This window comes from uncultured Arthrobacter sp., from assembly GCF_947493765.1.
Classification (GTDB): Bacteria; Actinomycetota; Actinomycetes; order Actinomycetales; family Micrococcaceae; genus Arthrobacter_D.
In genome coordinates, this window is sequence record NZ_CANLSZ010000007.1 from 1 (window position 1) to 57,671 (window position 57,671).

General features: G+C 70.3%; 46 protein-coding genes, 1 tRNA gene and 2 pseudogenes (1 of these 49 running past the window's edge). 31 read left to right on the forward strand and 18 right to left on the reverse strand.

The window, feature by feature from the left end:
- Positions 1 to 73 precede the first annotated feature (73 nt).
- Positions 74 to 841 carry a hypothetical protein gene (locus Q0747_RS10775; RefSeq protein ID WP_298254480.1) on the reverse strand — a complete coding sequence of 256 codons (768 nt, stop codon included), beginning with the start codon at positions 839 to 841 and terminating at the stop codon, positions 74 to 76.
- Between the two features lie 366 nt (positions 842 to 1,207).
- Here Q0747_RS10775 and fdhD point away from each other — a divergent pair, with 366 nt between their 5' ends.
- Positions 1,208 to 2,035, forward strand: a complete 828-nt coding sequence (gene fdhD / locus Q0747_RS10780; protein ID WP_298254482.1) for a formate dehydrogenase accessory sulfurtransferase FdhD — start codon at positions 1,208 to 1,210, stop codon at positions 2,033 to 2,035.
- Between the two features lie 116 nt (positions 2,036 to 2,151).
- Positions 2,152 to 2,568 carry an ester cyclase gene (locus tag Q0747_RS10785; protein ID WP_298254484.1) on the forward strand — a complete coding sequence of 139 codons (417 nt, stop codon included), beginning with the start codon at positions 2,152 to 2,154 and terminating at the stop codon, positions 2,566 to 2,568.
- A 39-nt stretch (positions 2,569 to 2,607) separates the two neighbouring features.
- Here the strand turns inward: Q0747_RS10785 and Q0747_RS10790 are convergent, their stop codons facing one another.
- Genes Q0747_RS10790 through Q0747_RS10800 form a run of 3 tightly spaced genes read right to left on the reverse strand, consistent with a single transcriptional unit; the run spans position 2,608 to position 4,904 of the window.
- On the reverse strand, positions 2,608 to 3,372 hold the full coding sequence (locus Q0747_RS10790; protein ID WP_298254485.1) for an amino acid ABC transporter ATP-binding protein: 765 nt from the start codon (positions 3,370 to 3,372) through the stop codon (positions 2,608 to 2,610).
- Positions 3,359 to 4,018: an amino acid ABC transporter permease gene (locus tag Q0747_RS10795; RefSeq protein ID WP_298254487.1), complete on the reverse strand. Its 660-nt coding sequence runs from the start codon at positions 4,016 to 4,018 to the stop codon at positions 3,359 to 3,361. The genes Q0747_RS10790 and Q0747_RS10795 overlap by 14 nt, the downstream gene beginning before the upstream one ends.
- A 58-nt stretch (positions 4,019 to 4,076) precedes the next feature.
- Positions 4,077 to 4,904 carry an amino acid ABC transporter substrate-binding protein gene (locus tag Q0747_RS10800; protein WP_298254489.1) on the reverse strand — a complete coding sequence of 276 codons (828 nt, stop codon included), beginning with the start codon at positions 4,902 to 4,904 and terminating at the stop codon, positions 4,077 to 4,079.
- Between the two features lie 143 nt (positions 4,905 to 5,047).
- Between Q0747_RS10800 and Q0747_RS10805 the strand changes: the two genes are divergently transcribed.
- On the forward strand, positions 5,048 to 6,931 hold the full coding sequence (locus Q0747_RS10805) for an ABC transporter ATP-binding protein (RefSeq protein WP_298254491.1): 1,884 nt from the start codon (positions 5,048 to 5,050) through the stop codon (positions 6,929 to 6,931).
- Between the two features lie 73 nt (positions 6,932 to 7,004).
- On the opposite strand, the gene Q0747_RS10810 is transcribed toward Q0747_RS10805, so the two are convergent.
- Positions 7,005 to 7,078 (reverse strand) — tRNA-Arg (locus Q0747_RS10810).
- 45 nt (positions 7,079 to 7,123) lie between these two features.
- Entirely contained in the window at positions 7,124 to 7,762 is a 639-nt protein-coding gene (locus Q0747_RS10815; RefSeq protein WP_298254493.1) for a hypothetical protein, read from the reverse strand.
- 164 nt (positions 7,763 to 7,926) lie between these two features.
- Here Q0747_RS10815 and Q0747_RS10820 point away from each other — a divergent pair, with 164 nt between their 5' ends.
- The 7 genes and pseudogenes from Q0747_RS10820 to Q0747_RS10850 all read left to right on the forward strand — a co-directional run bounded on the left by Q0747_RS10820 (position 7,927) and on the right by Q0747_RS10850 (position 17,565).
- Complete coding sequence (locus tag Q0747_RS10820) at positions 7,927 to 9,468, forward strand: sodium:alanine symporter family protein (protein WP_298254495.1); 1,542 nt, start codon at positions 7,927 to 7,929, stop codon at positions 9,466 to 9,468.
- A 137-nt stretch (positions 9,469 to 9,605) separates the two neighbouring features.
- Entirely contained in the window at positions 9,606 to 12,077 is a 2,472-nt protein-coding gene (pcrA, locus tag Q0747_RS10825; RefSeq protein WP_298254497.1) for a DNA helicase PcrA, read from the forward strand.
- A gap of 201 nt (positions 12,078 to 12,278) precedes the next feature.
- Positions 12,279 to 13,445, forward strand: a complete 1,167-nt coding sequence (sucC, locus tag Q0747_RS10830; protein WP_298254499.1) for an ADP-forming succinate--CoA ligase subunit beta — start codon at positions 12,279 to 12,281, stop codon at positions 13,443 to 13,445.
- Positions 13,446 to 13,455: 10 nt separating this feature from the next.
- On the forward strand, positions 13,456 to 14,358 hold the full coding sequence (gene sucD, locus Q0747_RS10835; RefSeq protein WP_298254501.1) for a succinate--CoA ligase subunit alpha: 903 nt from the start codon (positions 13,456 to 13,458) through the stop codon (positions 14,356 to 14,358).
- Positions 14,359 to 14,447: 89 nt separating this feature from the next.
- A complete protein-coding gene (locus tag Q0747_RS10840) occupies positions 14,448 to 15,863 on the forward strand; it encodes a sugar porter family MFS transporter (protein ID WP_298254503.1) in 1,416 nt (471 codons plus the stop codon).
- A gap of 72 nt (positions 15,864 to 15,935) precedes the next feature.
- A pseudogene (locus Q0747_RS10845) lies at positions 15,936 to 16,992 on the forward strand (zinc-dependent alcohol dehydrogenase family protein).
- A 102-nt stretch (positions 16,993 to 17,094) separates the two neighbouring features.
- On the forward strand, positions 17,095 to 17,565 hold the full coding sequence (locus tag Q0747_RS10850; RefSeq protein WP_298254505.1) for an SRPBCC family protein: 471 nt from the start codon (positions 17,095 to 17,097) through the stop codon (positions 17,563 to 17,565).
- A 16-nt stretch (positions 17,566 to 17,581) separates the two neighbouring features.
- Here Q0747_RS10850 and Q0747_RS10855 read toward each other — a convergent pair whose 3' ends face one another.
- Positions 17,582 to 18,673 carry a VIT1/CCC1 family protein gene (locus Q0747_RS10855; protein WP_298254507.1) on the reverse strand — a complete coding sequence of 364 codons (1,092 nt, stop codon included), beginning with the start codon at positions 18,671 to 18,673 and terminating at the stop codon, positions 17,582 to 17,584.
- A gap of 296 nt (positions 18,674 to 18,969) precedes the next feature.
- Between Q0747_RS10855 and Q0747_RS10860 the strand changes: the two genes are divergently transcribed.
- Positions 18,970 to 20,700 carry a long-chain-fatty-acid--CoA ligase gene (locus Q0747_RS10860; protein ID WP_298254509.1) on the forward strand — a complete coding sequence of 577 codons (1,731 nt, stop codon included), beginning with the start codon at positions 18,970 to 18,972 and terminating at the stop codon, positions 20,698 to 20,700.
- A complete protein-coding gene (locus Q0747_RS10865) occupies positions 20,697 to 22,049 on the forward strand; it encodes an AI-2E family transporter (RefSeq protein ID WP_367277708.1) in 1,353 nt (450 codons plus the stop codon). The genes Q0747_RS10860 and Q0747_RS10865 overlap by 4 nt, the downstream gene beginning before the upstream one ends.
- Before the next feature lie 72 nt (positions 22,050 to 22,121).
- Here Q0747_RS10865 and Q0747_RS10870 read toward each other — a convergent pair.
- A pseudogene (locus Q0747_RS10870) lies at positions 22,122 to 23,614 on the reverse strand (sodium:solute symporter).
- A 77-nt stretch (positions 23,615 to 23,691) separates the two neighbouring features.
- Here Q0747_RS10870 and Q0747_RS10875 point away from each other — a divergent pair.
- From Q0747_RS10875 to Q0747_RS10895, 5 genes are all read left to right on the forward strand, one after another.
- Positions 23,692 to 24,273 carry a helix-turn-helix domain-containing protein gene (locus Q0747_RS10875; RefSeq protein WP_298254511.1) on the forward strand — a complete coding sequence of 194 codons (582 nt, stop codon included), beginning with the start codon at positions 23,692 to 23,694 and terminating at the stop codon, positions 24,271 to 24,273.
- A gap of 143 nt (positions 24,274 to 24,416) precedes the next feature.
- Positions 24,417 to 25,421 (forward strand): agmatinase, encoded by a 1,005-nt coding sequence (speB, locus tag Q0747_RS10880; RefSeq protein WP_298254513.1) that lies wholly within the window; start codon positions 24,417 to 24,419, stop codon positions 25,419 to 25,421.
- Positions 25,422 to 27,122 carry a thiamine pyrophosphate-binding protein gene (locus Q0747_RS10885; protein WP_298254515.1) on the forward strand — a complete coding sequence of 567 codons (1,701 nt, stop codon included), beginning with the start codon at positions 25,422 to 25,424 and terminating at the stop codon, positions 27,120 to 27,122. It begins immediately after the preceding gene.
- Between the two features lie 161 nt (positions 27,123 to 27,283).
- Positions 27,284 to 28,078, forward strand: coding sequence for an EAL domain-containing protein (locus tag Q0747_RS10890; RefSeq protein WP_298254516.1), 795 nt, complete (start codon positions 27,284 to 27,286; stop codon positions 28,076 to 28,078).
- A gap of 229 nt (positions 28,079 to 28,307) precedes the next feature.
- Positions 28,308 to 28,511: a DUF2945 domain-containing protein gene (locus Q0747_RS10895; protein WP_298254518.1), complete on the forward strand. Its 204-nt coding sequence runs from the start codon at positions 28,308 to 28,310 to the stop codon at positions 28,509 to 28,511.
- Positions 28,512 to 28,557: 46 nt separating this feature from the next.
- Here the strand turns inward: Q0747_RS10895 and Q0747_RS10900 are convergent, their stop codons facing one another.
- Entirely contained in the window at positions 28,558 to 28,902 is a 345-nt protein-coding gene (locus Q0747_RS10900; RefSeq protein WP_298254520.1) for a DUF3140 domain-containing protein, read from the reverse strand.
- A gap of 133 nt (positions 28,903 to 29,035) precedes the next feature.
- Here Q0747_RS10900 and Q0747_RS10905 point away from each other — a divergent pair, with 133 nt between their 5' ends.
- Positions 29,036 to 29,575 (forward strand): hypothetical protein, encoded by a 540-nt coding sequence (locus tag Q0747_RS10905; protein ID WP_298254522.1) that lies wholly within the window; start codon positions 29,036 to 29,038, stop codon positions 29,573 to 29,575.
- A gap of 213 nt (positions 29,576 to 29,788) precedes the next feature.
- Here Q0747_RS10905 and Q0747_RS10910 read toward each other — a convergent pair whose 3' ends face one another.
- From Q0747_RS10910 to Q0747_RS10920, 3 genes are read right to left on the reverse strand one after another with little or no spacing between them, the layout of a single operon-like run.
- On the reverse strand, positions 29,789 to 30,925 hold the full coding sequence (locus tag Q0747_RS10910) for an NAD(P)/FAD-dependent oxidoreductase (RefSeq protein WP_298254524.1): 1,137 nt from the start codon (positions 30,923 to 30,925) through the stop codon (positions 29,789 to 29,791).
- A complete protein-coding gene (locus Q0747_RS10915; protein ID WP_298254526.1) occupies positions 30,918 to 31,655 on the reverse strand; it encodes a class I SAM-dependent methyltransferase in 738 nt (245 codons plus the stop codon). Before Q0747_RS10915 ends, Q0747_RS10910 begins: the two co-directional genes overlap by 8 nt.
- Complete coding sequence (locus Q0747_RS10920; protein WP_298254528.1) at positions 31,652 to 32,917, reverse strand: type III polyketide synthase; 1,266 nt, start codon at positions 32,915 to 32,917, stop codon at positions 31,652 to 31,654. The genes Q0747_RS10915 and Q0747_RS10920 overlap by 4 nt, the downstream gene beginning before the upstream one ends.
- Positions 32,918 to 33,073: 156 nt before the next feature.
- On the opposite strand from Q0747_RS10920, the gene Q0747_RS10925 reads away from it, so the two are divergent.
- Complete coding sequence (locus Q0747_RS10925; RefSeq protein WP_298254530.1) at positions 33,074 to 33,730, forward strand: hypothetical protein; 657 nt, start codon at positions 33,074 to 33,076, stop codon at positions 33,728 to 33,730.
- A 93-nt stretch (positions 33,731 to 33,823) separates the two neighbouring features.
- Here the strand turns inward: Q0747_RS10925 and Q0747_RS10930 are convergent, their stop codons facing one another.
- From Q0747_RS10930 to fdhA, 3 genes are all read right to left on the reverse strand, one after another.
- A complete protein-coding gene (locus Q0747_RS10930; RefSeq protein WP_298254532.1) occupies positions 33,824 to 34,585 on the reverse strand; it encodes a transglycosylase family protein in 762 nt (253 codons plus the stop codon).
- A gap of 291 nt (positions 34,586 to 34,876) precedes the next feature.
- The gene (locus tag Q0747_RS10935) at positions 34,877 to 36,247 is read right to left on the reverse strand and encodes an NAD(P)/FAD-dependent oxidoreductase (protein WP_298254534.1); all 1,371 of its coding nucleotides are present in this window, start codon (positions 36,245 to 36,247) and stop codon (positions 34,877 to 34,879) included.
- A 141-nt stretch (positions 36,248 to 36,388) separates the two neighbouring features.
- The gene (fdhA, locus tag Q0747_RS10940) at positions 36,389 to 37,606 is read right to left on the reverse strand and encodes a formaldehyde dehydrogenase, glutathione-independent (protein ID WP_298254536.1); all 1,218 of its coding nucleotides are present in this window, start codon (positions 37,604 to 37,606) and stop codon (positions 36,389 to 36,391) included.
- 226 nt (positions 37,607 to 37,832) lie between these two features.
- Between fdhA and Q0747_RS10945 the strand changes: the two genes are divergently transcribed.
- The 9 genes from Q0747_RS10945 to Q0747_RS10985 all read left to right on the forward strand — a co-directional run bounded on the left by Q0747_RS10945 (position 37,833) and on the right by Q0747_RS10985 (position 47,859).
- A complete protein-coding gene (locus tag Q0747_RS10945; RefSeq protein WP_298254537.1) occupies positions 37,833 to 38,609 on the forward strand; it encodes an SDR family oxidoreductase in 777 nt (258 codons plus the stop codon).
- Between the two features lie 106 nt (positions 38,610 to 38,715).
- Positions 38,716 to 38,976: a YegP family protein gene (locus Q0747_RS10950; RefSeq protein ID WP_298254539.1), complete on the forward strand. Its 261-nt coding sequence runs from the start codon at positions 38,716 to 38,718 to the stop codon at positions 38,974 to 38,976.
- A 127-nt stretch (positions 38,977 to 39,103) separates the two neighbouring features.
- Positions 39,104 to 41,947 (forward strand): aconitate hydratase, encoded by a 2,844-nt coding sequence (locus Q0747_RS10955; RefSeq protein ID WP_298254541.1) that lies wholly within the window; start codon positions 39,104 to 39,106, stop codon positions 41,945 to 41,947.
- Between the two features lie 107 nt (positions 41,948 to 42,054).
- The gene (locus Q0747_RS10960) at positions 42,055 to 42,720 is read left to right on the forward strand and encodes a GntR family transcriptional regulator (RefSeq protein WP_298254543.1); all 666 of its coding nucleotides are present in this window, start codon (positions 42,055 to 42,057) and stop codon (positions 42,718 to 42,720) included.
- A 2-nt stretch (positions 42,721 to 42,722) separates the two neighbouring features.
- Positions 42,723 to 43,757: a nucleoside hydrolase gene (locus tag Q0747_RS10965; protein ID WP_298254545.1), complete on the forward strand. Its 1,035-nt coding sequence runs from the start codon at positions 42,723 to 42,725 to the stop codon at positions 43,755 to 43,757.
- A 108-nt stretch (positions 43,758 to 43,865) separates the two neighbouring features.
- The gene (locus Q0747_RS10970; protein WP_298254547.1) at positions 43,866 to 44,705 is read left to right on the forward strand and encodes an ECF transporter S component; all 840 of its coding nucleotides are present in this window, start codon (positions 43,866 to 43,868) and stop codon (positions 44,703 to 44,705) included.
- Between the two features lie 29 nt (positions 44,706 to 44,734).
- Entirely contained in the window at positions 44,735 to 45,463 is a 729-nt protein-coding gene (locus Q0747_RS10975) for an energy-coupling factor transporter transmembrane component T (RefSeq protein WP_298254548.1), read from the forward strand.
- Positions 45,460 to 46,947 carry an ABC transporter ATP-binding protein gene (locus Q0747_RS10980; RefSeq protein ID WP_298254551.1) on the forward strand — a complete coding sequence of 496 codons (1,488 nt, stop codon included), beginning with the start codon at positions 45,460 to 45,462 and terminating at the stop codon, positions 46,945 to 46,947. Before Q0747_RS10975 ends, Q0747_RS10980 begins: the two co-directional genes overlap by 4 nt.
- 39 nt (positions 46,948 to 46,986) lie before the next feature.
- Positions 46,987 to 47,859 (forward strand): alpha/beta fold hydrolase, encoded by an 873-nt coding sequence (locus Q0747_RS10985; RefSeq protein ID WP_298254553.1) that lies wholly within the window; start codon positions 46,987 to 46,989, stop codon positions 47,857 to 47,859.
- A 9-nt stretch (positions 47,860 to 47,868) separates the two neighbouring features.
- Here Q0747_RS10985 and Q0747_RS10990 read toward each other — a convergent pair whose 3' ends face one another.
- Positions 47,869 to 51,156, reverse strand: a complete 3,288-nt coding sequence (locus Q0747_RS10990; RefSeq protein WP_298254555.1) for an SNF2-related protein — start codon at positions 51,154 to 51,156, stop codon at positions 47,869 to 47,871.
- Positions 51,157 to 51,323: 167 nt separating this feature from the next.
- Between Q0747_RS10990 and Q0747_RS10995 the strand changes: the two genes are divergently transcribed.
- Positions 51,324 to 52,625, forward strand: a complete 1,302-nt coding sequence (locus Q0747_RS10995; RefSeq protein ID WP_298254557.1) for a sodium:proton antiporter — start codon at positions 51,324 to 51,326, stop codon at positions 52,623 to 52,625.
- On the opposite strand, the gene Q0747_RS11000 is transcribed toward Q0747_RS10995, so the two are convergent.
- A complete protein-coding gene (locus Q0747_RS11000; protein ID WP_298254559.1) occupies positions 52,622 to 53,842 on the reverse strand; it encodes a benzoate/H(+) symporter BenE family transporter in 1,221 nt (406 codons plus the stop codon). The two genes, Q0747_RS10995 and Q0747_RS11000, sit on opposite strands and share 4 nt — an antisense overlap.
- Before the next feature lie 251 nt (positions 53,843 to 54,093).
- On the opposite strand from Q0747_RS11000, the gene Q0747_RS11005 reads away from it, so the two are divergent.
- Positions 54,094 to 55,083 (forward strand): LLM class flavin-dependent oxidoreductase, encoded by a 990-nt coding sequence (locus Q0747_RS11005; RefSeq protein ID WP_298254561.1) that lies wholly within the window; start codon positions 54,094 to 54,096, stop codon positions 55,081 to 55,083.
- Between the two features lie 212 nt (positions 55,084 to 55,295).
- Entirely contained in the window at positions 55,296 to 55,499 is a 204-nt protein-coding gene (locus Q0747_RS11010) for a cold-shock protein (RefSeq protein ID WP_026533290.1), read from the forward strand.
- Positions 55,500 to 55,567: 68 nt separating this feature from the next.
- Here Q0747_RS11010 and Q0747_RS11015 read toward each other — a convergent pair whose 3' ends face one another.
- A protein-coding gene (locus Q0747_RS11015; protein WP_298254571.1) for a TM0106 family RecB-like putative nuclease crosses the window boundary here: on the reverse strand, positions 55,568 to 57,671 show its 3' portion. Its footprint extends 1,559 nt past the window's final position; only the last 2,104 of its 3,663 coding nucleotides appear in the window; its start codon lies off the right edge, out of view; the stop codon is at positions 55,568 to 55,570.

A 57,671-nucleotide genomic window follows, 5' to 3' on the forward strand; every position in this document is an offset into this window, starting at 1 on the left:
TCGCCCTCACCTACCGAGGTGGGGCCGTCCTGCGGGCGATCACCCTCTGGCTCAAACGGTTAGGAGACACGCCCTAGGTCGCGACCACCTCGATGACCGCGTACTGCTTCGATGCCTCGAAGGCGTCCGAACCCGCTCGTTCCCGGGCGTCCGCCTCGTAGGTCATGATGCCGTAGGTCCGTGCCTCGAGGTTCGGTCCCACGGTGATCCTGAAGCTGTAGGTGCCGTCGGCGTCGGCCACGGCCGTCTGGTCGTCCATGACGAAGACATCGCTGCGGTAGTAGCCGAAGGTGATGGTGATCTCCTGGCCGGGCTCGTACCCACTGCCGACGACGGTGAACGCTCCTCCTTGCGGGACCGTCGTACTCGGACCGCCGAAGTCCGGCGACGTCGGGACGACCACAGCCTCCGGCGCGGCCGGTACTGCGGGTTCTGCCGGCCCCTCCTCGCCGGGGGCGGTCGGAGCGGGAGGAGGTCCGACGCTCTCCTCGGGGACCGGCGCGTGCGTCGGGACGGCTGCCTGGGGTGAGGCCGGCCCGGTTCCGGGCTCGGACGCGGCGGGCGTCGGCGCGGGTGACGGCGCGGGTGACGGCGCAGCAGGGATGGTCGACGGCGACGCCGCCATCGAGGTGGGGGCGCTCGAGGCGCTCGACGACGTCGCGCTGGACGACCCCGCACTCGACGTCGGGGCGCTCGACGACGTGGCGCTGGACGACGCGCTCGAGGTGGGGGAGCCGGAGGTCTGGGGGCCGGCGTCGGCGGCGGTCCCAGGCGTGTCCGAGCAGCCTGCGAGGAGTGTGGCGATGGTCGCGAGGGCGACGACGGGGGGCAGCGTGCGCACGGTAGGGCTTCCTGAGTGGGAGGAGCGGTGGACGTCGGAGAACAGCCGGGCACGAGTACCGCACCGCATCCCCCGCCTCGGACACTACTGGCCACCGGCATCCGCCCGCCCCGGACCACCGGCTTCGTTGGCAAACCGTTATCCACCGGCGGCGCGCACCCTGGCGGCGTCGTCCGCCCCCCGGCCTCCACCCCATGTCCACCGATCCCCACCGGCGTTCCCACCCGCGTCCCTCCCCCGTCCCCACCCGCGTCCCCACCCCCGTCTCCGCCGTCATCCGCCCGGGCCCTCCGGATCGTCGGTGGTGCACGCAGTCAACTAATCTTGGACTCAGGGCCGATGGTTGGGCCGGACGAAGGAGTACGCATGAACAGGGTCACGCAGCGACGGCGCATCACGAAGTTCCGTATCGGAGGGCAGACAGGGCGGCGCGAGGACGTCCTGGCGGGGGAGGAGCCCCTGGAGATCCGCCTCGGCGGCAGCGCCTTCACGGTGACCATGCGGACCCCGGGGGACGACTTCGACCTCGTCGCGGGGTTCCTCGTCTCGGAGGGCGTGATCTGGGAGCCGGGCCAGCTGCCGAGCCTGCGCTACTGCGCCGGGGTGGACGACGACGGGCAGCAGACCTTCAACGTGGTGGAGGCCCAGTTGCGCCCCGGGGTGGAACTGCCCGACACCGCCATGGAGCGCCACGTCTACACCTCGAGCTCGTGCGGTATCTGCGGGACGGCGTCGATCGACGCCGTCCGGAAGTCCTCCCGCTTCGATCTCGCCGTCGACTCCGCGCAGACCGACCTGGGTGTCCTGGCCGGGCTGCCCGATCGCCTGCGGGAGAGCCAGAAGCTGTTCGACCGCACCGGTGGCGTGCATGCAGCGGGCCTCTTCACGCGCGAGGGCGAACTCCTGTGCCTGCGCGAGGACGTGGGACGCCACAACGCCGTGGACAAGGTGGTGGGGTGGGCCCTGCGCGAGGGGATGCTGCCGCTGCGCGGGACCATCCTCCAGGTCTCCGGCCGCGCATCCTTCGAACTCGTGCAGAAGGCACAGCTCGCCGGTATCCCCGTGCTGGCGGCGGTCAGCGCGCCGTCGTCGCTGGCCGCGGATCTCGCGGACGACTCGGGCCTCACGCTGGTGGGCTTCAGCCGCGGGGCGTCGCTCAACTGCTACTCGCACCCCGACCGCATCGCCGCCTGACGGTCCCTTCCGCCACTGCACGCACCGCCGAACAACCCCGTACGTAATATGGTGGGGAGCGGGTGGTCGCCAGCTGCAACCACGCAGACCGATCCAGTCGACCGAAGGAGCACTCTGTGTCACGCGAAGCGAATCTCGAAGCGCAGGAGAAAATGGGCGAACTCATCGTCAGCGGCCAGCTCGATCGGCTCGGCGAGGTGTTCGCAGAGGACGTCGTCGATCACGACCCCGCGCCCGGGCAGGCACCGGGTGTCCAGGGGATCAAGGATTTCTGGCACACCTTCCGCACTGCATTTCCGGACGTGGATCTCGAGCCGCAGACGATCGTGGCCGACGAGGAGAATGTCGCCGTCGTCCTGACGGTATCCGGCACGCACCGCGGGACGTTCATGGGTGTGGAGCCATCGGGCAGGAGATTCTCGGTCCGTGGCGTCCAGGTGGGGCGGTTCGAGGACGGCAAGCTGGCGGAGCGCTGGGGAACGACGGACGAGGCGACTCTGCTCAGCCAGATCCGCGGTGAATCCGAGGTGTGAACCGCGAGTGGGTCAGGTGGTGGCCGGACGGCAGCCTGACTAGAAGGGGTTGAGCAGACGGTCCACGAAGCGCCGCGTGCGCTCGTGGTGGGGGTCTCGCAGCACCTGGTCCGGGTGCCCGTGCTCCACGACCACACCCTCGTCCATGAAGACCACCTCGTCGGCGACCTCACGGGCGAAGGCCAGCTCGTGGGTGACGATCACCATGGTCCACTTCTCCTCGGCGAGCTCCTTGATGACCGTCAGGACCTCTCCGACCAGTTCCGGGTCGAGGGCGGAGGTCGGTTCGTCGAACAGGAGCAGATCGGGCTGCAGGGCCAGTGCCCGGACGATCCCGACGCGCTGCTGCTGCCCACCGGAGAGATTGAACGGATGATCGTCGCGCTTGTCGGCGAGGCCCACGCGTGCCAGGAGCCGCTCCGCGTCCGCTATCGCCTCACGACGGGGGCGCTTCCGGACCTGGACAGGGCCCTCGATGACGTTCTCGAGGACCGTCATGTGCGGGAAGAGATTGTAGGTCTGGAACACCATGGCACTGCGGTCCCGTAGCGCCAGCGCGTCCTTCCTCGGAATCTTCGGGCCGAAGTCGATCGCGGGTCCGTCACGGAAGGCCACCGTGCCGCCGTCGGGCGTCTCCAGGCCGTTGAGGCAGCGCAGTACCGTGGTCTTGCCGGACCCGGAGGGGCCCACGAGAGCCACCACCTGACCGCTGTCGATGCTCAGGTCGATCGACTTCAGGACCTGGTTCCCGCCGAAGGACTTCTGCAGGGCGGTGGCTCTCAGGAGCGGGTCAGCGGGCGACATAGCGGTCCAATCTCTTCTCGAGCGCGGACTGTCCGGTGGACAGGACGAGGCAGAAGACCCAGTAGATCGCCGCGGCCTCCATGTAGACGATCATGAACTGCTGCGAGAAGGACGCGATCTGCTGTGCCTCGCGGAACAGCTCGCCCACGAGGATCAGCGAGGCGAGCGAGGTGTCCTTCACGAGGCTGATGAACGTGTTGGACAGCGGGGGGACGGAGACGCGGGCGGCCTGCGGCAGGATCACGCGGCGCAGCGTGAGGGCGCGCGACATGCCGATGGTGTGGCCGGCCTCCCACTGGCCCTTCGGCACGGACAGGATCGCGGCCCGCAGGATCTCGGCGGCGTAGCCCGCGACGTTGAGCGAGAACGCGATGATGGCGCTCGGCCACGGATCGATGGTCACGCCGAGGGAGGGCAGGCCGTAGAAGATCACGAACAGCTGCACCAGCAGGGGAGTGCCCCGGACGACCGAGACGTAGAACCGGGCGATCGCCGAGAGAACGGGCTGCCCGCTGATGCGCATGAGGGCGATCACCAGTGCCAGCAGCAACCCGAGCGCGAAGGAGGCGAGCGCCAGCGGGATGGTGGCGGTCAGCCCGCCGGAGAGCATGGGCCAGAAGGAGGAGCGCAGCAGGTCCCAGTCCATCAGTCAGCTCCTCCGGATCCACCGATACCGCCGACGCCGCTGCCTCCCGCCCCCATGATCACTCGCTGACGTCGGAGCCGAAGTACTTCTGCGAGATCTCCGCGAGCGTGCCGTCGGCGCGCAGCTCGTCGAGCGCCGTGTCGATCGCGTCGACGAGCTCGGTGCTGCCCTTCCGGACGGCGACGGCGCTCATCGAGTTCTCCTCGGTGGTGGCCGCGATCTTGATGCCCTCGTTGCCGTTGGTCTTCTGGTAGTCGAGGTAGGTCAGCTCGTCGTTGATCGTGGCGTCGACGCGGCCCTGCTCGAGGAGCGTGACGGACTGCGCCCACCCCTCCACGGGCTCCACGTCCGCTCCGCTCTCCTGCGCGAGCGTGTTCCAGTTGCTCGTGAGGGACTGCGCGGTGGTCCTGCCGTCGAGGTCCTCGAAGGAGGAGATGTCCTCGTTGTCGGACCGCGTGACGATCACGCCGGAGCTGACGGTGTAGGGCTCGGAGAAGTCGTAGGCCTCCTTGCGCTCGTCCGTCATGGTCACCTGGTTGGCGATCACGTCGAAGCGACCCGCCTCCAGCCCGGCGAAGATGGCATCCCACTGCGTCTCCTCGAACTCCGCCTCCACCCCCATCTTCTCCGCGACGGCGTCGATGACCTCGACGTCGTACCCGGTCAGGTCCCCGCTGCCGTCCTCGTGGAAGCTGAAGGGCCGGTAGGTGCCCTCGGTGCCGACGGTCAGCACACCGGCGTCCTGGATCTCCTGGAGCGTGGTGGGACCGGCGGAGCCGGAGGCGTCGCCGGCACCGGACGGATCGGCGCCCTCCGACGTCGAGCAGCCAGCGAGGGCCAGCGTGAGTGCCGCCGCGGCACCGAGGACGGACAGGCGGTGGGTCATGGGGATCAATCCTTCTCGTGGGGAACGGACGTTGAACACTACTGAAGGCAACACCGCTCCGGCCACTTATTGTTCCGCAGTGTTGCGCGCGGCTGCCAGACTTGTGGGGAGCACGATCGTGCGCACCACCGGGAGGAATCACCATGTCCATGGAAGGCGCAGCCTGGAGCTCGCTGTACAAGATCTCGACGGCGAAGGACGGCAGGCACGGCTTCTCCCGGGAATCGGTGCGGCGCATCCTCACCTTCGCCGTGCCGTACCGGACCATGCTGATCCTGTTCATCGTCCTGTCGATCGCCGGCGCTTTCCTGGCGGTGGCGACGCCGGTGCTCGCGGGTCAGGTGGTGGACGTCATCGTGGCCGAGGGCGAGGTGCGCACCATCGTCTGGCTCGCCGTCGTCATCGCCCTCGTCGCCGTGGCCGACGCCGGGGTGTCCCTGGTGACCCGCTGGTACTCCGCGCGGATCGGGGAAGGCGTGATCCTGGACCTCCGGACGGCGGTCTTCGACCACGTGCAGAAGATGCCGATCGCGTTCTTCACCCGCACCCGCACCGGCGCCCTGGTGAGTCGGCTGAACAACGACGTCATCGGCGCGCAGCAGGCCTTCAGCGGCACGCTGTCGGGTGTGGTCACGAACGTCGTGGCCCTGGCCCTGACGCTGATCGTCATGCTGGGGACCTCGTGGCTCGTGACGGTGCTCGCCGTGATCATGCTGCCCATCTTCCTGGTCCCCGCCCGGCGCATGGGCAGCCGCCTCGCTGCGCTGCGCCGCGAGGCCGCGGACCACAACTCCGCCATGAGCACGCAGATGACCGAGCGCTTCTCCGCACCGGGCGCCACCCTGGTCAAGCTCTTCGGCCGGCCCGACGAGGAGGCCGAGGAGTTCCGGCTCCGCGCCTCACGTGTCCGGGACATCGGGGTGCGGACCGCCATGCTGCAGTTCGTCTTCTTCACCGCCCTGATGCTCGTCTCGGCACTCGCCCTGGCCCTGGTCTACGGCCTGGGCGGTTTCCTGGCGCTCGCAGGCCAGCTCGACACGGGTGAGGTGGTCACGCTCGCCCTGCTGCTCACGCGCCTCTACGCGCCCCTGACGAGTTTGGCGAACGCCCGCGTGGAGATCATGAGCGCGATCGTGAGTTTCGAGCGCGTCTTCGAGGTCCTCGACCTCGAACCGCTCATCCAGGAGAAGCCCGACGCCGGCACGGTACCGGCCGGACCGGTGTCGGTGGAGTTCGACGACGTCCGGTTCGCCTATCCGTCGGCGGACAAGGTCTCCCTGGCCTCCCTCGAGGAGGTCTCGACGCTCGACACCCGCGGTGGGGAGGAAGTGCTCCACGGGGTGTCCTTCCGGATCGAGCCCGGCCAGACCGTGGCACTCGTGGGTACCTCGGGCGCCGGCAAGTCGACGATCGCCCAGCTCGTGGCCCGGCTCTACGACGTCGACAGCGGCGCCGTGCGACTCGGCGGGACGGACGTCCGGGACGTGACCTTCGCCTCCATGCGCCATTCCCTCGGGATGGTGACGCAGGACGGCCACCTGTTCCACGAGACCATCCTGTCCAATCTCCGGCTCGCCAGGCCCGAGGCCACTCTGGACGAGGTCTGGGACGCCGTCCGGCGGGCCCGCCTGGAGCCGCTGCTGCGGTCGCTGCCGGACCAGCTGGACACCATGGTCGGCGAACGCGGCTACCGGCTCTCCGGCGGCGAGCGCCAGCGCATGACGATCGCACGCCTGCTCCTCGCCCAGCCGCGCGTGGTGGTCCTCGACGAGGCGACGGCGGCCCTCGACTCGACGTCGGAGGCTGCCGTGCAGTCGGCGCTCAGCGCCGCCCTCGAGGGTCGCACCGCGATGGTCATTGCCCACCGGCTGTCCACGATCCGTAGCGCGGACCTGATCCTGGTGGTGGAGGACGGGTCGATCGTGGAACGCGGCACCCACGAGGAGCTCCTGGCGGCGGGCGGCCGTTACGAGGACCTCCACCGGACGCAGTTCGCCGTCCAGAAGACCCTGGCCGTCAGCGACTAGCCCGGAGACGGGTCAGGGACGGATCACTGATCCGTCCCTGACCTGCTGCGCGATGCGTGCGCGATGCGTGGGGTGCCCCTGGCCGGAATCGAACCGACGACCTTCCCTTTAGGAGAGGGACGCTCTATCCTACTGAGCTACAGAGGCTGGTGGTGCCGAATACGGGACGAAACCCTGGTCGGCGGTCCAAGCCTACCTGCTCCGCGCAGTGGTCCCCGCGTCGTCGCCGTCCGGCTCCTCCTGCACCGTCCGTCGACGCCCGAAGACCGAGACGGCGCCACCCACCAGGCTCGCGAGGAGCAGCGCCCAGCGCAGCACGGTCAGCGTTGAGGCGAGCAGCACGTCGCCCGCCCCCGGGGTGGCCTGGGCCAGAACGGTGTCGATCGCGATGTTCTCCCACAGATCCGCGACCACGAACAGGAGCACCGGGCTCCACAGCACCCAGCGGAGCCGGCGATTGCCGGTGTTGAGCTGGATGAGCAGCAGCCAGGCGAAGGCGAAGATCAGGGGGAAGAGGGTGCCCGCCGTCTTGTGCAGATAGCTCAGCTGACCGCGGGCATCGTCGTCCATCGCCGTTCGCAGCCGTTCGACGTACCCGACGTCGTACCCGCCGATCATCATGTCCGGCATGGTCAGGCCGTCGGCGAGCTGGGTCATCTGCCCGAGCGCCAGCAGGTGGAAGTACCAGAAGAGGAACATGGCGGCGACGGCAGCGGCGATGACGACCAGGCTCCCGTTGGAGCGTTGCCGCTGCGGCTGTGTCTCCGGCACCCCCGAGGGCGGTGCGCCGGTGGAATGCTTCCGTGCGATCTGTGCTCGTGTCCGTGCCACCGTCCCAGTATGGACGATCGGCAGAAGAGGACAGGCAACCCTGTGAGTCAGCTGGGAATAGGATTTCGATTCGGTGACGCTTGTCCGGAAATATCGTTTGTGTGATTGCGCTCACCTTCCCGGCACGGTTCATTTGGTGAATGCCCCTAGCCTCCGCACTTCCCATGACAACCGCGACCGACGACGTCTCGTGGCTGGCCGCCGTTGACGAGGCCGTGAACACGGCGTTCGCCCGGCCCACGGAGATCTTCTCCAACATCGTGTTCTTCCCGATCACCATCGGGGATGTCAGCTTTCCCGCCGTGGTGGCCTGGCTCGTCATCGCCGGCATCATCTGCACCATCTACTTCGGTGTTCCCCAGTTCCGCGGCCTCAAGGTGGGGTACGAGGTCGTCCGCGGTCGCTATTCCTCGAGGAGCGATCCGGGCGAGGTGCCCCACTTCCAGGCACTCACCTCGGCGCTCTCGGGCACCGTGGGGCTCGGCAACATCGCCGGTGTCGGAGCGGCCATGGCGCTCGGCGGTCCCGGTGCTACGTTCTGGATGATCTGTGCAGGACTGATCGGCATGGCCACGAAGTTCGCGGAGTGCACCCTGGGGGTCAAGTATCGCGAGGTCCACGAGGACGGCTCCGTCAGCGGTGGCCCGTTCAAGTACCTCCCCATCGCTTTCAGCAAACTCGGACGCATCCCGGCGAAGATCCTCACCGGGATCTTCGCCGTGGCGATCCTCCTGTTCGGTATCGCGGGCGGCAACATGTTCCAGGCCAACCAGACCTTCGCGCAGGTGCAGAACGTGACCGGCGGTGAGGACGGCTTCCTCGGCAGCGCAGGAGCGGCGTTCATCTTCGGGATCGTCCTCGCCTTCCTGGTCGCCGTGGTCATCCTCGGAGGCATCAAGTCGATCGGCGCGACCACCTCGCGGCTCGTCCCCTCCATGGCCGTGGTGTATGTCATCGCCTGCCTCTTCGTGATCATCGTCAACATCGAGCAGGTTCCCGGCGCGTTCGGCGAGATCATCGGGGGGGCCTTCAACCCTCAGGGTGTCGCCGGAGGCATCCTCGGCGTGCTGATCGTCGGCTTCCAGCGCGCCTCCTTCTCGAACGAGGCGGGCGTCGGATCTGCACCGATCGCCCACTCGGCCGTGAAGACGCGCCGTCCCGTCAGTGAGGGCTTCGTGGCCCTGTACGAGCCGCTCGTGGACACGGTGCTGATCTGCACCATGACAGCTCTCGCCATCATCATTGCCGGTGCCCCCAGCCTGCAGGCCGGCATCGACCAGGTGCAGTCCGGCGGTGCGACCCCCGACGGCGTGATCCTCACCTCCGACGCCTTCGCCACGGTGATCCCCTGGTTCCCGATCGTGCTCGCGATCGCCGTCATCCTCTTCGCCTACTCGACGCTCATCACCTGGTCCTACTACGGACTCAAGGCCTGGGAGTACCTCTTCGGTCGCGGCAAAGCCGCGGAGCTGACGTACAAGATCATCTTCCTGTTCTTCACGGTCGTCGGCTGTGTGCTGACCTTCAGCCAGGTCATCAGTTTCACCGATGCCGCCCTGTTCGTCTGCGCCTTCATCAACCTGCTCGGCGTGTACTTCCTGCTGCCGGTCATCAAGAAGGAGATGCGCGAGTACCTCGCGGACCGCAGGAGCGGCAAGCTCCTGGTGCTGGGTATCGAGCAGGATGAGCTCCAGCCCGAGAAATAGCACCTGGGACCGACAGGACCCGAACGCAGCGATGCCCCCGCCGGCCCACGGCGGGGGCATCGCCGCGTCCGCTCCCTCTCCTCCCACTCCTCCCACTCCGGCGGACTGTCGGGAGAACGGCCTAGACTCGAAGCACCATGGACATGCTCTTCGATCCCTACGTCTCCCCACCCACGCCCGCCGAGAAGAAACGCGCACGCGAGGCCGCGATGGCGGGCGGGACACCCGCCGGAGCCGCGCCCGGCGGGGCCCCGGCGCACGTGGCCACCGGCGCAGGAGTGGACGAGCGCCGGGCGCAGGAACTCCTGCTGGGCCTGAATCCCCAGCAGGAGGACGCCGTCCGGCACGGCGGGTCACCACTGCTGATCGTGGCCGGTGCGGGATCCGGCAAGACGCGCGTGCTGAGCCACCGGATCGCCTATCTGCTGGCCACGGGCCGCTCCCACCCCGGACAGATCCTCGCCATCACCTTCACGAACAAGGCGGCCGCCGAGATGCGCGAGCGCATCGAGGGACTGATCGGCGATGTGGCCAAGCGCATGTGGATCTCCACCTTCCACTCCTCCTGCGTGCGCATCCTCCGCCGCGAGGCCGCATCGGTGGGCCTGAACTCCAACTTCTCCATCTACGACTCCGCGGACACCCTGCGCCTGATCACCCTGGTGGCCAAGGGGCTGGATCTCGACCCCAAGAAGTTCGCCCCTAAAGCAATCCAGCACAGGATCTCCGCGCTGAAGAACGAGCTCGTCGACGAGGAGTCGTTCGCCTCGGACGCCGATCCCACGGATCCGTTCGACCAGGCGGTCGCCGAGGTCTACTCCGGCTACGCGCAGCGCATGCGCCAGGCGAACGCCATGGACTTCGACGACCTGGTCGCGCAGACGGTCTTCATGTTCCGTGCCTTCCCGGGCGTCGCGGACTACTATCGGCGCCGGTTCCGTCACGTCCTCGTGGACGAGTACCAGGACACCAACCACGCCCAGTACGCCCTGGTCCGGGAGATCGTCGGCGTACCGGGGGAGTCCAGCGACGATCCCGCCGAGCTGACCGTGGTGGGCGACTCCGACCAGTCCATCTACGCCTTCCGCGGAGCGGACGTGCGCAACATCGTGGAGTTCGAGAACGACTACCCGAGCGCGCGCACCATCCTGCTCGAGCAGAACTACCGGTCCACGCAGAACATCCTCAGCGCGGCCAACGCCGTGATCTCCCGGAATCCGAACCGGCCGGAGAAGCGGTTGTGGACCGCGGAGGGCAGCGGCGAGAAGATCATCGGCTACGTGGGGGAGAACGAGCACGAGGAAGCTCGCTTCATCTCCGAGGAGATCGACCGGCTGCAGGACGACGAGGCGGTCCGTCCGGGCGACGTCGCGATCTTCTACCGCACCAACGCGCAGTCGCGGTCCATCGAGGAGATCCTGCTGCGCGTGGGGCTGCCCTACAAAGTGGTGGGCGGCACACGGTTCTACGAGCGCAAGGAGGTCAAGGACGCCCTCGCCTATCTGCGCGTCCTGGTCAACCAGGACGACGTCGTCAATCTCCGCCGCATCCTCAACGAGCCCAAGCGCGGCATCGGCGACCGCGCGGAGTACGCCGTCGCAGCCCTGGGGGAGCGTGAGCGGATCAGCTTCATGCAGGCACTGCGCCGGGCGCCCGAGGCGCCGGGCCTGGCCACCCGCTCGGTGAACGCCGTCGCGGGCTTCGTGAAGCTCGTCGACGATCTCGCGGAGGTGGCTGCGGGCTCCGGTGCCGCCGCGGCCCTCGAGGCCGTCCTGGAGCAGACCGGCTATCTCGAGCAGCTGCGCACCAGCAACGATCCCCAGGACGAGTCCCGCGTGGAGAACCTCGCAGAGCTCGTGGCCGTCCTCCGCGAGTTCGAACGGGACAATCCGGAGGGGACGCTCGGCGACTTCCTGGAACAGGTCTCCCTCGTGGCCGACGCCGACCAGATCCCGGACGCCCCGGACGGCTCCCAGGCCGAGGTGCAGCGGGCCGTGGAGGAGGCGCGGCGCCAGGGAGTGGTCACGCTCATGACCCTGCACACGGCCAAGGGGCTGGAGTTCCCCGTGGTGTTCCTGACCGGCATGGAACAGGGCATCTTCCCGCACCAGCGCTCGGCCACTGATCCCAAGGAGCTCGCCGAGGAGCGGCGCCTGGCCTACGTCGGGCTCACCCGCGCCCGGCAGCGCCTCTACATCACACGCTCCGAGGTGCGCAGCATGTGGGGTCAGAGCCAGTACAACCCGGAGAGCCAGTTCGTCGGCGAGATCCCGGCGGAACTGATCGACTGGAAGCGGGAGGGCGCCGCGAAGCCAGCCTGGACCACCGGCGGCAGCATCGGCGGGCCCCGGTTCAGCGGTTCGTACTGGGGTGCCGGCGGGGGAGGCTTCACCGGCGGGACGGCGCCGGCGAAGGCCATCGGCCGCGTCCAGCCGCAGAAGGAGGTCCTCTCCGTGGCCGTGGGCGACACGGTCAACCACGCGAGCTTCGGCGACGGTACGGTGCTCTCCGTGGAGGGTGCCGGCGACAAGACGGTGGCGAAGGTCCGCTTCGACGTCGGCGAGAAGCGGTTGCTGCTGCGGTACGCCCCGCTGACGAAGGTGGCCTGACGAAGGTGGCCTGACAGGGGCGCGGTACGCCGTCGGGCCACCCCGCACGGCTGCGGCGACTCAACGAACGGCGGCGGATTTCTACGCCGGATAGAACTGTGGCCTTCCTCACCGAACCGCTAGTCTGTGAAAGGCCCCAGCGCCGGGAGGACTACAGTTCCCTCTTGTAAACCGACTTCGACGTAGAAGGACACGAGCTAAGTGGACCTGTTTGAATATCAGGCGCGCGATCTCTTTGAGGCACACGGCGTCCCCGTGCTCGCCGGCATCGTGGCGCACACCGCAGAAGAAGCACAGGCAGCGGCCGAGAAGATCGGCGGAGTCGTCGTCGTCAAGGCCCAGGTCAAGGTGGGCGGTCGCGGAAAGGCTGGCGGCGTCAAGGTCGCCAAGACCCCCGACGAGGCCCGTTCCTACGCCTCCGACATCCTCGGGATGGACATCAAGGGCCACACCGTCCAGCGCGTCATGATCGCCCAGGGTGCCGACATCGCCGAGGAGTACTACTTCTCCGTGCTGCTCGACAGGTCCAATCGCAACTACCTCGCCATGTGCTCCGTCGAGGGCGGCGTCGAGATCGAACAGCTCGCCGTCGAGCGCCCCGACGCCCTGGCCCGCGTCGCGATCGACGCAGGGACCGGGATCGACCGGGCGAAGGCCGAGGAGATCGTGGACGCCGCCGGGTTCGCCCCCGAGGTCCGCGACGGTGTCATCCACACCATCCTGAAGCTGTGGGACGTCTTCGTGAAGGAGGACGCCACGCTCGTGGAGGTCAACCCGCTCGTGAAGACCGGCGACGGGGAGATCCTCGCCCTCGACGGCAAGGTCACCATCGACGAGAACGCCGGTTTCCGCCAGCCGGGCCACGCCGAGCTGGAGGACAAGGACGCCGCCGATCCGCTCGAGGCCAAGGCCAAGGAGCACGATCTCAACTACGTCAAGCTCGACGGCCAGGTGGGCATCATCGGCAACGGCGCGGGGCTCGTCATGTCCACGCTCGACGTCGTCGCCTACGCGGGCGAGGCCCACGGGGGCGTGCGGCCGGCCAACTTCCTTGACATCGGCGGCGGAGCCTCCTCCGAGATCATGGCCGCCGGTCTCGACGTCATCCTGAACGACACCCAGGTGGAGAGCGTGTTCGTCAACGTCTTCGGCGGCATCACGGCGTGCGACGCCGTCGCCAACGGGATCGTCAAGGCCCTCGAGATCCTCGGCGACGAGGCGAACAAGCCCCTCGTGGTCCGACTCGACGGCAACAAGGTCGAGGAGGGCCGGCGCATCCTCGCCGAGGCGAACCACCCGCTGGTCACCCTCGCCGACACCATGGACGAAGGCGCCGACAAGGCCGCCGCGCTCGCCTACGGAAAGTAAAGGTTTCCCCATGTCTATCTATCTCAACAAGGACTCACGGGTCATCGTCCAGGGCATCACGGGCGGCGAGGGCACCAAGCACACCGCCCTCATGCTCAAGGCCGGCACCCAGGTGGTCGGTGGCGTGAACGCCCGCAAGGCGGGCACGTCCGTCACGCACGACGACGTCACCCTGCCCGTCTTCGGCACGGTCGAGGAAGCCATGAAGGAGACCGGCGCCGACGTGTCGATCGTCTTCGTGCCGCCGGCCTTCACGAAGGACGCCGTGGTGGAGGCCATCGAGGCCGGGATCGGGCTCGTCGTCGTCATCACCGAGGGCGTCCCCGTCCAGGACTCGGCCGAGTTCTGGGCCCTCGCCCAGTCGAAGGTCGACGCCGACGGCAAGCAGGTCACGCGCATCATCGGCCCGAACTGCCCGGGCATCATCACGCCGGGGGAGTCTCTCGTGGGCATCACCCCCGCGAACATCACCGGCAAGGGGGGCGTAGGTCTCGTCTCGAAGTCCGGCACCCTGACCTACCAGATGATGTTCGAACTGCGCGATCTGGGCTTCTCGACGGCCATCGGCATCGGCGGCGACCCCGTGATCGGCACCACCCACATCGACGCCCTCGAGGCGTTCGAGGCGGATCCCGAGACCAAGGCGATCGTGATGATCGGGGAGATCGGCGGCGACGCCGAGGAGCGCGCGGCCGAGTTCATCAAGGCGAACGTCACGAAGCCCGTGGTGGGCTACGTGGCCGGGTTCACCGCACCGGAGGGCAAGACCATGGGCCACGCAGGTGCCATCGTCTCCGGCTCCGCGGGCACGGCCCAGGCCAAGAAGGAGGCGCTCGAGGCCGCCGGCGTCAAGGTCGGCAAGACGCCGTCGGAGACCGCGAGCCTCCTCCGTGAGGTCTACGCAAGCCTCTGAGTGGGTCTCCACCCGCACCGACCGAGGACAGCCTCCCCCACGGGGGAGGCTGTCCTGCTGCGTGCCCGGGTCGGCGGAGCGGTGAGCACGTGAGAGGGAACGACGTCGCCGCGCCCGGCACCGATGCGCGGGCCCGGCGCGGGGCGCTGCGGCGCGTGACGTGGGTGGCGACCCTGGGTGGGCTGCTCTTCGGCTTCGACACCGGCGTCATCAACGGTGCACTGCCCTTCATGGCCGATGACCTCCGGCTCACCGCCCTCACCGAGGGACTCGTGGCGAGCTCGCTGGTGCTCGGCGCCGCGTTCGGTGCCCTCGCGGGAGGCCGCCTCGCCGATGCCTACGGCCGCCGGAGGATGATCCTCGTCCTCGCCGTGATCTTCCTCCTCGGTGCGCTGGGGTCCGCCCTCGCGCCCGATGTGACGGTCATGGTGATCGTCCGCTTCGTCCTCGGCCTGGCTGTGGGAGGGGCGTCGGTGATGGTGCCGATCTTCCTCGCGGAGGTGTCCCCGGCGGGCCGGCGCGGGCAGGTGGTCACCCGCAACGAACTGATGATCGTGGCCGGGCAGCTGCTGGCCTTCAGCTCCAGCGCGTTCCTCGGGAACGTCTTCGGGGACAACCACGGGATCTGGCGCTGGATGCTCGTCCTCGCGACGCTGCCGGCGATCGGGCTCTGGATCGGGATGCACGTGGTCCCCGAGAGCCCGCGCTGGCTCGCCGCACACGGCGTCGCCGGAGCAGCGCTGCGGGTCCTGCAGACCCTGCGCCCGCCCGAGGAGGCGCGTCGGGAGTACGACGAGATCAGGCAGGCCGCGGCCGAGGACCGTCTGCGGGACAGGGCGTCCCTGCGCGACCTGCGTGAGCCCTGGCTCAGGAGGGTCCTCGTGGTCGGTCTCGGACTCGCGGTGATCCAGCAGATCACGGGCGTCAACGCGATCATGTACTACGGCACGCAGATCCTCGTCGACGCCGGCTTCGGGACCCGGTCGGCCCTGACGGCGAACATCGCCAACGGTATCGTCTCCGTGGCCGCCACCTTCGTGGGCATCTGGCTGCTGGGCCGCGTGGGACGCCGGCCCATGCTGCTCGTGGGCCAGCTCGGAACGACGTCGGCCCTCTTCGGCATCGGCCTCGTGGCCCTGCTCGTCGCCGAGGGAGCGCTGCGGGGCCTCCTGGTCCTGGCGCTCACGGTGACCTTCCTCGCCTTCCAGCAGGGCTCCATCTCGCCGGTGACCTGGCTGATGCTCTCCGAGATCTTCCCCATGCGCGTGCGGGGACTCGGGATGGGAGCGGCGGTGTTCGTCCTCTGGATGGTCAACTTCACGGTGAGCCTCACCTTCCCCACCCTGGTCGCCGGGATCGGCCTCTCGAGCACCTTCTTCGTCTTCGGCGTCCTCGGTATCGCAGCGATCGTCTTCGCCAGCCGGTACATCCCCGAGACGCGGGGCAGGAGCCTGGAGGACCTGGAGAGCGGCTTCAGGGCCGCGGCCGACCACTCCCCGAGGTAGGGCCACGCCCCCGCGGCTTGTACTGTCGGAAGGGGACATCGATTCCATCAGGCAGAGCTTCGAGGAGAGACCATGCGCGCCACCATCATCCACGGGCCCGGCGACATCCGTGTCGAGGACCGGGACTATCCGGAGATCGTCCGCCCCACCGACGCGGTCGTCAGGGTCACCGCGTCCTGCGTCTGCGGGTCCGATCTGTGGCCGTACCGCGGTGTCCGGCCCACCAAGGAGCCCAAGGCGATCGGGCACGAGTTCATCGGCGTCGTGGAAGCCGTCGGTGACGGCGTCCGCGACGTGGGTGTCGGCGACTTCGTGATCGCGCCGTTCGTGGACAGCTGCGGAACCTGCCCCCCCGTGCCTCGACGGGGTCACCGTGGCCTGCGACCACCTCACCGGATGGGGCAGCACCGACGAGCACGGCCACTACGTGCAGGGCGCCCAGGGCGAGGCCGTGCGCGTCCCGCAGGCGGACGGGACACTGCGCGTCGTCGAGGGTGTCACCGAGCCGGACGACGCCCTCACGGCCAGCCTGCTCACCCTCTCGGACGTCATGTCCACGGGCCACCACGCCGCGGTCTCGGCGAACGTGGGCCCGGGCCGCACCGTCGTCGTCGTGGGCGATGGCGCCGTGGGTCTGTGCGGGGTGCTGGCCGCGAAGCGTCTCGGCGCGGAGCGCATCATCGCCATGTCCCGCCACGAGGACCGCCAGGCGCTGGCCCGGGAGTTCGGCGCCACGGACATCGTCGCCGAGCGCGGGGACGAGGGCGTGGCGAAGGTCCGCGAACTGCTCGGCGGTGTCCTCGCCGACTCGGTGCTCGAGTGCGTCGGGACCAAGGAGTCCATGGACCAGGCGCTGCGCAGCACGCGCCCGGGCGGCAACCTCGGCTTCGTGGGTGTTCCTGCCGGGGGGCCGGAGCTTCCCGTCGGCTATCTCTTCGCGAAGAACATCACCGTGGGCGGCGGCATGGCACCGGCCCACACCTACATCCCGGAACTGCTGAAGGACGTCCTCGACGGGACGATCAACCCCGGGCTGGTGTTCGACGTCGTGATGCCCCTCGAGGATGCCGCCGAGGCGTACCGGGCGATGGACGAGCGGCGCGCCATCAAGGTGCTGCTGAAGCCCTGATCCCCTGATCCCGAGGCCCGGGGCCGGACCACGATCGACCCGCACCCGGGCCCGTCGTGGTCCGGCAGGCCCGCCGGCAGCGTCGGCGTGGACAATGAGGGGATGACGACTACTCCCGGTACTGACCCCGCCTACCTCATCTCGCGGGAACGGCTCATCGACGCGCCGGCCGACCGGATCTTCGAGGTCCTCGCCCGGCCCGCCCTGCACAGCGTGATCGACGGCTCCGGGACGGTGCGCGGCGAGCAGCCCAATGGCCCCGAGCGCCTCTCGCTCGGTGCCCGGTTCGGCATGGAGATGCGGATCGGTGCCCCCTACCGGATCCTCAACCGGGTGACCGAGTTCGAGGAGGGCCACCGGATCGCGTGGCGGCACTTCTCCGCGCACGTGTGGCGTTACACCCTCGAACCCCGCGGTGATGCCACGCTCGTGCGCGAGGAGTGGGACGGACGGGCGGTGCCGTGGAGGATCGCCTTCCGGCTCGCGGGCTTCACGCGCCGTCACCCCGCGAGCATCGAGGCGACCCTCGCGAAGCTCGAGGACCACGTGCTGCAGGAGCAGCGCCGGGGCTGAGCCGGGCGCCGGGACGTCAGGCGACGGTGGTGCCGAAGAGCAGGCCGAGCAGGTAGGTGACGGCGGCGGCACCCAGGCCGATCCCCAGCTGGCGCAGCGCGAGGCGCAGCGGCGAGGCCCCGGAGAGGAGCGCGACGACGGCCCCCGTGGCCAGCAGCGCCAGTCCCACCAGGACGCACGCCAGGACCACGGCGGCGACGCCCCCGAGTCCCAGCAGATACGGGAGCACGGGGATGATCGCCCCGGCGGCGAAGAAGCAGAAGCTCGAGGCCGCGGCCCCCAGACCGGTGCCGACGGACTCGTGGTCGGGCAGGTCCTCCTCCGGCCGCAGCGAGAAGCTCGGATCGCAGTCGCAGTCCGCCATGCCCAGCCGCTCGGCGGCCCGGTGCTCGGCGGCGGCCGGCGTCATGCCGCGGGCCCGGTAGACCAGCACCAGCTCGTTCGCCGCGATGTCCAGCTGCTTCGCGGCGGTGAGGGTGATCTGCGTGGGGCGCGACGCCGAGAGCAGCTCGCGCTGGGAGCGGACGGAGACGTACTCGCCGGCTCCCATCGACAGCGCTCCCGCCAGCAGACCGGCGAGCCCGCTGAAGAGGATGAAGGCGGGGGACACCCCCGTGGCGCCGATCCCGATGACCAGTGCGAGATTGCTCACCAGGCCGTCGTTCGCCCCGAACACGGCCGCCCGGAAGTTGCCCGAGAGCCTGGTCCGCCCGCGCGTCGCCAGGCCCCGCACCACCTCCTCGTGGATCTGCTCGTCCGCCACCATGGCGTCCGTCGCGGAGGGATCGGCGGCGTAGGGGGAGCGACCCTCGGCCCGCTGGGCCAGGGCGAGGACGAAGACGGACCCGAACCGGCGCGCGAACCAGCCCAGGACGCGGTTGCGGAGCGAGGGGCGCAGCGGACGCCCGGCGTGCTCGCCGAGCAGCGCGAGCCAGTGCGCCTCGTGGCGACCCTCGGCCTCGGCCAGCCCGAGGAGGATCTCGCGCTCCTCGCCCTCGCGGCGACGGGCGAGTTCCCGGTAGATCGCGGCCTCGGCACGCTCGTCGGCCAGGTGCTGGCGCCACCGCCTGACGTCGTCGGGCGTCGGGGGCTGCTGGGGGTGTATCACGGGGCTCCGGGGGTCAGGCCCGCGCCGTCCCGGTCCGAAGAGGATCTCGGCCGGGGTACGCGGATGCGTCGAACAGGGCCGAAGGTCTCGCTCGCCGTCTCACCGGTGGACTGCCGGGCACCTCGGTGCCAGTATGTCGACAGGCCTCGCGTCTGCACGCGGAGCTACTCCCCTTCGCCGCACAATCCTACCGTGTGACGACGGCGGGCCCCGTTCGCCCCCGGCAGGTGTGCGGGGTCCGGTAACGTGACTCCTCGGCCCGTATCGGGGTCGGACGGACAAGAGGAAGCAGACTCATGGATCTGGCAGCCAGACCGTGGCTGGCGAGCTACGCACCCGGCGTGCCGACGACGTTCGACGTGCCCGAGGGCACCCTCACCGATGTGCTCGAGGCATCGGTGGGAACGTACGGCGCCACGACGGCGCTCGAGTTCTTCGGGGCGTCCACCAGCTACCGGGAGCTCGGGGACGCCGTGGACCGCGCCGCGGCGGGCCTGAAGGCGCTCGGCGTCACCCACGGCGACCGCGTGGCCCTCGTACTCCCGAACTGCCCGCAGCACATCATCGCCTTCTACGCGGTGCTCCGGCTCGGGGCGATCGTCGTCGAGCACAACCCGCTCTACACCGACCGGGAGCTCCGGCACCAGTTCGAGGACCACGGGGCGAAGCTCGCGATCGTCTGGGACCGGGTGGCGCCGCGCATCCAGCGGTTCCCGGCGGACATCGCCGTCACCACCGTGGTCCGGGTGGACCTCATCAGCGCGATGCCAATGTCCCGCCGGCTCGCGCTCGCGCTGCCCCTCAGGCGTGCGCGCGAGGCCAGGACCGCGCTGACGACGACGGACGAGCTCTCCGGCCCACGGACGCTCGTGGCCTGGAAGGACCTGCTCCGGCACCGCCGCCTGCCGCAGCGGCACCCGCGCCCCGCAGCGACGGACACCGCGGTGCTGCAGTACACCAGCGGCACCACGGGCGTCCCGAAGGGGGCGATCCTCACGCACCGCAATCTGCTGGCGAACGCCGCGCAGGGCCGGGCCTGGGTGCCCGGGCTCGACGCCGGACGCGAGACGGTCTACGCGGTGCTGCCCATGTTCCACGCCTACGGGCTCACCCTCTGCCTCACCTTCGCCATGAGCATCGGTGCGAAACTCGTCCTCTTCCCGCGCTTCGACGTCGGGCTGGTCCTGGACGCCGCGAGGAAGAGCCCGCCCACCTTCCTGCCCGCCGTGCCGCCCATCTACGATCGCCTCGCCGCCGGCGCGGCGGAGCGCGGGGCGGATCTGCGCAGCATCCGCTTCGCCATCTCCGGCGCCATGAATCTGCCGGAATCGACGGTCGAGACCTGGGAGGCCGCCACGGGCGGCTATCTGATCGAGGGCTACGGACTCACGGAGACCTCCCCGATCGTGGCGGGCAATCCGATCGGCCCCACCCGGCGCCCGGGCACGGTCGGTGTCCCGTTCCCCGGCACGGAGGCGCGGATCGTGGACCCCGACGCCCCCGACGTCGACCGCGCCCCCGGCGAGACGGGGGAGCTGCTGATCCGCGGCCCGCAGGTGTTCCAGGGCTACTGGCGCAGGCCGGAGGAGACCCAGGCCGTCCTGCTCGACGACGGCTGGTGCCGCACGGGCGACATCGTCCGGATGGACGAGGACCACTTCATCACCATCGTGGACCGCATCAAGGAACTCATCATCACCGGCGGGTTCAACGTGGCGCCGTCCGAGGTCGAGCGGGCGCTGCTGAACCACCCCGCTGTGGTGGACGCCGCCGTCGTGGGCCTGGCGCGTGCCGAGGGCGGCGAGGACGTCGTCGCCGTCGTCGTCCTCGCGCCGGACACGGAGCTCGATGTCGAGGCGCTGCGTTCCCACTGCCGCGACGCGCTCGCGGCCTACAAGGTTCCCCGGACGGTCGTGCAGGCACAGGACCTGCCCCGGTCCCAGATCGGGAAGATCCTCCGGCGCGAGGTCCGCGCCCGACTGCTCAACGATGGCCTCCCGGCCGAAGGAAAAGGTGACCGCCGATGACCACTCCCGCCCAGCTGGGAAACTCCGCCCCGAAGGGACCCTGGCGCGACAGCCTCGGTAACGCCAGCATCAGGGCGGCGCAGGTCCTGCTGCTCCTGGTGCTGATCGTCGGCGCCGTCTACGCGCTGATCCAGGTCCAGCTCGTGGTGATCCCGATGCTGCTCGCCCTCATCCTCGCCGCGGCGATCGGCCCGTTCGTCAACTGGCTCCGCCGGAAGGGCTGGGCCGCCTCCGCCGCCACGGCCGCGGCCTTCCTGCTCCTGCTGCTGGTCTTCAGCGGTCTGATCACGGGCATCGTGTTCGCCGTCGTCGGGCAGGCCGACCAGCTTGTCTCCAGTGCCACCGAGGGCTTCGACAAGCTCTACGCCCTCGTCCAGAACGGACCCATCCCCGTCGACGACGCGCAGATCCAGCAGGCGCGCGACTGGGTGGTGGACTTCGCCACGAGCAGCACCGTGGGTGCCGGCGCCATCTCCGGGCTGAGCGCGGCCGGGAACTTCTTCGCGGGCGCCGTGCTCATGGTGGTCATCCTCTTCTTCTTCCTCAAGGACGGCGAGAAGATCTGGGCCTTCATGCTCCGTGCCTTCAAGGGCAAGCGCCTCGTCAAGGCACGCCGCGTGGGGGAGAGCGGCATGACGGTCCTCGGGGGTTACATCCGGGGGACCGCCATCGTGGCGCTCGTCGACTCCGTGTTCATCGGCCTCGCCCTCTTCTTCCTGGGTGTGCCGCTCGCACTGCCCCTGGCGGCGATCGTCTTCATCGGCGCGTTCATCCCGCTCGTCGGTGCGACCCTCGCCGGTGTGCTGGCGGCCCTGATCGCTCTCGTGGCCAACGGGCCGCTGGTCGCCCTGTTCGTGATCATCGCCGTGGTCGTGGTGAACCAGCTCGAGGGGAACTTCCTGCAGCCCGTGGTCATGGGCCGCACGCTGCAGGTGCACGCGCTCGTGATCCTGGTCGCCCTGACCGCCGGCACGGTGCTGGCCGGGATCATCGGGGCCATTCTCTCCGTGCCCGTGGCCGCTGTCGGCTGGGCCGCCATCAAGGCGTGGAACCAGGAGGACGACGACGACATCACCGACGAGGAGATCGCGGACGCCGAGCAGCGCACCGCGCTCGACGAGACGGGCAGGGGTCTGAGCTCCACCCCGAAGGAGGATCACGCGCGCCGCAGGGCCGCGGCGGACGTCGCCGTGGAGGTTGCCGACGGCCGCCGTACGGTCGCGGAGCGTCCGGTCGACGAGTCGGACGGCGACACCGGCGACACCGATGACACCGGCGACACCGATGACACCGGCTCCACCGAGGGCCGGTCGGGGCGGGGCGGCGGTTCGTCGCCCGCGCCGCGCTAGGGCGGTACGGATCTGCAGGTCCGCAGGTCCGCACTGCTGTGCCCGCGGGCTGGTCGAATCAGCCCGGTCGGATCAGCGGGGCAGCTCCGCCGGGGTCTCCTCGGGCACGTCTCCGGCCACGCGGCGGTCCCAGGCCGCCATGACGGCGGGGCTGGTGGGTCGGGTGGCCAGCGAGACGACGACGTACACGAGGGCCGAGACCCCCAGGCCCCAGTAGATCGGGTCGTTGGCGTAGATGCCGTCGTACGGCGCCTCGGCGGTGATCTCGAGGTAGGCCATGACGCCGAGGGTCACGAGGGTGCCCGCCGCCATGGACGCTCCGGCGCCGACCCCGTTGCCGCGGCGCCAGACGAGCCCTCCGATGATGGAGACGAGGAGCCCGCCCACCAGGATGTCGTAGGCGATGGTCAGGGCCGCGACCACGTCCTGCACCACCACGGCCAGGCCGAGGGTGACGATCCCGAGGCCGAGCACCCACCAGCGGCTCCCGGAGACGTCGTCGGACACCGGGCGCTCGTCGCCGCCCCGTCCGAACCAGCCCCCCACGAACGGTACGACGTCGGTGCGGGCCACCGTCGCGGCGGCGATCAGAGCGCCGGAGGCCGTGGACATCATCGCGGCGACCGCGGCGGCGAGGACCAGGCCCCCGATGCCGACCGGCAGCACGTTGAGGGCGATGTCTGCGTAGACGTCGTCGCGCGACTCGATCACGGGCAGGATCACGCTGGCACTCATGCCGATCACCGCCCCCGCGATGCCGTAGAGGATGCAGTAGATCCCGGCGGCCGAGCCACCCCAGCGGGCCACCTGCGGTGTGCGGGAGGTGAAGACCCGCTGCCAGATGTCCTGCCCGATCAGCAGTCCGAGGGTGTACACCACGAAGTAGGTGATGATGCTCTGCGCGCCGATGCCGGTGATGCTGAAGAACTCGTCACCCGCGCGGTCGGCGATGCCGTCGAATCCACCGGCCGCGGCGAGCGAGAAGGGCAGCATCAGGGCGAAGACGCCGATGGTCTTGATCACGAACTGGGCCATGTCGGCCAGGGTGATGGACCACATCCCGCCGATGGTCGAGTAGACGAGCACGATCGCCCGCCGACGGCGATGGACAGCGCGCGGTCCCACCCGAACAGCACCACGAAGATGGTGGCGTAGGCCCCGGTGGAGGTGGCGCAGAGCATGAGCGTGTAGGCGAGCATCACGATGCCCGAGACCCGGGTGGCCCGGTGGCCGTAGCGCAGCGTGAGCATCTGCGAGACCGTGTAGATCTTCAGCTTCTGGATGGTGGGGGCGAAGAGGAGGCTCAGCAGCAGGACGCCGGTGCCGATGGCCACCACGAGCCACATGCCCGAGATGCCGTACTGGTAGCCGAGGCCCACACCTCCCACGGTGGACGCACCTCCCAGGACCACGGCGGCCATGGTCCCGGTGTAGAGGAGGGGTCCGAGGCGCCGGCCCGCGACGAGATAATCGCTCGTGGTGCGGGTGCGGGACTTGCCCCACCAGCCGAAGCCGAGCATGGCCACGAGGTAGACCACCACGATGGAGATGTCGAACAGGTGCATGATGGGCCTTCCGGGTGCGAGCGGAGGAGTGTCCTCCTCCCGGTAAGCTTCCCTGATCGCCGCCGGAGAGGACAACCATGAAGGCACTGCCCATCGAGCCGTCCAATGCGCCCGTCGCCATCGGATCGCGCATCCGTGCCGCGCGGCAGGCCCAGCGGATGACGATCGAGCAGGTGGCTGCCTCGACGGGGCTGACCAAGGGCTTCCTCAGCAGGGTCGAGCGTGATCTGACCTCCCCGTCCGTGGCGTCGCTCGTGACACTGTGCCAGGTGCTCTCGATCCCCATCGGCGACCTGTTCCTCCAGCCGGAGACCTTCCTGACGAGACTCCCGGAGGCGCCCAGGATCAGCCTCGGCGGCGAGGGCATCGAGGAGACCCTGCTGACGGCGCGCTCGGAGCGCCGGCTCCAGCTGATCCGTGCCGTCGTCGAGCCGCACGGCCGGGGGGAGGACGAGCTCTACTCCGTGGACTGCGAGGTGGAGGTGCTCCACGTGGTCTCCGGCCGGCTGGAGCTGATCTTCTCGAACGATCGCTACGATCTCCGCGCCGGGGACACCCTCACCTTCCCGGGGCGGGAACCGCACACCTGGGCCAACCCGGAGGATCACGAGGCGGTCGTCCTGTGGACCCTGGTGGCCGCCGCCACCGGCCGGTCGTAGGGGTGCCGGCGCCTGTCGGCGCCGGTCGGCGCGGCGGGAGGCAGCCGGGATCCTTGACCCCGTCGAAGCCGCCCAATAGCCTTGGGAAAAACCTTTGATTCATATTGGGCAACTCATCGGGTGGCCCGGAACGGATGGCTGCTGTGGAAGAAGAGCGCATCACCGGCGGCGGTCGGCTGGGCCCCATCGATTCCGCCCGCACTCCCCGCTATGCCGGAGCGGCGACCTTCGCGCGCCTGCCGCGGCTCGACCAGGTGGAGCACGCGGACGTCGCGGTGGTCGGCGTGCCGTTCGACTCGGGTGTCTCCTACCGCCCGGGAGCGCGGTTCGGCGGCAACGCGATCCGCGAGGCCTCACGCCTGCTGCGTCCCTACAACCCGGCGCTGGCCGTCTCGCCCTTCGAGCGCGTGCAGGTGGCCGACGCCGGGGACATGGCCGTCAATCCGTTCAACATCGGCGAGGCCATCGAGACGGTGCAGCAGAACGCGCTGGATCTCACCGCGAACGGCACGCGGCTCGTGACCCTGGGCGGGGACCACACGATCGCCCTGCCGCTGCTGCGGGCCGCGACCGAACGGGCCGGCCAGCCCGTGGCGATGCTCCACTTCGACGCGCACCTCGACACGTGGGACACCTACTTCGGTGCCGAGTACACCCACGGCACCCCGTTCCGCCGCGCCGTGGAGGAGGGCATCCTCGACACCGAGGCCATCTCCCACGTGGGGACGCGCGGGCCGCTCTACGGCGTCCGCGACCTCGAGGACGATCGCCGCTTCGGCTTCGGCATCGTGACGTCCTCCGACGTCTACCGCAAGGGCGTCGACGAGATCGTGGACCAGCTGCGCACCCGGATCGGATCCAGGCCGCTCTACGTCTCGGTGGACATCGACGTCCTCGATCCCGCGCACGCCCCGGGCACCGGCACGCCCGAGGCCGGCGGCATCACGAGCCGCGAACTGCTCGAGATCCTCCGCGGCCTGCGCGGGCTGAACCTCGTCGGCGCCGACGTCGTCGAGGTGGCCCCGGCCTACGACCATGCGGAGATCACCGGTGTCGCCGCGTCCCACGTGGCGTACGACCTCGTCACGCTCCTGGCGGATACCCTGACCCCAGGGACATCCGACACCACGACCCCCGAGGACCAGTAGATGGCCAGCATCAACAGCACGGACAGCGCAGCCTCCACCCCGCCGGCGCCCGTCACCGACCAGCGCAACGGCGGCGATCTCGTCATCGAGACGCTCACCGCGCTCGGGGCGACGACGGTGTTCGGCATCCCCGGGCAGCACGCCCTCGGTCTCTTCGACGCCCTCTCCCGCTCGGAGCTCCGCTTCGTCTCCTCGCGCGTGGAGAACAACTCGGCGTTCGCCGCCGACGGCTTCTCCCGGGCCACCGGGGATGTGGGGGTGCTCTTCCTCTCCACGGGCCCCGGGGCACTCACCGCCCTCGCCGGGCTGCAGGAGGCCTACGCCACGGGTGTGCCGATGGTCGTCGTCGCCAGCCAGATCCCCCTCGAGGGCCTCGGTGCGCGGCGCAAGGGCATGCTGCACCAGCTGGACGACCAGAAGGCGTCGGCGGCGAACGTGACCAAGAGCCAGCGGCTCATCCAGCAGGCCTCCGGCATCCCCTCGGCCATCCAGGACGCGTGGACCGAGGCCGTCTCCTCGCCGCAGGGCCCGGTGTGGATCGAGGTGCCGCAGAACGTGCTGCTGGATCCCGTGATGGTCCCGCGGGTCGAGGACGCGCTCGCGGAACCCTTCGACAACCCGCCACGCGTGGAACTCGTGCGCGAGGCGGTGGCGTGGCTGAAGGACTCGAAGCGCCCGGCGATCGTCGCAGGCGGCGGCACGCGCCGCGGCGGTGCCGAGGCCGCGCTGCTCTCGATCGCCGAGAAGCTCGGCGCGCCCGTCATCTGCTCACCGGGCGGCAACGGTGCCTTCCCGTGGACGCACGAGCTGTCGCTGCAGTCCTGGGTGGAGGACCGCCACACCACCGACGTCCTCGAGGACGCCGACGTCCTCCTCGTGGTCGGCTCCTCGCTCGGCGAGGTCACCTCCAACTACTTCACGCTCGAGCCCCGCGGCCGGATCATCCAGATCGACGCCGAACCGCGGGTCCTGGAGTCCAATCGTCCGGGGCTCGGCATCCGCGCCGACGCCGGGCAGGCCCTCACGGCCCTCGATGCGGCGATCGAACCACTCGCCCGCGACCGCGAGCCCGGGTACGACGCCGTCGCGCTCGTGGCCGCGACCCTCGCGGAGGTCGGTGCGCGGCTCGACGCGCAGGACCTCGGCAAGGAACGCGCATTCATGCAGGACATCCGGGAGGCGGTGCCCGCGGGCATGCAGACCTTCTGGGACATGACCATCGCCGCCTACTGGGCCTGGAGCTGCTGGGATGCCCGCGAGGGCCAGTTCCACTCCGCGCAGGGCGCAGGCGGACTGGGCTTCGGCTTCCCGGGTGCCATCGGGGGCTCCATGGGCCTCGCCTCCCACGATCTGCCCGCACGGGTCCTCGCCGTCTCAGGCGACGGCTCGGCCATGTACTCCATCGCCGAGCTCGCCACCGCGCGCCAGCACGACATCCCGGTGACCTGGCTGATCGTGGACGACGGCGGCTACGGCATCCTGCGCGAGTACATGGAGGGCGCCTTCGGCAAGGCGACGGCGACGGAGCTCGCGCGGCCCGACTTCGTGGCGCTCGCGGAGTCCTTCGGCGTCCCGGCCAGGCGCGTGGGACCGGAGGGTGTCGGCGAGGCGCTGCGCGAGTCGCTCGCTGCGGAGGGCCCGAACGTCGTCGTGGTGGAGACGCTCCTGCGCCTGTTCGCCCCGACGCACCTCGACCAGTAGCGCCCGGTCGGCAGGGGTCGGCTCCGTTCTTCCCGGTATCATCCCGTGGCAGGGTAACGGACACCGGACGCAGGGCCGATAGGGGAGTACGGCGCCCTGCGTACTCCGGCGTCCGGACCGGCCGATGCCCGGAGCGTGGGCGAGAACAGTGAGGAACACCTATGGCGTGCAACGGATGCAGCTCGGCGTCGAAGCTCGACTTCGACTTCAGCATGGCGTTCCAGCCGATCTACGACGCCGTGGCGGGGCGCGTGTGGGGTTACGAGGCGCTGGTCAGGGGGCTGGCGGGCGAGGGCGCTCAGCAGATCCTGTCGAGGGTGACGCCGGAGCAGCGGTACCGCTTCGACCAGGACTGCCGCATCAAGGCGATCGAACTCGCCTCGCGCATGTTCCCCGCGGACGAGGAGCTGATGCTCTCCATCAACTTCATGCCGAACGCCGTCTACGAACCGTCGGCCTGCCTGCGGGCCACCCTGCGCGCCGCCGAGCGGTACAGCTTCCCGATGTCCTCCATCATGTTCGAGTTCACGGAGGACGAGGAGGTGGCCGACACCGCCCACCTCCAGAACATCATCACCGAGTACCGCAAGCACCACTTCACCACGGCCATCGACGACTTCGGTGCCGGTCACGCGGGGCTCGGCCTGCTCGTCGACTTCCAGCCGGATCTGCTCAAGATCGACATGCTGCTGGTCCGGGGGATCGACACCAGCCCGGCGCGCCGGGTCGTGGTGGACGGCATCCTGGGCATCGCGCGGGAACTCGGCATCACTGTCCTCGCCGAGGGGGTGGAGACGGAGGAGGAGTTCCTGGTGCTGCAGGCAGCGGGCGTGCGCCTCTTCCAGGGGTACTGGTTCGCGAAGCCCGCGTTCGAGGAGCTGCCCCGCCTTGGTCCCCGGTCCCTGGGCGCCACGACCGGAGTCCGGAGCCCGGCGGCGGTTCCGACGCCTGCCTGAGCGCTTCCGACGCCGGGCCCGAGAGCGCGGGCCCGGCACATCCCGGGCCCGGCATATCCCGGGGACGTCGGACGCCCTCGACGCCCCTGGCCCGGCGTGTCCGGACGCGACACGCTGCTCCGGCCCCCGAAAGCCCCGAATCGAAGCGCCGCACGGGGCAGCACGCCTTCCGTTCCGCTCTCTGAGATGAGAATGTCGAGGCACACCACCATCACGACGGAGGAGAACCATGGCATTCCGCAAGGGCGACACGATCACCTGGAACACACCGCAGGGCGAGACCGAGGGCTCGATCGTGGAGAAGCACGAGAAGGAGTTCACGTTCGACGGGCAGAAGTTCAACGCCTCGAAGGACGAGCCCTACTACACCGTCGAGAGCGCGAAGTCCGGCAAGCAGGCCGCACACAAGGAGAGTGCGCTGACGAAGAAGTAGCAGCCGAAGAAGTAGCAGCCCAGTCCCACGCCAGTGGGCCGTGATCTCACGTCAGCGGGTCGTGGCCCCAGTTCATGAGGGAGTAACGCCATTTGGACGTCTCCAGGTCCTCCTTCGAGGGTTTCTGGGCCAGGTGGCGGTGGACGTATCCGACCACTTTCCGCATGTGGGCGACGTCGTCGTCGGTGAGGTCCGCCTTCTTGGTCCGGAGGATGTCGACGATCCTCCGCCCCGACTCGTGGCCCACCGATTCGCCGCTCTCCGAGTCCTTCTGACCCACCGACCGGGACTCGTCGGTAGCGAGCCACGTCTCGAGCTCCGACGCCGTCATGGTGACCGCGTCCTTCCAGTCGGGCCAGACGTCCTCGAGCTGGTGGGGTGCAGCGTTCATCGGTTGCGGGCCTCTCATAGCATGGCGTGTGACGAGTCACAGCAGGGCATTTTCGCGAGCTTGCAATAGCTTAATCGTAAGCTGGCTGATAAATGTAGAGGGTAGGTCAACAACGTCTAAGGAGCTCTACATCATGGCAGGAAACCTTTTGGCACGATCAGCCCACGATCTGGGCGCCGCAGCCTGGTTCGGCGGAACGCTCATGGGCGCTGTCGGTCTGAACGGCGCGACGGCGAAGGCCAAGGACCCCAAGGAGCGCACCCGCCTCTCGGCACTCGGCTGGGCCAAGTGGACCCCGGTGCAGATCGCGGCCTTCGCCGCCCACGGCATCGGCGGCCTCGGCCTCATCGGCGCCAACAAGGGACGCGTCAAGGGCCAGGACTCGGTCGGTTCCAACACCGGCTGGAAGACCGTCGTGACCCTCGTCGGCATGGCGCTGTCGCTCTACTCGGGCATCCTCGGCAAGAAGGTCGGCGAGCTGGCCGAGCAGGGTGGCCAGGGCGCCACCGAGCCCCGCCCGGGAGCCAACGACGAACTGGCGAAGGCACAGAAGCAGCTCAAGGTCACGCAGTGGCTGCTGCCCGTCTTCAGCGGCACCGTCATCGTCATGGGCGCCAAGCAGGGCGAGATGCAGCGTCCGGAGAACATCGTGAAGGGCCTGCTCAAGAAGTAGGACCTCCCGGTTCCCGAGGCCCCCGCGGTCCGTCGCCCCCACGAGCACGTGGTCGGCATCGGATGGCGGGGGCCTCCGCTATTTTCGTGCCCGCCGTTCCCGTGCACGCCGTTCCGGGCTCCTCGTTCAGCAGCACCTCGTTCCGCGGCTCCCTGGTTCAAGGGCATCCGTGTTCCCGTGCTCCCTGTTCCTGTACTCCCTGGTCCCGGGCCCCTACTGCATCGTGAAAGCCCGGGCGACGCCGCCGTGCACCGTCGGATTCCGGATCAGGGCCGAGAGGACGGCGTTGCGGCCGCGCATGAGCGGGACGGGCAGGGGCCTGCCGAGCGCCATGTTGAGGTGGGCCTTCCGCCGGGCGAGGGTCGCCTCGGCCCGGCGATCCTTCTCGTACCCGGCCAGCAGCGCCGCCACGTCCTCACCGTCGCGCAGTGACGCGGCGATGATCGGGACGAGCCGTGCGGCGCCGAGCCAGCCGAGATTCATCCCCTGCCCGCCGATTGGGGAGATCTCGTGGGCGGCGTCCCCGACCAGGACGGTGCGTCCCGCGACGAAGCGCTCGGCGAGTCGTGACCTCACCTCGAAGGCGCTGATCATGGAGTTGGTGGCCGGGTCGACGGCCACACCCGTCCGGTCGCGGATGAGGGCGGTGAGGCGCTCGACCGTGGGTTGCTCCACCGGGGAGCCCACGCGCACCACCCAGCGGCGGAGCCCGTCGGGCAGGGGGAAGGACTCGACGATCCCGCCGGTCTCCAGGTACAGCACGGCGTCGTCGCCGTCGGTGGTGTCGTCCCGGAAGTCACCCATGACGTAGCAGTCCGGGTATCGCCGCGGTCGCGCCCTGATGCCGGCGTCGTCCCGCACCGAGCTCCGGGCGCCGTCCGCCGCGACGATCAGCCTCGCGTCGAGGACCGCGTCCTCGCCCTGGCTCCTGGTCACCGCCAGGATGCGGTCACCGGCGTCGTGCGTGGTGAGCAGGGAGACATCGCGCCGCAGCGTGCCGGGGAAGTCCCGTTCCAGTCGGCGCTCGAGGACCTCCTCCGTGACGGCCTGCGGGACGGCGAGCACGTACTGCTCGGGTCCCGGCAGCGTGGAGAAGGAGATGGTGCCCACGTGGCGGCCGGCGCTCCTGGCGATCCCGTCGCGGATCAGCACCCCGCGCCCGCGCAGCTCGTCGGTGATCCCGACGGCGTCGAGCGCCCGCAGGGCGGGTGGATGGATACCGATTGCCCGGGAGTGGGTGCCGCGCTCGGGCCGGCGCTCGAGCACGACGGCGTCGAGGCCCGCCCGCCGCAGGAGCAGCCCCGTGTACAGCCCCACGGGTCCACCGCCGACGACGATCACGTCATGCACGGTCGGCGTCTCCCCCCGCAGGCGCGCCCGCGCGATCGAGGACGAGGAGATTGATGAACGGGGCCCGCGAGCGGACCTGCCAGTCGGGGCGGCCGGCAACCTCGGCGCGCAACTCGTCAGGGGTGTAGCTGCGGCGGATGGAGGTGAGACCGTCCTCGCGGATGAAGGATCCCGGCAGCGGCAGCGTCCCCACCGAGAAGAGGGCGTAGCCCGCAGGATGGCGGGCGATGTCGCTGTGGACCGCCACGTGGCGCGCGAGCCGTTCCGAATCGTCGAGCAGACCGTGGAGCGCGGCGGGATCGAGGTGATGGAGCACGTGGTTCGACACCACGGCGTCGAAGGCCGCACCCTCGGCCACCAGGTCCGAGCTCAGCGCCCTGCGGAAGGACAGGCCGGGCAGCGGCGGGAGCGCCGTCGCGTAGGCGTGGGCCCGCTCGTCGGGGTCGACGGCGGTCACCTCCAGGTCGAAGCCGTCGAGCTGCGCCCAGCGGCTCAGGGCCCGCGGTACGTCGCCTCCTCCCGAGCCGATGTCGAGCAGGGTGTTCACCCTGTCACGGGAGAACACGGGACGCAGCCGGGAGGTGTACGTGCGGCGCCAGCCCGAGACCACGGCGTTGACGATGCCGAACTGGGCGTAGGTGCGCTCGAGCCGGGCCGCGTCGCAGTCGGGGCGGTCCATCTCCTCGACGGCCCCGGTGTCCCGCCGGGAGAGGAACCCGCTCGACGTCATGCGCCGGCGTTCGTCAGCACGGGGGCCAGATCGACGGGGACGGTCACACCGCCGTCGAGGGTCTCCGCGGCATCCGTCGTCGCCGGTGCGTCCTCCGCCGGTCGTGCGCCGAGCCGGGTCAGCAGCGCTGTCTCGACGGTCAGGCCGGGACCGAACGCCATGGAGCAGATGCGGTTGTTCCCCTCGGTGGCGGGCTGGTCCATGATGTGCTTGAGCACGAACATGACGGTCGCGCTGCTCATGTTCCCGTAGTCGCGCAGGGTCTCCCGCGCGGGGACGAGCTGCTCGGCCGTCAGCCCGAGCTTCGCCTCCACCTTGTCGAGGATGCTGCGTCCGCCGGGGTGGATGGCCCAGTGCTCGATCTCCGCGTAGTCCAGGCCCTGCAGGGACTCGTCGCGCGCGAGCAGCGGTTCCAGGGCGCCGATGATGTGGTCGTCGATGATGTGCGGCACGTAGGTGCCGAGAACCATCTCGAAGCCCTCGTCACCGATGTTCCAGGCCATCGACTCCTCGCCCACGGGTGTGAGGACGGTCTCGAAGTGGTCGAGGGTCAGCGCCGGACCCTCCAGGGGCAGCTCCCGGGCGGAGACGATCGCCGCTGCGGCCCCGTCCGCGAAGAGGGACGACCCCACGATCGTGTCGGGGTTGTTGGACGAGCGCACGTGCAGCGAGCACAGTTCGGCCGAGACCACGAGGACGACGGCGTCCGGGTCGGCATCGCAGAACGCCTTGGCCGCGCGCAGGGCCGGGAAGGCGGCGTAGCAGCCCATGAAGCCCAGATGGTAGCGCTGGACGGCCGGATCGAGGTCGAGGGCCCGGACGATCTTGTAGTCCGGGCCGGGAGCGAAGAAACCGGTGCAGGAGACCGTGACCACGTGCGTGACGTCCTCCGCCTCGATCCCCGCAGCCGCGTCGAGTGCCTTGCGGGCCGCCTCGACGAAGAGCGTGGTGCCCTCCTGCGCGTAGAGCTCGTTGCGGGTCTTGGTGCTCGGCGTGAGGATCTGCATGTTCTGCTGGTCGAAGAAGACCGGGTCCTCGAAGGACCTCTCGACGGTGAGTTCCTCGAGGGCGGTGTAGCGCGTCTCGATGCCCGACGAGTCGAACGCCGCCCCCACGAGGCGCTTCCCGAGCCGGGTGAGCCCGGGTTGGGCGGCGAAGACGTCACGGACCTGCGGCTGCACCATGATGGTGGCGGGTACAGCTGTTTCGAGGGCTCTCAGGATCACTGTCATACCCCCATTACTAGAGGACTGCCGCGACAAACACAACGGAGGTCTTCGCGTGCTGCTCACCGGAGGGTGCGTGGTGGGGGTCAGTCGACCGCCGCCGTTCCCGGACCAAGCCGGGGCGGTCGGTGCGACGAATCACCCCCATCACCGACGACGCCTCCGCCGTCGTCCCGACCCGGACGGACCCCCGTGAGATCCAAGACCGCACTGCCCCACCGGAACCGCGCCACCCTGCTCCTCGCGCTCGGTGCCTGCCTGGTCCTCGCGGGCTGCGGCGCCGCCGAGGAGGATCCGCTGGGCGTCAACAGCGCTGCGGACGGGAAGGCCGCCGGATCGGGCGGGGCGGGCCAGGCCGATCCCATCGGCTCCGGGCTGGGGGAGGACCCCCTCAACATCGGGCGCGACGGCGCGGCGCTCTGCGGGGTGCAGCCGAAGGAGAGCCGGCTGCACTACACGGTGATGCTCCACAATCCGACGCTGGAGGCCTTCACCCTGGGGGAGGTGCGTCTCGGTGACCCCGAGGACCTCACCGTCGTCTCGACGATGGTGCAGACGGCGAACCGCGAGGGCCATCACCACGGGGGAGCCCCGACGGGTGGCCACGACGGGCATGCGGCGACTCCGGCCCCCACCGAGGCCCCCGAACCGATCGGTCCGCCCGTCGAGGCCGAGGGCTACGTCTTCGAACCCGACGCCCACCTCAACATCATCGTCACCGTGGAACTCGCCGAGGGTGCCTCGCACGGCAGCGCGGAGAACATCGTGGTGGCCTTCGCCAGCGACGAGCGCGACTTCGCGGTGCCCCACCCCCTGAAGATCGATGTCGACGCGAAGTCCTGCGCCTGACCGATCCGGTCCCGGACGACAGAGAACCCCCGTCCTGGGCAGGGCGGGGGTTCTCTGTCGTCCGGCCCGGGAGCCGGACCGGCGGGAGGCCTGTCAGGCCGGGAGGTTCAGCATGTGACCGGCGTAGATCAGGTTGGGATCGACGACCGTGTCGGTGTTCGCGGCGTACAGTGCCTGCCAGCCGCCGACGACGCCGAGGTGCTGGGCGATCTCGCCGAGGGTGTCGCCGGACTGGATGGTGTAGGTCTGGCCGCTGAGCACGACCGGTGCTGCGACGGGCGCCTCGACGACGGGGGCGGCGACGGGAGCCGGAGCAACAGGTGCCTGTGCGACGGGAGCTGCGGGTGCCTGCGCGACGGGTGCCGGAGCCGCAGGTGCCTGTGCAACGGGAGCGACGGGTGCTGCGGGTGCCTCGGCGACGGGGGCAGCGACGGGAGCCGGGGCCGCAGGTGCCTGGGCGACAGGGGCCTGGACAGGCGCCTGGACGGCTGCCGACTGCGGAACGACACGAGATGCCCCTCCGCCACGAAGGTTGAGCTGGTCTGCGCAGGAGGGCCATGCGCCCCAGCCCTGCTTGGCGAGAACTTTCTCCGCGACGGCGATCTGCTGCTCCCGGGTAGCGTCCTGCGGATTGCCTGCGCCACCGAACTCGTCCCAAGTCGTCGGACTGAACTGGAGGCCGCCATAGTAACCGTTGCCGGTATTGATGCCCCAGTCTCCGCCGCTTTCACATTGCGCGACTGCGTCCCAGGGGGCGGCATTGGCCGCTCCGGCGGCGGAGCCGAGGGCCAGGCCGGTGAGGGCGACGGCGGCGAGGCCGCGGCGGGCAGTGGTGCTGAAGGTGTTTGTGTTCATGGGATTACGATGCTCCGAGGCCACCCGCACTAGGTCCGTCCCCGGACTTCTTCGCGCCGCTGCTCACCTTGACGGTATCGAGGTCATGGTTCGGCAGCCGCCTGATGAGCAACGAGCGGTGGAGAGCGGTGCCGGGCATAGATCGCTGCTCGCCGAGCGGCAGCCGTTCGCTTCCCTGGACGGGGAACTTGGTCCACCCTAAAGGAATTGCGATTCGATGCCAAATTGGTGCGGGTTGGTGCTTGACAACCTTGCGGAAGGCTCTGCTGGCCGGCAGCGCGTAGCGATTCGTCAGCCCCTGATCGCTGCCCGGGCCGCATGTCCGATGACGGCGCTGTAGGTGGGGTAGGCGAACTTGACCCGGGCGAGCGTGGAGAGATCCGTCCCACCCGCCATGGCCGCGGCCACGGCGGTGATGACCTCGACCGCGTTCTCGCCGACGGCGTGCGCGCCGAGGATGAGCTCACGCCGGCGGTCCACCACGAGCTTCAGGAAGCCCTGCTCGCGGTCGTCGATGATCGGGCGTTCCACGAGGGCGTAGGGCACGGTCACCGCATGGCATTCCGCGTCACGCTCGCGGGCCTTCGCCTCGGTCAGGCCCACGCCGGCGTAATCCGGATCGGTGAACCCGCCCTCCGGCAGCAGGTGGTGGGGCGAGGTGTGGGTGGCACCGAGCACGGCGTTCTCCGCCGCCGTCGCGCCCTCGAACTCGGCGGCCTGCACCAGCATGCTCATGCCGTTGGCGTCCCCGGCGACGAAGATGTGCGGTACGGAGGAGCGCAGGTATTCGTCGACCGGGATGAAGGGACCGGCGGTCCGCACCCCGGCGGCCTCCAGTCCGAGTCCCGGGAGATTGGCGGGCCAGCCGGCGGCCATGACCACGGCGTCCACGTCCCGCGCCTGCCGGTCGCCGTCGCTCTCCCAGCGGAGGGTGAGGTGGCCGTCCGCCCGTTCGATACGTTCGATCCCGGCGATATCTGTCTCCACCTGGACCCCCTTGCCCCTGAAACCGGCCGTGACGGCGGCGGCGACGTCCTCGTCCTCCGTCATGAGGATGCGCGGTGCGAGGTCGAGGAGCAGCACCTGTGAGCCGAGCGCGTCGAAGATGGTGGTGAGCTGCGCTCCGGTGTGTCCGCCGCCGATGATGGCCACCGTGCCGGGGAGGCGCTCGAGGTCCAGGACCTCGTGCGGCAGGACGGCGAGCTCGGCGCCCTCGACGGGCAGCCGGCGTCCGCTCCCGCCGACGCACAGGATGATCGAGGCCGCCGTGAGCTCCCTGTCGCCGACCAGGACGCCGTGGTCGCCGGTGAGCTCGGCATCGCCCTCGATCAGCTCGATGGACAGGCGCTCCATCGTGGCGCCGTACCCCTTCGAGGCGAGGACCCGGGCGACCGTGGCCCGGACGCGCTGCACGGTCCTGTCCCAGTCGACGGTCGGCTCGTCCACCACGATGCCGTAGTCGTAGGCCGTCCGGACCTCCCGGAAGAGGCGGGCCGTCTTCGCCAGGACGCGGCTCGGCACGCAGCCGGAGTTGACGCAGGTGCCGCCGAGGGCCGACCGCTCGACGACGGCGGTCCGCGCGCCGAGCTCCGCGGCGCGGGCGGCGGTGGCCATCCCGGCGGGGCCACCACCGATGACGAGGACGTCGAACGTGTACTCCATGGCGAGTGCTCCTTCGGTGACTGCTCCTTCGGTGACCGCCCGGACGGGCACTGCGCCCCGCGCCGGATGCTACGGAGGGCCCTCCCCGCGGGGACCGGGACCGCCGTCGGACGATGTCGACGACGGTCCCGGCAGCATCGCCTAGGCGGCGACGTACCCGTGCGGGTCGAGCACGTACTTCGTGGCTGCTCCGGCGTCGAACTCCTCGTAGCCGCGCGGGGCCTCCTCGAGTCCGATCGTCTTGGCGTTGACGGCCTTGGCGATCGCGATGCGGTCGTGCAGGATCGCCATCATGAGGCCCCGGTTGTACTTCATGACGGGGCACTGCCCCGTGGTGAAGGACAGGGACTTCGCCCAGCCGGTTCCCAGGCTGAGCGAGAGCGAGCCCACCTTCGCGGCGTCGTCGGCTGCGCCCGGATCGCCGGTGACGTACAGGCCCGGGATGCCGAGGGCACCGCCGGCGGCCGTGATGTCCATGAGCGAGTTCAGCACCGTGGCCGGGGCCTCGGTGGCCGCGCCCTCGCCGTGGCCGCGCGCCTCGAAGCCGACGGCGTCCACGCCGCAGTCCACCTCGGGGACACCCAGCAGCTGCTCGATCTGCTCACCCGGATCGCCCTTGGACACGTCGATGGTCTCGCAGCCGAAGCTGCGGGCCTGCGCGAGGCGGTCCTCGTTGAGATCGCCGACGATCACCACGGCTGCACCGAGCAGCTGCGCGGAGGCTGCTGCCGCCAGGCCCACGGGCCCGGCTCCGGCGACGTAGACCGTCGACCCCACGCCCACGCCGGCGGTGACCGCGCCGTGGAAGCCCGTGGGGAGGATGTCCGAGAGCATCGTCAGATCGAGGATCTTCTCCAGGGCCTGGTCCTTGTCCGGGAACTTCAGCAGATTCCAGTCGGCGTAGGGCACCAGGACGTACTCGGCCTGGCCCCCCACCCAGCCGCCCATGTCCACGTAGCCGTAGGCGCTGCCCGGCCGGTCCGGATTCACATTGAGGCAGATGCCCGTCTTGCGCTCCTTGCAGTTGCGGCAGCGTCCGCAGGCGATGTTGAAGGGGACGGAACAGATGTCGCCCTTCTTGATGAATTCGACGTCGCGGCCGACCTCCACGACCTCGCCGGTGATCTCGTGGCCCAGCACGAGATTCTTCGGGGCGGACGTGCGGCCGCGGACCATGTGCTGGTCCGAGCCGCAGATGTTGGTGGTGACGGTCTTGAGGATCACACCGTGGTGGACCTGCCGGCCCACATTGGCCGGATTCACCCCCGGACCGTCCTTCAGTTCGAATGTGGGGTAGTCGGTGTCGATGACCTCGACCTTCCCCGTCCCCTTGTACGCAACAGCTCTGTTACCACTCATGGAACATCCTCTCCTGGTACCTCCGTGGCGCCCGGCTGACCCGCGCGCCGACACCCTGCGCCCACACATTGCCTCGGGCCCAGATGTCGGGACTCTAACACTTCACGGGCTCGCACGGACCCCCTGTTCTCGACCCCACCCGACAGGGACCCGCCCGTCCGGTCGTCCGAGGTGTGCGACCTCCAGGGCTCTTGCCCGTGCGGGCCACCTGGGGAAGGGTGGCTGCATGACCGACACCGTCCTCATCACCGGCGCGACCTCGGGCATCGGCGCCGAGTTCGCCCGCCACTTCGCCTCCCGCGGCTGCGACCTGGTACTGGTGGCCCGGGCCCCCGGCCCGCTCGGGAAGACGGCAGGCGCACTGCGGGAGCAGTGGGGCGTCGGGGTGGAGACCATCGCCGCCGATCTGCTCGACGCCGACGGCCTCGCCCGGGTCCTCGCCCGGCTGGCCGACGAGGGCACCGCGCACCCCGGCCGGGCGCGCGTCACGGTGCTGGTCAACAATGCGGGGTACGGGCTCGTGCAACCGTTCGCGGACAACACCCTCGACGACGAGGTGCGCCACCTGAGGATCCACCTGGAGGTCCCGCTGTCCCTGGCCCACACGGCCCTGCAGTCGATGCGCCGGCATGGGCGCGGGACGATCATCAACATCGCGAGCGTCGCCGGGTTCACCCCGAGGGGCACCTACGGCGCCGTGAAGGCGGCGATGATCAGCTTCAGCCGATGGGCCAATCTGGCCTACGGTCCGGAGGGCGTCCGCTTCACGGCGGTGTGCCCCGGGTTCGTCCACACCGACTTCCACCAGCGGATGGGGGCGGACAAGGCGAGCGTCCCGGGCATCCTGTGGCTCGACACCGACCTCGTGGTGCGTGAAGCGCTGCGCGACACCGCCGCGGGGAAGGCCGTCTCCATCCCGAGTCTGCGCTACCGGGTGCTCGTCGGCCTCGCCCGGATGGCGCCGTCGTCCCTCGTGGCCCGGCTGGCACGCAGGGGACGCTGACGATCGGCAGGACCCGTTGCACGATCGTTCGGTTCCGGAAGCACTAAGTGTGCTTACCATGGTCCATCGCAGGTTGTGAAGATGCCCCTTACAAGGAGGTAGGACGATGGCAGGTTACTTCAAGCTGGTCGACGCCCACGACGGCGGGTTCCGGGTCAAGCTGACCGCTCCCGATGGAACCCTCGTGGGTGTATCCACTTTCTACGCCTCGAAGGAGGAGGCCGTGGCCGGGATAGAGCTCATCCGGGAGATCGCCGGCACCGGACCCGTGGTGGACCACAGCCGGGACGATCCGGGTCCCACGGAGATCCTCAGCGGGCTGCAGGCTCTCGCCGGACAGGAGCGGGCGCTGGGCCAGGACGCCTGACGGCGGTCCGCGGCAGCGCCGCGACGACTCCCGGTGTGACGACTCTCGGTGTACGACTGTATACAGTCACGGGGATCGTGGAATAGAATGGGGGCATTCCACAATCTCAGCGAAGGGAGCCGAGGTCATGACGACTGCGGACTCATTCGGCGCGAAGGGCGTACTCGATGTCGCCGGCGCAGAATACGAAATTTTCAGGCTGAGTGCTGTCGAGGGCGCCGACGCCCTTCCGTACAGCCTCAAGGTCCTGCTGGAGAATCTGCTCCGCTCCGAGGACGGCGCGAACATCACCGCGGACCACGTCCGCGCCCTCGCGCAGTGGGATCCGACGGCGGAACCCGACACCGAGATCCAGTTCACCCCGGCCCGCGTGGTGATGCAGGACTTCACCGGTGTTCCCTGCGTGGTCGATCTCGCCACGATGCGCGAGGCCGTGGTGGACCTCGGCGGCGACCCGACGAAGGTCAACCCCCTCGCGCCGGCCGAACTGGTCATCGACCACTCCGTGCAGATCGACGCCTTCGGCAACGCCGGTGCGATCGAGCGGAACATGGAGATCGAGTACCAGCGCAACGGCGAGCGCTACCAATTCCTGCGCTGGGGACAGACGGCCTTCGACGACTTCAAGGTGGTACCTCCCGGCATGGGGATCGTGCACCAGGTCAACCTCGAGTACCTGGCACGGACGGTCATGACGCGTGAGGTCGAGGGCGCGCTCCGGGCCTACCCCGACACCTGCGTCGGTACCGACTCGCACACCACCATGGTCAACGGCCTGGGTGTGCTGGGCTGGGGCGTGGGCGGCATCGAGGCCGAGGCCGCGATGCTGGGCCAGCCCGTCTCGATGCTCATCCCGCGCGTGGTCGGCTTCAAGCTGACCGGCGAGATCCCGGCCGGCGCCACCGCGACCGACGTCGTCCTCACCATCACGCAGATGCTGCGCGGACACGGTGTGGTGGGCAAGTTCGTGGAGTTCTACGGCGAGGGCGTGGCCTCCGTGCCGCTGGCCAACCGCGCCACCATCGGCAACATGAGCCCCGAGTTCGGGTCCACCGCCGCCATGTTCCCCATCGACGACGTCACCCTCGACTACCTGCGCCTCACCGGGCGCCCGGCGGAGAACGTGGCCCTCGTAGAGTCCTACGCCAAGGAGCAGGGACTCTGGCACGATCCCTCCCGCGAGATCAAGTTCTCCGAGTACCTGGAGCTCGATCTCTCCACCGTGGTCTCCTCGATCGCCGGACCCAAGCGCCCGCAGGACCGCGTGGCGCTGAGCCGCGCCAAGAGCCAGTTCCGCGAGGACCTGCGCAGCTACTCGGAGGATCCCGAGACGCACTTCGCGCCCGACGGCACCGTGGACGCCGCGTCCCAGGAGAGCTTCCCGGCCTCCGACGCACCGAGCTTCACCCCCGGCACGACGGCGACCGTCACCGAGGAGAACGCCGAACCGCGCGAGACCGTCTCCTCCGGTGACGCCGCGTCCACCCGGCCCTCGAAGCAGGTCAGCGTCTCCATGGAGGACGGGCGTGCCTTCGACCTCGATCACGGCATCGTGAGCATCGCCTCGATCACCTCCTGCACCAACACCTCGAATCCCTCGGTGATGCTCGCCGCTGCCGTCCTGGCGCGCAATGCCGTGGACAGGGGCCTGGTGTCCAAGCCGTGGGTCAAGACGTCCGTGGCCCCCGGCTCCAAGGTGGTCACCGACTACTACGAGAAGTCCGGACTGAGCCCGTACCTCGAGAAGCTCGGCTTCTTCACGGTCGGGTACGGCTGCACCACGTGCATCGGCAACTCCGGTCCGCTGGAGGACGAGATCTCGCAGGCCATCCAGGACAACGATCTCGCCGTCACCGCCGTCCTCTCCGGCAACCGCAACTTCGAGGGCCGCATCAACCCGGACGTGAAGATGAACTATCTGGCCTCGCCGCCGCTGGTCATCGCCTACGCGCTCGCCGGGACCATGGACTTCGACTTCGACACCGAGCCCCTCGGCCAGGACCACGAGGGAGCCGACGTCTTCCTCAAGGACATCTGGCCCAACCCGGTCGAGGTCCAGAAGGTCATGGACGACTCCATCGACGAGGACATGTTCACCTCGAGCTACGCGACCATCTTCGACGGCGACGAGCGCTGGCAGTCCCTCCCCACGCCCGACGGTGACACGTTCGCCTGGGATGCGGAATCGACCTACGTGCGCAAGCCCCCGTACTTCGACGGCATGCAGCGCGAGACGAGCCCGGTCGAGGACATCGACGGCGCCCGGGTGCTGCTCAAGCTCGGCGACTCCGTGACCACCGACCACATCTCGCCGGCGGGTTCGTTCAAGTCGGACACCCCGGCCGGGCGCTACCTCACCGAGAAGGGTGTACAGCGCAAGGACTTCAACTCGTACGGCTCGCGCCGCGGGAACCACGAGGTCATGATCCGCGGGACCTTCGCGAACATCCGCATCAAGAACCAGCTGCTCGACGGCGTCGAGGGCGGGTTCACGCGGGACTTCTCGCAGCCGGACGCACCGCAGGCCGCGGTGTACGACGCCGCGGAGAACTACCGCGAGGCCGGAACACCCCTGGTGGTCCTCGCCGGCAAGGAGTACGGCTCCGGGTCCTCGCGTGACTGGGCGGCCAAGGGCACGGCACTGCTCGGCGTCAAGGCCGTCATCGCCGAGAGCTTCGAGCGCATCCACCGCTCGAACCTGATCGGCATGGGCGTGCTGCCGCTGCAGTACCCCGACGGGCAGAACGCCGAGTCGCTGGGCCTGACGGGCACGGAGACCTTCGCCGTCAGCGGGGTCACAGAGCTCAACGAGGGCCGCACGCCGCGCACCGTGAAGGTCGCCGCGACCCCGGGCGACGGCGGATCCCCCGTCGAGTTCGACGCCGTCCTGCGCATCGACACGCCGGGAGAAGCGGACTACTACCGCAACGGCGGCATCCTGCAGTACGTGCTGCGCCAGCTGGCCGCCTGACCGGTACGCCGGCCCCGGTCGGGGAGGTCCACCTCCCCGACCGGGGCCGGCGGCAGCTCGTCATCCGATCCAGATCCTGTCCAGCCCAGATCCTCCGAGGGGGTGCCATGGCCGAACCCACAGAGCTGTCGGCGCGCGTCGACGGTGAGGCGATCTTCCGGGCGCTCCGGAGCGAGATCCTCGCCGGGATGCACCCGCCCGGCACGCCGCTGCGCGAGGTCGTGATCTCCGAGCGTTTCGGGGTCTCCCGCACCCCGGTGCGGGAGGCGCTGAGCAGACTGCAGCACGAGCGGTTGCTCGAACGCGCGGTCCGCGGACTCCAGGTGCCCCAGATCGACCCGCAGGAGGTCATCCAGATCTACGACCTGCGGGTGATGCTCGAGGAGGAGGCGGCCGGACAGGCGGCGCTGAACCGCGGGACGGCGGATCTCATGCGCCTCGAGGCGCTCCTGGACCGCGACCGCGCCGCCGTCGACCCGGACGACACCACCAAGGTGACCAACAACCTCGAGTTCCACACCACGCTGTGGGCGTCGGCGCGCAATCCCATCCTCATGGATCTGCTCCAGCGGCTCTCCACGCACCTGATCCACACCCCCCGCTCCACCCTCTCGGTGGGCAACCGCTGGCAGGAGGTCCTCGGGGAGCACGAGGCGCTCATCAGTGCCATCACCGAGCGGCGGAGCGAGGACGCCCGGGCCATCGCCCGCGCCCACATGGAGACGGCGCGCACCCTGCGGCTGCAGCTGCTGCGCACGACGGCGGCGGACTGATCATGCCGCTGTCCCGCCAGCGTCTCCTGCTCGACGTCGACACGGGGATCGACGACGCCGTCGCCCTGCTGTACCTGCTCGCGACGCCCGGGGTGAGCCTCGAGGCCATCACCTGTACCGCGGGCAATGTCGGCGCCCGCCAGGTGGCCGCCAACAACCTGGCGCTGCTCGAGCTGTGCGCCCGGGCCGGGGTGGAGGTGGCCATCGGCAGCGAGGTGCCGCTGGAGATCCCGCTCGTCACCACGGAGGAGACCCACGGCGACCAGGGCATCGGGTACGCCGTCCTGCCGCCGCCGCGCTGCACCGTCTCGAGCCGCCACGCCGTGGACGTGTGGCTCGAAGCGGCCCGCTGCCATCCCGGCCAGGTCACCGGGCTCATCACGGGTCCCCTCACCAACTTCGCCCTGGCGCTGCGGGCCGAGCCGGAGCTGCCCATGCTCCTGAAGGGCCTGGTGATCATGGGTGGGGCGTTCAACTACCCGGGCAACACCACGCCCGTCGCCGAGTGGAACACCCACGTGGACCCGCATGCGGCACGGGAGGTGTTCGCCGCCTACGAGGGGCTGCCGCACGAGAAGCTGCCCCTCGTCTGCGCCCTCGAGACCACCGAGCGCATCGAGTGCACCCCCGCGCATCTGGAGGCCGTCGCCGCCGCGGCGTGCGCCGGGCCGGAGCTGGTGTCCCCGGACCAGCCCGAGGGGACGCGCAGCACCAGCGACAACGCCGTCGTCGCGTGCCTCTCCGATGCCCTGCGCTTCTACATGGAGTTCCACCGGCTCCACGGCCAGGGGTACGTCGCGCACCTGCACGATCTCTTCGCCGCGATGGTCGCCACGGGGGAGGCCGGCATCACGGAGCGGACCGCCACGGTGGACGTGGAGACGCAGTCGCCGCTGACGATCGGGCAGACGGTGGCCGATGTCGCGGGGATGTGGGGGCGCGCGCCCAATGCGCGGCTCGTCACGGGCAACGACCCTCCGGCCGTCTTCGAGCTCATGGTCCGCCGGCTCTCGCACCTGGCCCGGATGCACGGCTGACCCGGCGCAGGCCCCCGCTACACTGGAGGCTGCCCGCGATGCCGCGCGGCCGGCGCCGAGGTGACATGAGGTGCGTGTCCTGCCCTCGACCCCCGCCCAAGGAATACCGTGAGCTCATCCTCCGCGCCGGCAGCAGAGCCGGCCGCCCTGCGACCCCGCCGCCTGCTCCTCGCCGCCGGCGGCACGCTGATCGTCCTGACCTATGTCCTCCTGGTGGTCCTGCAGCCCACCGAGCTCGCCGGGGGCCTGGGCAGCGTGGCTGCGCTCGTCTCGCTCGTCGGATTCCTCGGCGGAGGTGCGCTCCTCGTCGCAGGGGTCCTGCCCATGCTCAGCACCAGCTCGCTCGTGGTCATGCCGCTGGGGATCGCCCTGAACATCGCCATCGGCCAGCTCGCCGGATCGCTGGGCCTGCAGATCTACCTCGACGCCATCGGCACCGTGCTCGTCGCCGTCCTCGCCGGCCCGGCCGCGGGCGCCGCCACCGGGGCGATCAGCAACGCGATCTGGGGACTCTTCAATCCCTTCGCCCTGCCCTTCGCCGCGGGAGCTGCACTGATCGGCCTGCTCGCCGGTCTCGCCGCGAAGCACGGGCTCTTCCGCCGCGTCTCCACCGCCGCGGGTGCGGGTCTGGTGACCGGGGCGATCGGCGGACTCGTCGCGGCCCCGGTGGCGGTCTTCATGTTCGGTGCGGCGGGCACCCCCGGGACCAATGCGATCATCGCGGTGTTCCGCTCGATGGGGGACAAGCTCCTCGTCGCCGCGACCAAGCAGGGTCTGCTCTCCGACTCGCTGGACAAGATCGTGGTGTTCGTCCTCGTGGCGCTGATCGTCCACGCGCTGCCGCAGCGGGCGGTCCGCCAGTTCCCCTTCGCCCGCACACAGCGGGTCCTCGGCGGGCGGGGCGGACGGTCCGCCGCCGCCCGCGGGAACGACGCCGGCACGGCCTGACCATGCCCCGCCGCAGGATCTACAACCCTGTGACCGAGCTGCTCACGGCCGCGCTGCTGGTGGTCCTCGTGCTCGTGGTGAACCGGTGGGAGTTCTCCCTCGCGGTCCTGGTGCTCGGGGTGCTCCCCGCCGTCCTGCTCTCGGGCAGGGCCCGCCGGATCGGGCTCGCCCTCGCCCTGGTCACCGGGCCCCTGCTGATCTCCTCCCTCCTGCTCCACGGACTGTTCTTCCCCGAGGGGGAGCGCATCCTGCTCGATCTCGGCATCGCCCGCGTGAGCGTGGAGGGGCTGGTCTTCGCCGCCGTCCTGGGTGTGCGGACGAGCGTCTTCGCGGGTGTCCTGCTGACCACGGCGATGACCCTCGACATCGCCGAGCTCCTGGCCACCATGACCCACCGCGGCTGGAACCGGAAGCTCGTCTTCGTCGTCGGCTCCTCCGTCGGCCTGATCCCGCACGTGGCCCTCCGCGGGCAGCAGATCACCCGCGCCCAGCAGGCGCGGGGCCTCGTGGTGGGACGCGGCCCGGTCTCCCGTCTGCGGGGGCTGCTCGCCGTCACCACACCGCTGGTCATCGGGCTGCTCGTGGACGCCTCGGAGCGCAACCACATGCTCGAGTCACGCGGGTTCTCCGCCGCGGTGGCACGCACCAGTTACCTGCCGGACTCCGACACGGCGGGCCAGCGGGTGTTCCGCCGCCTGCTGCTGCTCGGCGTCGGCCTCTCCTGCGCGGTGTGGCTGATCGTGTCGGTGCCCCGATGATCAGCCTCGAGGTCGGGTCCTTCGCCCACGACGGCGCCGCCCCGGCCCTGACCGACGTCTCGCTCTCGGTGCAGCCCGGGGAGCACGTGGTCGTCACGGGCGCCTCCGGGTCGGGGAAGACCACGCTCGTCCGCCTGCTCGCGGGCCTCACCGGTCTCGACGCCGGAGCCACCCTCCTCGGGTCGATCACGCTCGGGGACCAGCGGCTCCGCTTCGACGGCTCGCCACAGGATCCGCGGATAGACGCCGCCCGGTGGAGTGCACAGGTGGCCTACGTGGCGCAGGGGGCGTGGGGACAACTGTCCATGATGTCCTCGACCGTCGGTGAGGAGGTGGCCTTCGGCCTGGCGAACCGCGGGGTGCCGGGCGCGCAGCTGCGCTCGCGCGTGGAGGAGGTCGCGGCGGTCCTGGGTCTGACACCGCTGCTCCACCGCGATCCGCGCCGGCTGTCCGGGGGCCAGCTGCAGCGCACCCTGATCGCCGCCGCCGTGGTGCAGCGCCCGCGGGTCCTGGTCCTCGACGAGCCCTTCCAGGGGCTCGACGACGACGCCGTGCGCGAGGTGGCGGCGGCCCTGGAGGTGCTGCGCGGGGAGGGAACCGGCGTCGTGGTCTCCGCCCCGCTGCTCCCGCTCGACGCGCCGCGGTCCGCGCGGGTCCTGGCCCTGGCGGGTGGCCGTCCGGTGTTCGACGGACCGCTCGTCGACGCCCGCTCGGCCGGACTGGGGCGGTACGGCATCGGGACGGTGGGGGAGCCCCCCGGCGCTGCTGCCGTGGAGGATCCCACGAGCGCGGGCACGGGCGCGGGGCCGGTCCTCGTGGAGCTGAGGAACGTGTCCTTCAGCTACCCGGACGAGCGGGGCGCGCGGCCGGTGTCCGGTCTCCGCGGCGTCGACCTGGAGGTCCGTCCGGGCGAGATCGTCGCGCTGCGCGGCCCCAACGGCTCGGGCAAGTCCACCCTGCTCCAGCACCTCGACGGCCTGCTCCGGGCCGGGGGCGGTTCGGTCACGGTGGACGGCACACTCATCGGCAGGCAGCCGACGGGTTCGTTCGCCGGCACCGTGGGCTATCTGTTCCAGGACACCGACCAGCAGTTGTTCGAACGGACCGTGCTCCGGGAGGTGGCCTACGGGCCGCGGGTCACCGGCGCGCGCCGGGCGGAGGCCGAGCGCCGGGCTGCGGCCGCCCTCGCGGAGGTGGGCCTGCGGGCGGTGGGGGAGGTCCATCCGTACGAACTCGGCTTCGTCCAGCGCCGGCTGGTGGCACTGGCCTCGCTGATCGCCACCGGGCCCCGCCTGTGGGTGCTCGACGAGCCGACGGCCGGGCTCGACGCCCCCGCTCGCGGGACCATGGCGGCGCTCCTGGCCGCCCACGCCCGGGCGGGAGGCGCCGTCGTGCTGGCCACGCACGACGCGGCCTTCGCGGAGGTGGTGGCGCACCGCAGCCTCTGGCTCGACGACGGCAGGATCGTCCGGGAGGGCCGCTGAGCATTCCTCCGAGCGGCGGCTGCCCCCTAGGGTGGAGCCATGGATCTGCTGCGCGAACGCCACCGGACGGTCCCCACGAAGGGCGCCGACATCGCCGTCTTCGAGTACGGCGCGGACCCCCGCCCCGACGCACCCACGCTGGTGTTCGTCCACGGCTACCCCGACGACCACCGCGTCTACCACCCGGTGCTGCGCGAGCTCGCCCCGACGCATCACCTGGTCGCCTTCGACACGCGCAACGCGGGCCGCTCCCGCACGCTCGGTGGGGCGGGCTCCACCCTGGCCGAGCTGGTGGACGACCTCTTCGCCGTGCTGGACGCGCTCGACACCCCCGGGGGTGTGCGGCTCGTGGGCCACGACTGGGGATCCATCCAGGGCTGGGCCGCCGTGCAGGACGAGCGGGCCGAGGGCCTGATCGTCGACTACACGAGCATCTCCGGACCCGATCTGCGGCACTTCTCCCGCTGGCTCCGGCGTCGCCTCCGGGAACCGCGGCTGCTGCCGCAGGGCATCGGGCAACTGCTGCGCAGCTGGTACGTCGCGCTGTTCCAGCTGCCGGTACTGCCCGAGCTGCTCTGGCGCTCCGGCCTGACCCGCCGGTACGAGCTGGCGGCGCGCCGGAACGTGGGCACCGATCCCATCCGCGGGCTGGCCCTGTACCGCGCGAACATGTTCTCGGACGAGATTCCCCCGGGCAGCCGCCGCGTGTCGGTCCCCGTCCACGTGATCGTCCCGCTCAAGGACCCCTTCATCTCCCCGAAGCTCGTCGACGGGTTGGAGGACCTGGTGGAGGATCTCACCGTGACGAGCGTCCCGGGCAGCCACTGGTGGATCGCCGCGCGCCCCCGGGCGTTCGCCGAACTGCTCGACCCGGCCCTGCGTCACGCGTCCGCCGAGGAGCAGGGCGGCTGAGGCGGCCGGTCAGGCCTCCAGCAGGCCCCTGATGTCCTCCGCCGTGATGGCAGAGCTGAACACGGCGTCGTCGTCCATCACGGACGTGAAGAGTTTCGCCTTGTGCTCCTTGAGCTTCATGACCTTCTCCTCGATGGTCCCCCTGGACACCATGCGGTAGACCATCACGTTCTTGGTCTGGCCGATGCGGTGCGTGCGGTCCACGGCCTGGTTCTCGGACGCGGGATTCCACCAGGGGTCCAGGATGAAGCAGTAGTCGGCCTCGGTCAGATTGAGGCCGAACCCGCCGGCCTTCAGGCTGATGAGGAACACCGGGGCGTCGCCGTCCTTGAAGGAGTCGATCACCTCGCCGCGGCTGCGCGTGGAGCCGTCCAGGTAGGCGTACCTGATACCGCGTGCCTCGAGCTGCTCCGCGGCCTTCTTCAGGTACGACGTGAACTGGCTGAAGACCAGTGCGCGGTGTCCCTCGGCGATGACGCCCTCCAGATTCTCGAACAGGACGTCGAGCTTGGCCGAGGGGACACCGGTGTGCGCCGGGTCCACGAGGGAGGCGTCGAGGGCGAGCATGCGCAGCAGCGTCAGGGAGCGGAACACGATCATCCGGTTGCGGTTCATGTCCTCGATCAGGCCGAGGAGCTTCTGCCGCTCCCGCTGCAGGTACGTCTCGTAGATGTGCTGGTGCTCGGGGTGGAGCTCCACCTCGAGGACCTGCTCCTGCTTGGGCGGCAGGTCCGCGGCCACGGCCTCCTTGGTGCGGCGCATCATCAGCGGCCGGATCCGGTTGCGCAGCCGCACGAGCGGACGGTTGTCGCCGATCTTCTCGATGGGGGTGCGGTAGTCGTCGGTGAACTTCCGGGCGGACGGGAACAGGCCCGGCGCCACGATGCTGAACAGGGACCACAGCTCCATGAGATTGTTCTCCATGGGCGTCCCGGTGATCGCGAGCTTGAACGGCGCCCGGAAGTCCTTGGCCGCCTGGTGCACCTTGGAGGCCCGGTTCTTCACGAACTGCGCCTCGTCGAGCACGAGCCCCGACCAGGGCAGGTCCTGGTACGCCGGGAAGTCCAGCCGGAAGAGCGTGTACGAGGTGATGACCACATCGGCGTCGTCGAGCTGCCCGCTCAGGGCCCTGCCCGCGGCGCCCTGCGTGTCGGTGACGGTGACCACCTTCAGCCCGGGAGCGAAGCGGTGGGCCTCGTTGGTCCAGTTCGGGACCACGGAGGTGGGGGCGACGACGAGGAACGGCGCCTCGAGCGTCCCGGTCTCCTTCGCATGGACCATCAGGGCCAGGGCCTGCACGGTCTTGCCCAGGCCCATGTCGTCGGCGAGCACCCCGCCGAGGCGGTGCCGCCACAGGAACGCGAGCCAGCTGAAACCCTCGAGCTGGTAGGGGCGCATCAGGGCCAGGAGACCGGCCGGTGCGGGCGTCGCGGCGACCTCCTCGAGCTCGAGCAGCCCCGTGACGGCGTCGCGCCAGGACTGGGCCTGCTCGGTCTCCTCCGCGAGGTCCTCGAACTCCGCCCAGAGCCCGGCCTGGTAGCGGCTGATCGTCAGGCCCGTCTCCGGGTCCCACTCGCTGAGGGACCGGGCTTCCTCGATCAGCTCGCGCAGCTGGTCGAAGACGGGTTGCTCGAGGGACAGGTACGTGTTGTCGACGAGCTTGAGCTTCGTCCGGCCCTGTGCCAGGGCGCGGAACACCGCGTCGAACGGGATGGTGCGACCACTGACGGTGACCATGACGCCGAGATCGAACCAGTCCCGGTCGTCCGTCTCGACGGTGCTGATGCGCAGGGTGGGCGTCTCGGTCAGCTCCCGGTAGTCGGGCTTCTCACCGACGACCTCGACGTGGACGCCGTCGAGCGCGGTGAGCTCCGGGAGGGTCTCCTCCACGAACTCCACGGCCTGCATGTCCGCCAGCGTGAGCGTCCTCAGCGGGAGGGCACCGAGGGCCGTCCGTGCGGCCTCACCGAGGGCGTCCTCCGCCTCGGCGTCCCGGTAGCCGTCGTCGCTGCCGGGTCCGCCCCTGCGGAAGGGTCGGCGCCGTACGGTGTCGCCGAGCGGGTAGTCGAAGTGCCACTCGAGCGTGAGCGCGTCGTCGGTGTAGGTGGTGGTGAGGACCAGCCGGGGCCGCTCGACCACGGGGAGGTCCACGCTGCCGTCGCTGCTGTCCACCTCGATCCGCTGGCGCAGGCGGGGGTAGTACTCCTGGAGGAAGAGGGACGTCTCCTCCTCGGGGACCACGACGGCGTGACCGCGCTGCAGGAGCTCGATGTCCTTCGACGTGAGTCTCCGGGACGTCGGCGCCAGGGTGATGGTGTCGCCGCCGGTCACCGCGTAGATGCCGTGGGTGCTGATCACGTGCGCGGTGTCCACGGGGTGCGGCCGGCCGTCGATGGCGAGGGCCGGGGCCAGGCGGAGTGCGCCGCCGTCGTCCACGCTGGCGTCGAGCCGCAGGGTGGCCTGCTCGGCGAGGTCGATGCGCACCGACTTCCGGGATCCCACGAAGGCGATCCCCAGCCGCTGCGCCTCGTCCAGCAGCTGCCACAGGAGCGGGTTGCTGAAGTCGTCGAGGTACAGCCAGGAATCGTTGTTGCCGAAGTAGTTGACCCCCGTGCCGCGGTGCAGGGCGGGGAACTGCGAGAACCAGCGGTGCTGTTCGGGCTCGAAGGTCAACCCGTACGTCTGGTAGCTGATGCTCCCCCAGGACAGGTTGTTCTTGATCCACTTGCCCTTGCTGTTCCGGCTGACCGGCCGGACGCCGAGGCGGGTGTTCAGTGTGCGCTGGCCCTGCCGCTCGGCCGCCGACCCCCAGCGCTGCACGGCGACCTCGGGCGTCCTCAGCTCGAACTGCACACCGAGCGGGGTCGGGGCCGCGGTGTCGTCCGCGGCGTCGGTCGCGAGGAGGTCGGTCAGGGACGCCTGCCAGCCCTCCGGCACGGCGGACCGCGGAGCCTGACGGGCACCGCGCTCGTCGTCGTGCCGGGCCAGCAGGTTCTCGGTGTTGGACTGCAGCGCGGTGGCCGCGACGTGCTTGCAGTCGGCGCCGACGGGGCAGCTGCAGAAGTTCTCGAGCGGGCGGAACCGGCCGTCCCCCTTGACCCCGAGGCGGAGCTTGGTCCGGTAGTCGTTCGGCGCCGTGCCCCGCACGCGGCCGGTCAGGAGCTTCGAGCCGGCGTCCCAGGACACCGAGCTGACGGCGCCGTCCTTGGCGTAGGTCTGCCCCCGCTGGAACGCGGCTCCACCCACGATCCGGATGATGTCGGTGACATCGACCAGGGGGTGGGGCGAATTGGGCATAATTCCATGCTCTCACGCGGTACGGACGCCTGCCGTCCGGGTTCGCGGCCGCGGACCGGTCCGCTCCCCGGGCCGGCAGCCGCCGCCGGGGTGGCGCGGAAGGTGCCGCCCGCTGACTTATTCTTGATCGGGGGACACCACGGGTACACAACAAGAAGAGGTCATGCGTGTTCGAACCGACGAGCGTCGTCTTCACGGCGGCGGGGCTCGCGGTGTTCGCCGCAGCCCTCCTGCCCCGACTGCTGATGCGGGCGCCCATCTCGATGCCCATGGTCTTCCTCGGCGCGGGCATGCTCATCTTCACCTTCGCCGAGGATCTCCCGGATCCGGATCCGGTGAAGTACAGCGACGTCACCATCCACCTCACCGAGGTGTGCGTGATCGTCTCCCTGATGGGCGCGGGCCTGGCCCTGGACCGGAGACTGGGCTGGCGCCGCTGGGCGACCACGTGGCGCCTCCTGGGGATCGCCATGCCCCTGTGCATCCTGGCGCTCACGCTCATGGGCATGTGGGTGCTCGGTCTCGGCGTCGCGTCCGCCCTGCTGATCGCCGCGGCCCTGGCGCCGACGGATCCCGTCCTGGCCTCCGAGGTGCAGGTGGGCGAGCCCTCCGAGCGGGAGGAGGACCTGGAGCGGGAGGACGAGGTGCGCTTCGGGCTGACCTCCGAGGCAGGCCTCAATGACGGGCTCGCCTTCCCCTTCGTCTATCTGGCGATCCTGCTCAGCACGGTCGGCACCGCCCCGTCCGCGTGGCTCGCCGAGTGGATCCTGCTCGATGTGCTGTGGCGCACCGTCATCGGCTGCGCCGTCGGGTACCTGATCGGCAAGCTGCTCGGCCGCATCTTCTTCCGTACGCCCTTCGAGAGCGTCCGCCTGGCCAACTACTCGCAGGGCTTCGTTGCCCTGGCCGCCACGTTCCTGACCTACGGGCTGACGGAGGGGGTGGAGGGGTACGGCTTCATCGCCGTGTTCGTCTGCGCCCTCACCATCCGCGCCGGTGAACAGACCAACGGCTACCACGGGGTACTGCACAGCTACATCGAGCAGCTGGAGCGGCTCCTGACCGTGGTGGTGCTGGTGCTCCTGGGAGGCGCCGTGGCGCGCGGGCTCCTCGACGGCCTGCGGCCGCTGGAGGTGGCGGTCGCCGTCGCCTTCATCGTGCTGGTCCGTCCCGTCACCGCGTGGCTCAGCCTCGCCCGCACGCGGACCGGGCCGCGGGAGCGGGGAGTGCTGGCGTTCTTCGGCGTGCGGGGCATCGGTTCCCTCTACTACCTGAGCTACGCGCTGGCCAAGGGCGAGTTCATGGTCGACGAGGCGACGCTGTGGCGCATCGGTGCGCTCGTCGTGGTCATGTCGATCGTGGTGCACGGCATCTCCGCGGGGCCGGTCATCAACGCCCTCGACGGAGCCCGGCAGCGGAAGGCACGCGACGAGGGCGACGAGGCGAACGCGGCCACCACCCCCGTCTAGCCCGCGGACCCGGCGGCGGGCGGCGCGCCGGTGACCGCCGTCCGCTCGAGCGTCAGCCGCACGAGCAGGCCGCCGACCAGCGCCCAGAAGGCGCCGCCGATCCCGAGGACCGTGAGGCCCGAGGCCGCCAGCAGGAACGTCACGGCCCCGCTCATGCGCCCCGAGGCGTCACGGAACGACGCCGTCACCGCCGTCGCCATGGTGCCGATGAGGGCAAGACCGGCCACGGCCTCGACGAGCCCCGCCGGTGCGGAGCCCACGACGACGACGAGCGCCCCCGAGATCCCTGCGAGGACGAGGTACGAGCAGCCCGCGGTGAGCGCCGCGATCCAGCGTCTGTCGCGGTCGGCGCCCGCTCCCTCCCCGGCGGACAGCGCTGCCGAGAGCGCCGCGAGATTCACGGCATGGCCGCCGAAGGGCGCCACGACGGCGGTGCCCACGCCGGTCACGAGCAGCGCCGGCCGCCACGGGGTCCGGTAGCCGAAGGAGGACAGGACGGCGACGCCGGGCAGGTTCTGCGACGCCATCGTCACCACGTACAGCGGCAGGGCGAGGCCGATCAGCGCTCCGGGGTCCAGGACCGGCACGGTGGGCGAGGGGCCCGGGAGCAGGGACGCGGGATCGATGACGGCCCCCTGCAGCCTCAGCTGGACGCCGATCACGGCCAGCGCCGCCACGAGCGCGAGCGGCACGGCCCACCGCGGCGCGAGCACGGAGGCGGCGAGCCACACGAGGATGACCGGCAGGACCAGCTCCGGGATGGACCCGAGCGAGCGGAACGGGGCGAGGCACAGGGGCAGCAGCACGCCGGCGAGCATCGCCTGGGCCAGGTGCTGCGGGATGCGCGCCACGAGCCGTCCCAGCCAGGGCACCGCGCCGGTCAGGGCGAGGAGCACGCCCGTCACGAGGAAGGCGCCCACGGCGGCCGGCCAGCCACCGGAGGGGGCGCTCGCCCCGGCCAGCAGCGCCGCACCGGGCGTGGACCACGAGAGCGTCACGGGCACGCGGTACCGCAGCGCCAGCAGGATGATGCCCAGGCCCACGACGGCGGTCAGGGCGAGCAGTCCCGAGGACGCCTGCTCCGGGCTCGCGCCCGTGGCCCGCAGTCCCGCGAGGACGACGGCGAAGGAGGAGGTGAAGCCGACGATGGCCGTGACCACTCCGGCGAGGACGGGCTCGTGCAGGGAGGGCCGCTCGACCTGGCTGAGATGGGCCACGGAACTCCTGGAGGCAGCGCCGCCGGGGCGGAAGCGGTCGCTCGGGCGGGGGTGTGGGACGGACACGGCAAGCGTAGCGCGGGCGTTCGGCGGACCGGGCCCGGTGCTCCGGGGCGCAGCCACGCCGCCCGCACCCCCTGCGGGCCGAACCCGCCCGGACGGCCGGGAATTGAAGTACCCGGGCAACGGTTCCTGTAGAGAGAGCGCCGCAGCACGATCTCGGCGCAGCATGCACGATCGAAAGGCACACCATGACCGTTCCCCTGTCCATCCTGGATCTGGCCCAGGTAGCCGAGGGCTCCACGCCGGCGGAGACCTTCGCCTCGAGTGTCTCGCTGGCCCAGCACGCCGAGCGCTGGGGCTACCGCCGCATCTGGTACGCCGAGCACCACAACATGGGCAGTATCGCCTCCTCGGCCACGAGTGTGCTGATCGCCCACGTCGCCGCGCACACCTCGACCATCCGGCTCGGCTCCGGCGGCGTGATGCTGCCGAACCACTCGCCGCTGACCATCGCCGAGCAGTTCGGCACCCTCGAGAGCCTCCACCCCGGCCGGATCGACCTCGGCCTGGGGCGCGCACCGGGCAGCGACCAGACCACTGCTAGGGCACTGCGCCGTGATCCCATGGCGGCCGACAGCTTCCCACAGGACGTCCAGGAACTGCAGGGGTACCTGACCGGGCAGAGCCGTGTGCCGGGTGTCCAGGCGACGCCGGGTCAGGGCACCGATGTGCCGCTCTACATCCTGGGGTCCTCGCTCTTCGGTGCGAGGCTCGCAGCGGCCCTCGGGCTGCCCTTCGCCTTCGCCTCGCACTTCGCGCCCCAGGCACTGGAGGACGCCGCGGCCCTGTACCGCCGGGAGTTCAAGCCGTCGGCCCAGGCGCAGGCGCCCCACTTCATCGCCGGCGTGAACGTCATCACCGCGGACGACGCCGACCAGGCGCGGCACGAGTTCCACGAGGCCATGCTGCGTCGCGTCACGCTCCTCCTCGGCCGGGGGCAGCGCTTCACCCGTGAGGAGTCGGAGGCCATCCTGGCCTCGCCCGGCGGGCAGCAGATGGCGGGCCTGGCGCGGCACAGCGCCGTCGGGACGCCGGACACGGTCCGCGACTACCTCGAGCAGTTCACCACCCGGTACGGGGCCGACGAGCTGATCGTCGCCACCCAGGCCGGGAGCACCGAGGCGTGGCTGCGGTCCTTCGAACTGCTCGCCGGAGCGATGCTCCCCGTGGCTGCCTGAGGCCCGCGGAAAACACGACTTTCCGCATCCTGCTTGCCTTTACCCTGCAAGGTTTGGTTAAGTGGGTCTCGGTTGTAGTGTTGCGCATTTGTATTTCGTGCGGTTCAGCCCTCACGGGGTGAACCGCGTCTCTGAAAAAGCGGACAAGCACGCCGCGACTGGGGCTCTCCGAAAGTCGGAGGGCGTCTGAGTTTCAGAAGGATAAAATAAAAATGGCAACAGGTACCGTGAAGTGGTTCAACGCTGAAAAGGGCTTTGGATTCATTGCTCCCGACGACGGAAGCGCAGATGTGTTCGCACACTTCTCCGCCATCAACGCGAGCGGCTACCGCTCGCTCGATGAGAACCAGAAGGTCAGCTTCGACACCGAGCAGGGCCCCAAGGGTCCTCAGGCGTCGAACATCCAGCCCCTCTAGGGTTCGGATCTTCCACTAGATCTTTTCGCGGGAAGCAGGTCGGACTTCGGTCCGGCCTGCTTCTTCGTTTAACGGTCCGAGCCCTGGTGTGAAGGGATCCGGTCTGAGGGGGCGCAGAGTCCGATGAACGCCCCGGCGTCCTCCAGGGCGGCGGGGGAGCCGGGCAGGTGGTGCGTGAGCCGGGGCGAGCGGATGATCACGGCCCGCCACTGGGCGCGCGAGAGCGCGACGTTGATCCGGTGGCGGTCGAGCAGGAAGCCCATGCCCCGGGCCGCCTCCGCGGCCGACGACGCCGCGAGGCTGAGCAGGACCACCACGGCCTGCTGACCCTGGAACCGGTCCACAGTACCCACCCGCACACCGCCGTACCCCGCGGCGTCGAGGACGCGGCGCACGAGGTGCACCTGGGCGTTGTAGGGCGCGACCACGAGGATGTCGGCCTGGTCGAGGGGGCGGGGTGCCGCACCCGCCGCGGGAATCCAGGGCAGCCCCAGGTGCAGACCCACCTGCGTGCGGACCTCGGCCGCCTCCTCGGGCGAGGAGGTGGCGTTCCCCGCGTGCTCCACGACCACGCAGTCGACGCCGGGGTCGGCGCCGTCGAGGGACCGCTCGCGGGCCGCCGGGGCGGTCTCGAGCCGGCCCTCGTAGGCGTAGCGGGAGACCGCCCTGCACAGCGCGGGGTGCATGCGCCAGGTGTCCGCGAGGAAGTACCCGTACCGGGCCGGGAGCGTCGCGTGTCCGGCGGACAGCCACCCCAGCGCCGGGTGGTCCGCCGGTGCCGGGTGCGTCCCCTGCGTGACCTGGGGGAGCTGCTGCGGGTCCCCGAGGAGGAGCAGCCGGCGCGCGGCCCGGGCGACGGCCATGGTGTTGGCCAGCGAGAACTGGCCCGCCTCGTCGACGACCAGCAGGTCCAGGGCTCCCGCCGGCACGTGCCGGCCCGTCATCGTCCACGCCGTCCCGCCGATCAGGCAGCCGTCCGGACCGGCCACGAGCCGTGCCACGTCCTGGTCCGACTGCTGCGTCCAGGGCAGCTGGGACTCCCGGTCCCCGGGCTTTCCCTGGTTCCTGGGCTTCTTCGCCACGAGCCCGGACGGGACCCCGGCCTGGATGGCGCGGCCGAGCAGGTTCTCGACGACGGCGTGCGACTGGGCGACCACGCCGATCTTCCAGCCGGCCCGGACCAGTCGCTCGATCACGGCGGCCCCCACGTGGGTCTTCCCGGTGCCGGGAGGACCCTGCACCGCCAGGTAGGAGCAGGACATCGCCTGCAGCGCTGCAGTGATGGCCCCCACGTACCCGTCGCCGCCCGGAGGCACCGCCGGAAGTGCCCCGGCGGCATCGAGCCGGGGTGGCAGGCGCCGGAGGAGATCGAGCGCCGGACCGGCAGGCAGGTCCGGGAGTGAGCCGGCCACGTCCTCGGCGAGGGCGGAGAGCGATTCCTCCAGGGACCTGGTCCTGAGGGGCTGGTCGGGGGTCAGGGCCACGGGGAACCCGGACCGTTCCGGGGCGCCGCGCCTGGATCGCTCGCGGAGCAGGACGGTCGCCGTCCCGTCGGTCTCCTCGTCCACCGCCAGGATCTCGACGCCGAACCACCCGCCGCGGCCGGCTCCGCCGCTGTCCACCGAATCGGCGTCCTCGGGCACGGGTGCGGCGTGGACGGCGAAGCAGGTGGAGCCTTCGCGGAACTCCGCTCCCGGTTCGAGGCGGGCCGTGGCCCTCAGGACGCGGGCCGGGTTGGAGCGCGGGGTGGGGCGGGCCCAGTCGGTGTGCACCTCGACGGTGTGGAGGACCAGCACGTCGCGGGACTGCTCCCAGGCCTGGGCCGATGCCGCGAGGCGGTCGAAGTGGGACCACCAGAACTGCTTGCGTTCGCGCCGGTGGTAGCCCACGGCAGCCGCCACCAGGGCGATGGCTTGCAGGTCCGCGGGATCCGCGGCGTCGGGCGGATCGGCCAGGTAGTGGAGCAGCCTGGCCTCGGCAGGCGCCGGGCCGTCGTCGGGCAGGTCGTCGGGCTGGTCATCGGGCAGGTGGTCCGGTTCCCGGCCGGGGCCCTCCCCGGCCGGCTGGGCCTGCGGGGCCTGACTCGACGGTGCGTCGCCGTCGCCCGTTGCACGGAGGTCCCGCAGGCCGAGCAGCCAGTCCCGGAGTCCCAGGGTCGAGAGGCAGTCGTAC

Excerpts from the sequence above, each read along its gene's own strand:
- Q0747_RS10800 (WP_298254489.1), bottom strand. The coding sequence starts at position 4,904 with ATGACCCACCGCCTGTCCGTCCTCGGTGCCGCGGCGGCACTCACGCTG.
- sucD (WP_298254501.1), top strand. The coding sequence starts at position 13,456 with ATGTCTATCTATCTCAACAAGGACTCACGGGTCATCGTCCAGGGCATC.
- Q0747_RS10900 (WP_298254520.1), bottom strand. The coding sequence starts at position 28,902 with ATGAACGCTGCACCCCACCAGCTCGAGGACGTCTGGCCCGACTGGAAG.
- fdhA (WP_298254536.1), bottom strand. The coding sequence starts at position 37,606 with ATGAGTGGTAACAGAGCTGTTGCGTACAAGGGGACGGGGAAGGTCGAG.
- Q0747_RS10890 (WP_298254516.1), top strand. The coding sequence starts at position 27,284 with ATGGCGTGCAACGGATGCAGCTCGGCGTCGAAGCTCGACTTCGACTTC.
- Q0747_RS10790 (WP_298254485.1), bottom strand. The coding sequence starts at position 3,372 with ATGTCGCCCGCTGACCCGCTCCTGAGAGCCACCGCCCTGCAGAAGTCC.
- Q0747_RS10820 (WP_298254495.1), top strand. The coding sequence starts at position 7,927 with ATGACAACCGCGACCGACGACGTCTCGTGGCTGGCCGCCGTTGACGAG.
- fdhD (WP_298254482.1), top strand. The coding sequence starts at position 1,208 with ATGAACAGGGTCACGCAGCGACGGCGCATCACGAAGTTCCGTATCGGA.
- Q0747_RS10945 (WP_298254537.1), top strand. The coding sequence starts at position 37,833 with ATGACCGACACCGTCCTCATCACCGGCGCGACCTCGGGCATCGGCGCC.
- pcrA (WP_298254497.1), top strand. The coding sequence starts at position 9,606 with ATGGACATGCTCTTCGATCCCTACGTCTCCCCACCCACGCCCGCCGAG.
- Q0747_RS11005 (WP_298254561.1), top strand. The coding sequence starts at position 54,094 with ATGACCGTTCCCCTGTCCATCCTGGATCTGGCCCAGGTAGCCGAGGGC.
- Q0747_RS10860 (WP_298254509.1), top strand. The coding sequence starts at position 18,970 with ATGGATCTGGCAGCCAGACCGTGGCTGGCGAGCTACGCACCCGGCGTG.
- Q0747_RS10905 (WP_298254522.1), top strand. The coding sequence starts at position 29,036 with ATGGCAGGAAACCTTTTGGCACGATCAGCCCACGATCTGGGCGCCGCA.
- Q0747_RS10990 (WP_298254555.1), bottom strand. The coding sequence starts at position 51,156 with ATGCCCAATTCGCCCCACCCCCTGGTCGATGTCACCGACATCATCCGG.
- Q0747_RS11010 (WP_026533290.1), top strand. The coding sequence starts at position 55,296 with ATGGCAACAGGTACCGTGAAGTGGTTCAACGCTGAAAAGGGCTTTGGA.
- Q0747_RS10965 (WP_298254545.1), top strand. The coding sequence starts at position 42,723 with ATGCCGCTGTCCCGCCAGCGTCTCCTGCTCGACGTCGACACGGGGATC.
- Q0747_RS10960 (WP_298254543.1), top strand. The coding sequence starts at position 42,055 with ATGGCCGAACCCACAGAGCTGTCGGCGCGCGTCGACGGTGAGGCGATC.
- Q0747_RS10850 (WP_298254505.1), top strand. The coding sequence starts at position 17,095 with ATGACGACTACTCCCGGTACTGACCCCGCCTACCTCATCTCGCGGGAA.
- Q0747_RS10950 (WP_298254539.1), top strand. The coding sequence starts at position 38,716 with ATGGCAGGTTACTTCAAGCTGGTCGACGCCCACGACGGCGGGTTCCGG.
- Q0747_RS10980 (WP_298254551.1), top strand. The coding sequence starts at position 45,460 with ATGATCAGCCTCGAGGTCGGGTCCTTCGCCCACGACGGCGCCGCCCCG.
- Q0747_RS10805 (WP_298254491.1), top strand. The coding sequence starts at position 5,048 with ATGTCCATGGAAGGCGCAGCCTGGAGCTCGCTGTACAAGATCTCGACG.
- Q0747_RS10795 (WP_298254487.1), bottom strand. The coding sequence starts at position 4,018 with ATGGACTGGGACCTGCTGCGCTCCTCCTTCTGGCCCATGCTCTCCGGC.
- Q0747_RS10915 (WP_298254526.1), bottom strand. The coding sequence starts at position 31,655 with ATGACGTCGAGCGGGTTCCTCTCCCGGCGGGACACCGGGGCCGTCGAG.
- Q0747_RS10985 (WP_298254553.1), top strand. The coding sequence starts at position 46,987 with ATGGATCTGCTGCGCGAACGCCACCGGACGGTCCCCACGAAGGGCGCC.
- Q0747_RS10955 (WP_298254541.1), top strand. The coding sequence starts at position 39,104 with ATGACGACTGCGGACTCATTCGGCGCGAAGGGCGTACTCGATGTCGCC.
- Q0747_RS10875 (WP_298254511.1), top strand. The coding sequence starts at position 23,692 with ATGAAGGCACTGCCCATCGAGCCGTCCAATGCGCCCGTCGCCATCGGA.
- Q0747_RS10935 (WP_298254534.1), bottom strand. The coding sequence starts at position 36,247 with ATGGAGTACACGTTCGACGTCCTCGTCATCGGTGGTGGCCCCGCCGGG.
- Q0747_RS10885 (WP_298254515.1), top strand. The coding sequence starts at position 25,422 with ATGGCCAGCATCAACAGCACGGACAGCGCAGCCTCCACCCCGCCGGCG.
- Q0747_RS10895 (WP_298254518.1), top strand. The coding sequence starts at position 28,308 with ATGGCATTCCGCAAGGGCGACACGATCACCTGGAACACACCGCAGGGC.
- Q0747_RS10930 (WP_298254532.1), bottom strand. The coding sequence starts at position 34,585 with ATGAACACAAACACCTTCAGCACCACTGCCCGCCGCGGCCTCGCCGCC.
- Q0747_RS10865 (WP_367277708.1), top strand. The coding sequence starts at position 20,697 with ATGACCACTCCCGCCCAGCTGGGAAACTCCGCCCCGAAGGGACCCTGG.